The 55,484-nt window shown below is 64.5% G+C and carries 55 protein-coding genes, 1 tRNA gene, 1 pseudogene and 1 riboswitch (2 of these 58 running past the window's edge); of the genes and pseudogenes, 14 read left to right on the plus strand and 43 right to left on the minus strand.

Features of this window, described 5'->3' with window-relative positions; genetic code table 11:
• The 5 genes from LW136_RS10960 to LW136_RS10980 form a co-directional block, all read right to left on the minus strand.
• Positions 1-543, minus strand: the 5' portion of a protein-coding gene (locus LW136_RS10960; protein WP_234175181.1) for a bifunctional protein-serine/threonine kinase/phosphatase. Its footprint begins 1,179 nt before the window's first position; only the first 543 of its 1,722 coding nucleotides appear in the window; the start codon lies at positions 541-543; its stop codon lies beyond the left edge, outside the window.
• Between the two features lie 59 nt (positions 544-602).
• Complete coding sequence (locus LW136_RS10965) at positions 603-1,415, minus strand: formate/nitrite transporter family protein (protein ID WP_102831655.1); 813 nt, start codon at positions 1,413-1,415, stop codon at positions 603-605.
• Positions 1,416-1,582: 167 nt separating this feature from the next.
• On the minus strand, positions 1,583-1,966 hold the full coding sequence (nirD, locus tag LW136_RS10970) for a nitrite reductase small subunit NirD (RefSeq protein ID WP_234175182.1): 384 nt from the start codon (positions 1,964-1,966) through the stop codon (positions 1,583-1,585).
• A complete protein-coding gene (gene nirB, locus LW136_RS10975) occupies positions 1,966-4,524 on the minus strand; it encodes a nitrite reductase large subunit NirB (protein ID WP_234175183.1) in 2,559 nt (852 codons plus the stop codon). The genes nirD and nirB overlap by 1 nt, the downstream gene beginning before the upstream one ends.
• Before the next feature lie 445 nt (positions 4,525-4,969).
• The gene (locus tag LW136_RS10980; RefSeq protein WP_234175184.1) at positions 4,970-5,728 is read right to left on the minus strand and encodes an SIR2 family NAD-dependent protein deacylase; all 759 of its coding nucleotides are present in this window, start codon (positions 5,726-5,728) and stop codon (positions 4,970-4,972) included.
• 261 nt (positions 5,729-5,989) lie between these two features.
• On the opposite strand from LW136_RS10980, the gene LW136_RS10985 reads away from it, so the two are divergent.
• Positions 5,990-7,321 (plus strand): oxygen-independent coproporphyrinogen III oxidase, encoded by a 1,332-nt coding sequence (locus LW136_RS10985; RefSeq protein ID WP_234175185.1) that lies wholly within the window; start codon positions 5,990-5,992, stop codon positions 7,319-7,321.
• 14 nt (positions 7,322-7,335) lie between these two features.
• On the opposite strand, the gene LW136_RS10990 is transcribed toward LW136_RS10985, so the two are convergent.
• From LW136_RS10990 to LW136_RS11030, 9 genes are read right to left on the minus strand one after another with little or no spacing between them, the layout of a single operon-like run.
• Positions 7,336-8,832 (minus strand): methyl-accepting chemotaxis protein, encoded by a 1,497-nt coding sequence (locus tag LW136_RS10990; RefSeq protein ID WP_234175186.1) that lies wholly within the window; start codon positions 8,830-8,832, stop codon positions 7,336-7,338.
• A gap of 43 nt (positions 8,833-8,875) precedes the next feature.
• Entirely contained in the window at positions 8,876-10,153 is a 1,278-nt protein-coding gene (locus LW136_RS10995) for an SAM-dependent methyltransferase (protein ID WP_234175187.1), read from the minus strand.
• Positions 10,140-10,940: a DUF1365 domain-containing protein gene (locus LW136_RS11000; RefSeq protein ID WP_180982700.1), complete on the minus strand. Its 801-nt coding sequence runs from the start codon at positions 10,938-10,940 to the stop codon at positions 10,140-10,142. Before LW136_RS11000 ends, LW136_RS10995 begins: the two co-directional genes overlap by 14 nt.
• 11 nt (positions 10,941-10,951) lie before the next feature.
• The gene (locus LW136_RS11005; protein WP_234175188.1) at positions 10,952-12,199 is read right to left on the minus strand and encodes an NAD(P)/FAD-dependent oxidoreductase; all 1,248 of its coding nucleotides are present in this window, start codon (positions 12,197-12,199) and stop codon (positions 10,952-10,954) included.
• Between the two features lie 2 nt (positions 12,200-12,201).
• Positions 12,202-12,969 carry an SDR family NAD(P)-dependent oxidoreductase gene (locus tag LW136_RS11010; RefSeq protein WP_234175189.1) on the minus strand — a complete coding sequence of 256 codons (768 nt, stop codon included), beginning with the start codon at positions 12,967-12,969 and terminating at the stop codon, positions 12,202-12,204.
• Positions 12,966-13,394, minus strand: coding sequence for a nuclear transport factor 2 family protein (locus tag LW136_RS11015; RefSeq protein ID WP_014820386.1), 429 nt, complete (start codon positions 13,392-13,394; stop codon positions 12,966-12,968). The genes LW136_RS11010 and LW136_RS11015 overlap by 4 nt, the downstream gene beginning before the upstream one ends.
• Positions 13,391-14,821 (minus strand): deoxyribodipyrimidine photo-lyase, encoded by a 1,431-nt coding sequence (gene phrB / locus LW136_RS11020; RefSeq protein ID WP_234175190.1) that lies wholly within the window; start codon positions 14,819-14,821, stop codon positions 13,391-13,393. The genes LW136_RS11015 and phrB overlap by 4 nt, the downstream gene beginning before the upstream one ends.
• Positions 14,818-15,753, minus strand: coding sequence for a MerR family transcriptional regulator (locus LW136_RS11025; protein WP_234175191.1), 936 nt, complete (start codon positions 15,751-15,753; stop codon positions 14,818-14,820). The genes phrB and LW136_RS11025 overlap by 4 nt, the downstream gene beginning before the upstream one ends.
• 2 nt (positions 15,754-15,755) lie before the next feature.
• The gene (locus LW136_RS11030) at positions 15,756-16,715 is read right to left on the minus strand and encodes a YbgA family protein (protein WP_234175192.1); all 960 of its coding nucleotides are present in this window, start codon (positions 16,713-16,715) and stop codon (positions 15,756-15,758) included.
• 322 nt (positions 16,716-17,037) lie between these two features.
• On the opposite strand from LW136_RS11030, the gene LW136_RS11035 reads away from it, so the two are divergent.
• Both LW136_RS11035 and hemH read left to right on the plus strand, forming a co-directional pair.
• Positions 17,038-17,940: a TIGR01777 family oxidoreductase gene (locus tag LW136_RS11035; RefSeq protein WP_234175193.1), complete on the plus strand. Its 903-nt coding sequence runs from the start codon at positions 17,038-17,040 to the stop codon at positions 17,938-17,940.
• An 80-nt stretch (positions 17,941-18,020) separates the two neighbouring features.
• Positions 18,021-19,046 carry a ferrochelatase gene (hemH, locus tag LW136_RS11040; protein ID WP_125861916.1) on the plus strand — a complete coding sequence of 342 codons (1,026 nt, stop codon included), beginning with the start codon at positions 18,021-18,023 and terminating at the stop codon, positions 19,044-19,046.
• Positions 19,047-19,087: 41 nt separating this feature from the next.
• Here the strand turns inward: hemH and LW136_RS11045 are convergent, their stop codons facing one another.
• The 7 genes from LW136_RS11045 to folE all read right to left on the minus strand — a co-directional run bounded on the left by LW136_RS11045 (position 19,088) and on the right by folE (position 25,658).
• Positions 19,088-21,745 carry an EAL domain-containing protein gene (locus tag LW136_RS11045; protein ID WP_234175194.1) on the minus strand — a complete coding sequence of 886 codons (2,658 nt, stop codon included), beginning with the start codon at positions 21,743-21,745 and terminating at the stop codon, positions 19,088-19,090.
• A gap of 178 nt (positions 21,746-21,923) precedes the next feature.
• On the minus strand, positions 21,924-22,364 hold the full coding sequence (locus LW136_RS11050; protein ID WP_041014019.1) for a PAS sensor domain-containing protein: 441 nt from the start codon (positions 22,362-22,364) through the stop codon (positions 21,924-21,926).
• A 77-nt stretch (positions 22,365-22,441) separates the two neighbouring features.
• Positions 22,442-22,969 carry a DUF3833 domain-containing protein gene (locus tag LW136_RS11055; protein WP_234175195.1) on the minus strand — a complete coding sequence of 176 codons (528 nt, stop codon included), beginning with the start codon at positions 22,967-22,969 and terminating at the stop codon, positions 22,442-22,444.
• Positions 22,966-24,204, minus strand: a complete 1,239-nt coding sequence (locus LW136_RS11060; protein WP_234175196.1) for an MFS transporter — start codon at positions 24,202-24,204, stop codon at positions 22,966-22,968. The genes LW136_RS11055 and LW136_RS11060 overlap by 4 nt, the downstream gene beginning before the upstream one ends.
• Positions 24,201-24,719: a chalcone isomerase family protein gene (locus LW136_RS11065; RefSeq protein ID WP_179484251.1), complete on the minus strand. Its 519-nt coding sequence runs from the start codon at positions 24,717-24,719 to the stop codon at positions 24,201-24,203. The genes LW136_RS11060 and LW136_RS11065 overlap by 4 nt, the downstream gene beginning before the upstream one ends.
• A 10-nt stretch (positions 24,720-24,729) precedes the next feature.
• On the minus strand, positions 24,730-25,101 hold the full coding sequence (folX, locus tag LW136_RS11070; protein ID WP_230356726.1) for a dihydroneopterin triphosphate 2'-epimerase: 372 nt from the start codon (positions 25,099-25,101) through the stop codon (positions 24,730-24,732).
• On the minus strand, positions 25,101-25,658 hold the full coding sequence (gene folE, locus LW136_RS11075) for a GTP cyclohydrolase I FolE (RefSeq protein ID WP_014820374.1): 558 nt from the start codon (positions 25,656-25,658) through the stop codon (positions 25,101-25,103). The genes folX and folE overlap by 1 nt, the downstream gene beginning before the upstream one ends.
• 218 nt (positions 25,659-25,876) lie before the next feature.
• Between folE and LW136_RS11080 the strand changes: the two genes are divergently transcribed.
• Positions 25,877-26,191: a DUF6482 family protein gene (locus LW136_RS11080; protein ID WP_234175197.1), complete on the plus strand. Its 315-nt coding sequence runs from the start codon at positions 25,877-25,879 to the stop codon at positions 26,189-26,191.
• On the opposite strand, the gene LW136_RS11085 is transcribed toward LW136_RS11080, so the two are convergent.
• Positions 26,188-26,634, minus strand: coding sequence for a thiol-disulfide oxidoreductase DCC family protein (locus LW136_RS11085; protein ID WP_234175198.1), 447 nt, complete (start codon positions 26,632-26,634; stop codon positions 26,188-26,190). The genes LW136_RS11080 and LW136_RS11085 overlap by 4 nt on opposite strands.
• 93 nt (positions 26,635-26,727) lie before the next feature.
• Here LW136_RS11085 and LW136_RS11090 point away from each other — a divergent pair, with 93 nt between their 5' ends.
• The 5 genes from LW136_RS11090 (at position 26,728) to nahK (ending at position 35,873) form a co-directional block, all read left to right on the plus strand.
• Positions 26,728-27,675, plus strand: coding sequence for a MerR family transcriptional regulator (locus LW136_RS11090; RefSeq protein WP_045666586.1), 948 nt, complete (start codon positions 26,728-26,730; stop codon positions 27,673-27,675).
• A 38-nt stretch (positions 27,676-27,713) separates the two neighbouring features.
• On the plus strand, positions 27,714-30,230 hold the full coding sequence (gene pqqF / locus LW136_RS11095; RefSeq protein WP_234175199.1) for a pyrroloquinoline quinone biosynthesis protein PqqF: 2,517 nt from the start codon (positions 27,714-27,716) through the stop codon (positions 30,228-30,230).
• Positions 30,231-30,524: 294 nt separating this feature from the next.
• Positions 30,525-31,712: a porin gene (locus LW136_RS11100; RefSeq protein WP_023445614.1), complete on the plus strand. Its 1,188-nt coding sequence runs from the start codon at positions 30,525-30,527 to the stop codon at positions 31,710-31,712.
• A gap of 428 nt (positions 31,713-32,140) precedes the next feature.
• Positions 32,141-33,304, plus strand: a complete 1,164-nt coding sequence (nosP, locus tag LW136_RS11105; RefSeq protein ID WP_126188967.1) for a nitric oxide-sensing protein NosP — start codon at positions 32,141-32,143, stop codon at positions 33,302-33,304.
• Positions 33,273-35,873, plus strand: coding sequence for a hybrid sensor histidine kinase/response regulator NahK/ErcS' (gene nahK, locus LW136_RS11110; RefSeq protein WP_090519895.1), 2,601 nt, complete (start codon positions 33,273-33,275; stop codon positions 35,871-35,873). Before nosP ends, nahK begins: the two co-directional genes overlap by 32 nt.
• Positions 35,874-35,988: 115 nt before the next feature.
• On the opposite strand, the gene LW136_RS11115 is transcribed toward nahK, so the two are convergent.
• From LW136_RS11115 to LW136_RS11145, 7 genes are all read right to left on the minus strand, one after another.
• Positions 35,989-36,996, minus strand: a complete 1,008-nt coding sequence (locus LW136_RS11115) for a glutathione S-transferase family protein (RefSeq protein ID WP_234175200.1) — start codon at positions 36,994-36,996, stop codon at positions 35,989-35,991.
• Positions 36,997-37,080: 84 nt separating this feature from the next.
• Entirely contained in the window at positions 37,081-38,064 is a 984-nt protein-coding gene (locus tag LW136_RS11120; protein ID WP_234175201.1) for a glycosyl transferase family protein, read from the minus strand.
• Positions 38,061-38,396 carry a TusE/DsrC/DsvC family sulfur relay protein gene (locus LW136_RS11125; RefSeq protein WP_023445610.1) on the minus strand — a complete coding sequence of 112 codons (336 nt, stop codon included), beginning with the start codon at positions 38,394-38,396 and terminating at the stop codon, positions 38,061-38,063. The genes LW136_RS11120 and LW136_RS11125 overlap by 4 nt, the downstream gene beginning before the upstream one ends.
• Positions 38,393-38,695, minus strand: a complete 303-nt coding sequence (gene tusB / locus LW136_RS11130; RefSeq protein ID WP_023445609.1) for a sulfurtransferase complex subunit TusB — start codon at positions 38,693-38,695, stop codon at positions 38,393-38,395. The genes LW136_RS11125 and tusB overlap by 4 nt, the downstream gene beginning before the upstream one ends.
• Positions 38,695-39,054: a sulfurtransferase complex subunit TusC gene (tusC, locus tag LW136_RS11135; protein ID WP_234175202.1), complete on the minus strand. Its 360-nt coding sequence runs from the start codon at positions 39,052-39,054 to the stop codon at positions 38,695-38,697. The genes tusB and tusC overlap by 1 nt, the downstream gene beginning before the upstream one ends.
• On the minus strand, positions 39,054-39,446 hold the full coding sequence (gene tusD, locus LW136_RS11140; protein WP_234175203.1) for a sulfurtransferase complex subunit TusD: 393 nt from the start codon (positions 39,444-39,446) through the stop codon (positions 39,054-39,056). The genes tusC and tusD overlap by 1 nt, the downstream gene beginning before the upstream one ends.
• A gap of 90 nt (positions 39,447-39,536) precedes the next feature.
• Positions 39,537-40,205 (minus strand): Bax inhibitor-1/YccA family protein, encoded by a 669-nt coding sequence (locus LW136_RS11145; protein WP_015277156.1) that lies wholly within the window; start codon positions 40,203-40,205, stop codon positions 39,537-39,539.
• 128 nt (positions 40,206-40,333) lie between these two features.
• Between LW136_RS11145 and LW136_RS11150 the strand changes: the two genes are divergently transcribed.
• Together LW136_RS11150 and LW136_RS11155 are read left to right on the plus strand one after the other, a co-directional pair.
• Positions 40,334-40,423: transfer RNA gene (locus LW136_RS11150), tRNA-Ser, on the plus strand.
• A gap of 258 nt (positions 40,424-40,681) precedes the next feature.
• Positions 40,682-40,954 carry a DUF1652 domain-containing protein gene (locus LW136_RS11155; protein WP_041013998.1) on the plus strand — a complete coding sequence of 91 codons (273 nt, stop codon included), beginning with the start codon at positions 40,682-40,684 and terminating at the stop codon, positions 40,952-40,954.
• Here LW136_RS11155 and LW136_RS11160 read toward each other — a convergent pair.
• From LW136_RS11160 to glnT, 3 genes are all read right to left on the minus strand, one after another.
• Positions 40,929-41,579 (minus strand): TetR family transcriptional regulator, encoded by a 651-nt coding sequence (locus LW136_RS11160; protein ID WP_234175204.1) that lies wholly within the window; start codon positions 41,577-41,579, stop codon positions 40,929-40,931. The genes LW136_RS11155 and LW136_RS11160 overlap by 26 nt on opposite strands.
• A gap of 103 nt (positions 41,580-41,682) precedes the next feature.
• Entirely contained in the window at positions 41,683-42,756 is a 1,074-nt protein-coding gene (locus tag LW136_RS11165) for a putative urea ABC transporter substrate-binding protein (RefSeq protein WP_234175205.1), read from the minus strand.
• Between the two features lie 22 nt (positions 42,757-42,778).
• Positions 42,779-44,143, minus strand: coding sequence for a type III glutamate--ammonia ligase (glnT, locus tag LW136_RS11170; RefSeq protein ID WP_230356624.1), 1,365 nt, complete (start codon positions 44,141-44,143; stop codon positions 42,779-42,781).
• A 142-nt stretch (positions 44,144-44,285) separates the two neighbouring features.
• Here glnT and LW136_RS11175 point away from each other — a divergent pair, with 142 nt between their 5' ends.
• On the plus strand, positions 44,286-45,308 hold the full coding sequence (locus tag LW136_RS11175; protein WP_234175206.1) for an alpha/beta fold hydrolase: 1,023 nt from the start codon (positions 44,286-44,288) through the stop codon (positions 45,306-45,308).
• A 3-nt stretch (positions 45,309-45,311) separates the two neighbouring features.
• On the opposite strand, the gene LW136_RS11180 is transcribed toward LW136_RS11175, so the two are convergent.
• The 11 genes and pseudogenes from LW136_RS11180 to LW136_RS11230 all read right to left on the minus strand — a co-directional run bounded on the left by LW136_RS11180 (position 45,312) and on the right by LW136_RS11230 (position 54,516).
• Entirely contained in the window at positions 45,312-46,151 is an 840-nt protein-coding gene (locus tag LW136_RS11180) for an ABC transporter ATP-binding protein (protein ID WP_234175207.1), read from the minus strand.
• A gap of 2 nt (positions 46,152-46,153) precedes the next feature.
• Positions 46,154-47,032, minus strand: a complete 879-nt coding sequence (locus LW136_RS11185) for an ABC transporter permease (protein WP_234175208.1) — start codon at positions 47,030-47,032, stop codon at positions 46,154-46,156.
• Positions 47,029-47,838, minus strand: a complete 810-nt coding sequence (locus LW136_RS11190) for a hypothetical protein (protein WP_046619429.1) — start codon at positions 47,836-47,838, stop codon at positions 47,029-47,031. Before LW136_RS11190 ends, LW136_RS11185 begins: the two co-directional genes overlap by 4 nt.
• A complete protein-coding gene (locus LW136_RS11195) occupies positions 47,835-48,617 on the minus strand; it encodes an N-acyl homoserine lactonase family protein (protein WP_234175209.1) in 783 nt (260 codons plus the stop codon). Before LW136_RS11195 ends, LW136_RS11190 begins: the two co-directional genes overlap by 4 nt.
• Positions 48,614-49,273 (minus strand): cysteine hydrolase family protein, encoded by a 660-nt coding sequence (locus LW136_RS11200; RefSeq protein ID WP_234175210.1) that lies wholly within the window; start codon positions 49,271-49,273, stop codon positions 48,614-48,616. Before LW136_RS11200 ends, LW136_RS11195 begins: the two co-directional genes overlap by 4 nt.
• Positions 49,270-50,031, minus strand: a complete 762-nt coding sequence (locus tag LW136_RS11205) for a creatininase (protein ID WP_234175211.1) — start codon at positions 50,029-50,031, stop codon at positions 49,270-49,272. The genes LW136_RS11200 and LW136_RS11205 overlap by 4 nt, the downstream gene beginning before the upstream one ends.
• Complete coding sequence (locus LW136_RS11210) at positions 50,028-50,912, minus strand: DMT family transporter (protein WP_234175212.1); 885 nt, start codon at positions 50,910-50,912, stop codon at positions 50,028-50,030. Before LW136_RS11210 ends, LW136_RS11205 begins: the two co-directional genes overlap by 4 nt.
• A pseudogene (locus tag LW136_RS11215) lies at positions 50,909-51,657 on the minus strand (SDR family NAD(P)-dependent oxidoreductase). Before LW136_RS11215 ends, LW136_RS11210 begins: the two are co-directional and overlap by 4 nt.
• Positions 51,657-52,445: an SDR family NAD(P)-dependent oxidoreductase gene (locus LW136_RS11220; RefSeq protein ID WP_234175213.1), complete on the minus strand. Its 789-nt coding sequence runs from the start codon at positions 52,443-52,445 to the stop codon at positions 51,657-51,659. Before LW136_RS11220 ends, LW136_RS11215 begins: the two are co-directional and overlap by 1 nt.
• 1 nt (position 52,446) lies before the next feature.
• The gene (locus tag LW136_RS11225) at positions 52,447-53,469 is read right to left on the minus strand and encodes a fatty acid desaturase family protein (RefSeq protein WP_234175214.1); all 1,023 of its coding nucleotides are present in this window, start codon (positions 53,467-53,469) and stop codon (positions 52,447-52,449) included.
• Positions 53,470-53,514: 45 nt separating this feature from the next.
• Complete coding sequence (locus LW136_RS11230) at positions 53,515-54,516, minus strand: ABC transporter substrate-binding protein (RefSeq protein ID WP_234175215.1); 1,002 nt, start codon at positions 54,514-54,516, stop codon at positions 53,515-53,517.
• 49 nt (positions 54,517-54,565) lie between these two features.
• Positions 54,566-54,668, minus strand: a riboswitch (guanidine-I (ykkC/yxkD leader).
• A 78-nt stretch (positions 54,669-54,746) separates the two neighbouring features.
• Here LW136_RS11230 and LW136_RS11235 point away from each other — a divergent pair.
• Both LW136_RS11235 and LW136_RS11240 read left to right on the plus strand, forming a co-directional pair.
• Positions 54,747-55,085, plus strand: coding sequence for a small membrane protein YohP (locus LW136_RS11235; protein ID WP_234175216.1), 339 nt, complete (start codon positions 54,747-54,749; stop codon positions 55,083-55,085).
• A 104-nt stretch (positions 55,086-55,189) separates the two neighbouring features.
• Positions 55,190-55,484: the start of a mechanosensitive ion channel family protein gene (locus tag LW136_RS11240; RefSeq protein WP_234175217.1), read on the plus strand. It continues 959 nt past the right edge of the window; 295 of the gene's 1,254 nt are visible here — the first part of the coding sequence; the start codon lies at positions 55,190-55,192; the stop codon falls past the right edge of the window.

A 55,484-nucleotide genomic window follows, 5' to 3' on the forward strand; every position in this document is an offset into this window, starting at 1 on the left:
GACCGCCAGCGGCAGGGTGCGGTAGTCGATCTCCAGGTGCCGGTCGATGCCCAGCGCGCGGCCGAGGTAGCTGGTATCCGCCGACACGCGCACGCGGTGATCTTCGGTCAGCTGTTCGAGGCCGCCGTCGCGCAGTCGATAGATGCGCGCATCGCCGACGTGGAACAAGTGCGCGCTAGCGGACTTGAGCACCAGCGCGCTGAAGGTGCAGACATAGCCGCGGTCGCGGTCATAGCGGTGCGGGCTTTGGCGGGTCTGCGCATGCAGCCAGGAATTGATCGCCACCAGCACCCGCTGCGCCGACTGCTTCACCGACCAGGCGTCGGAGGTGCAGAAGTAGTCGGAAAGAAAGCTCGCCACCGCGGTTTCGCTGGCGATATGGCTGACCTCGCTGCTGCTGATGCCATCGGCCAGTGCAATGGCGATGCCCTTGCTGGCGAGCTGGGCGTCAGCCGGCACGCAGGCGCCGTGAAAGTCCTGGTTGGCCGGTTTGCGTCCGCGGTCCGAATGCTGGCCGAGGGAAATGGCGAGTTGGCTGGGCATGTTTATCTGCGCAAAAGCCCCGGCGCGCATGCGAGCCGGGGCCTTCGTTCACTCCAGGGTCAGTAGACGGTGCGCTTGGGTGCGGTGCGCACATGGGTGGTGTAGAGCGTCAGGCCGGTGAAGGCCAGGCCGCCGACCAGGTTGCCCAAAGCGGTGGGGATCTCGTTCCACAGCATGTAATCCATCACCGAGAAGTCGCCGCCCATGATCATCGCCGAGGGGAAGAGAAACATGTTCACCACCGAATGCTCGAAGCCCATGAAGAAGAACAGCATGATCGGCATCCACATGGCGATCACCTTGCCGCTGACCGAGGTGGAGATCATCGCGCCGACGACACCCATCGAGACCATCCAGTTGCACAGCATGCCGCGCAGGAAGATGGTCGCCCAGCCCGCCGCGCCGAACTCCGCGTAGCCCAGTGTGCGGTCCTCGCCGATGTGCGAGATCTTCTCGCCGATCGGTCCCGGCTCGGTGGAGAAACCCATGGTGAAGACGAAGGCCATCATGAAGGCGACCACCAGCGCACCGGCGAAGTTGCCGAGAAACACCCAGCCCCAGTTGCGCAGGATGCCATTCACGGTCACACCAGGACGACGGTCGAGCAGGGCCAGCGGGGTGAGCATGAATACCCCGGTGAGCAGGTCGAAGCCCATCAGGTAAAGCATGATGAAGCCGACCGGAAACAGCATCGCGCCGACCAGCGGCGAGCCGGTCTGCACAGTCACGGCCACGGCGAACACCGCGGCGAGAGAGAGGATGGCGCCAGCCATGAAGGCTCGGATCAGTGTGTCGCGGGTGGACATGAAGATCTTCGATTCGCCGGCGTCCACCATCTTGGTGACGAACTCGGAGGGGATGATGTAGGACATGTCGGTCTCTCTGAATGGCAGTAAGAGGCCAGGCCCCGGCGGCGGTCGCGGGGCGCTGGCTGAGCGATGTGAATTGCTGGGGAATCGAGGTCAGGTTCGCGGCCGAGACCGCTCCCACGGATCGGCCCGGTTTGGGAGCGGGGAGCCGCGCGAGTAAACGTTGGCAATCAGCCGACGGCGATTTGCACCACGTCTCCCTCCAGACGCACCGGCCAGACGCGCAGGCTTTGTTCGGGGTATTCCATGCAGCTGCCGTCCTGCAGGCGGAAATGCTGCTTGTACAGTGGCGAAGCGATCACCAGCTCACCCTTGAAGTTGCCGACGATGCCGCGGCCGATCACGTTGGCGCCAGACTTGGGGTCGCGGTTGTCGATGGCGAACAGCTGCTCGCCTTCGGCGTTGTCAGGCAGGTGGAACAGTGCCACCTGGGCGCCTTCGTGCCAGGCCACTACACCGGAATTGGCGACCAGATCGGCGCGGCTGCACAGTGCCTGCCAGGCCGCCGGGGCTGCGGAAAGGGAGTCGAGACGAACGACGTTGGACTGGCTCATCAGAGCACCTCCTGGGTAAGTGGGATGAGGTGAAGTTCGCTGGCGCGTACCGGCCGACGCTGGCCGCGCTCCTTGACGAAGTGGATGTCGGGGTCGGCGCGGCCGTCGTTGACGAAGGTGCGGAAGCGCTTGAGCTTTTCCGGGTCGCTGATGGCGTTGGCCCATTCGCACTGGTAGCTGTCGACCACGTGCTGCATCTGGCTTTCCAGCTCGGCGGCCAGCCCCAGGCTGTCGTCGAGGATCACGGCCTTGAGGTAATCGAGGCCGCCTTCCAGGCTCTCGCGCCAGACCGAGGTGCGCTGCAGCTTGTCCGCGGTACGCACGTAGAACATCAGTACGCGGTCGATGGTGCGGATCAGCGCCTCGTCGTCGAGGTCGGTGGCGAACAGCTCGGCGTGCCTCGGGCGCATGCCGCCGTTGCCGCAGATGTAGAGGTTCCAGCCCTTGTCGGTGGCGATCACGCCGATGTCCTTGCTCTGCGCCTCGGCGCATTCGCGGGTACAACCGGATACGGCGAACTTGATCTTGTGCGGTGCACGCAGGCCCTTGTAGCGGTCCTCCAGGCGCAGCGCCATGCCGACGCTGTCCTGCACGCCGTAACGGCACCAGGTGCTGCCGACGCAGGATTTGACCGTGCGCAGGCTCTTGCCGTAGGCGTGACCGGTTTCGAAGCCGGCGGCGATCAGCTCGCCCCAGATGTCCGGCAGCTCGTGCAGCTGGGCGCCGAACAGGTCGATGCGCTGGCCGCCGGTGATCTTGGTGTAGAGGTCGTATTTCTTCGCCACCTGGCCGATGGCGATCAGCCCCTCGGGGGTGATCTCACCACCCGGGATGCGCGGCACCACCGAGTAGGTGCCGTTCTTCTGCATGTTGGCCATGAAGGTGTCGTTGGTGTCCTGCAGCGGAATCAGCCCCGGATCGGTGATCGGCTGGTTCCAGCAGGAGGCGAGGATCGAACCCACCGTCGGCTTGCAGATGTCGCAGCCAACATGGCCACGGCCGTGCTTGGCCAGCAGTTCGGCGAAGCTCTGGATGCCCTCGACGCGGACGATGCCGTAGAGCTCCTGGCGGGTATAGGCGAAGTGCTCGCAGAGGCTCTTGTCCACCGCCACGCCGCGCGCGGCCAGCTCGGCGTCGAACACCAGTTTGAGCAGGGCGCTGCAGCCGCCGCAGCCGGTGGCCGCCTTGGTCGCGGCCTTGAGTTCGCCGAGATCGGTGACGCCGGCGTCGACCTGGCAGCACACCGCGCCCTTGCTGACGTTGTGACAGGAGCAGATGGTCGCGCTGGCCGGCAGGGCGTCCGGGCCAAGCGTCGGAGCGCCCTCGGTCTGCGGCAGGATCAGCGCGGACGGATCGGCCGGCAGCTTGATGCCGTTCTGCGCGTACTGCAGCAGGGTGTCGTAGTAGCTGTTGTCACCGACCAGCACCGCGCCGAGCACGGTCTTGCCATCGGCGGATACCACCAGTCGACGGTAGCTGGCACTGGCCTCGTCGATGAAACGGTAACTGCGCGAGCCGGGTGTGGCGCCGTGGGCATCGCCGATGGAGCCGACGTCGACGCCGAGCAGCTTGAGCTTGGTCGACATGTCGGCGCCGTAGAAGGGCTCGTGGGGTTCCTCGGCCAGCTGCGCGGCGACACTGCGCGCCATGCTGTAGCCCGGTGCAACCAGGCCGAACACGCTGCCGTTCCAGCTGGCGCACTCGCCGATGGCGAAGATCGCCGGATCCGAGGTGCGGCATTCGCTGTCGATCACGATGCCGCCGCGTGGAGCGATCTCCAGCTCCGCGACATGGCCGAGGGCGTCCTGCGGGCGGATGCCGGCGGAAAACACGATCAGGTCGGTTTCGAGGAATTCGCCGTCGGTGAAGTTCATCCGCCAGGCGTAGTCCTCGCCGGCGACGATCTCCTGAGTGGCGCGCGACAGGTGCACGCCGACGCCCAGCGCCTCGATGCGCGCCTTCAATGCCGCGCCGCCTTCGCCGTCCAGTTGCACCGGCATGAGGCGCGGGGCGAATTCGACGACATGGGCTTCCAGGCCGAGCGACTTCAGCGCGTTGGCCGCTTCCAGGCCGAGCAGACCGCCACCAACCACCACACCGCGCTTGGCGCCGCTGGCGGCCGCACGAATCGCATCAAGGTCGTCGAGGGTGCGGTAGACCAGTCGCGCGCTGCCTTCGGCACCGCTGATCGGTGGCACGAAGGGGTAGGAGCCGGTGGCAAGAATCAGTTGGTCGTAGGGCTGGCGACCGGAACTGGTAACGACCTCCTTACGTTCGCGGTCGATACCCAGCACCTGTACGCCCAGATGGGTGTAGACGCCGTGGCTGCTGTAGTAGTCGGCCTCGCACATGGCCAGCGACTCGGCATCGCGACCGCCGAAGTATTCGGACAGGTGCACGCGGTCATAGGCGCGCTGGCGCTCCTCGCCGAACACATGCAGCTCGTAGCGGGTGAGGGCGCCGCGCTCGATCAGCTGTTCGATGCAGTGGTGACCGACCATGCCGTTGCCGACGATGACCAGTTTTTCGAGCGTGAGCGGAGTGACGGTAGAACTCATGGCCTTTCCTCAGTCGAGCTGCTGCGGCACTGGGCCGGCAAAACGCAAAAAGGCGCCTGGAGCTGATATCAGCTCCAGGCGCCTTTGCCTGGTAATTAGTGGTGTGTGGGGTGGTCGGTCAGGCCTCGTTGCCTGCTACACCCGGTCCCGCGCCGCTTGGCTTGACGGTCGCCGCTGACCGTCTGGGACGTCCTGCCGCGAGGCGGCAGGTGTTGTCAGGGTGGTTGCAGGTTGTATGCCAGCTTGTCCGGCAGCATGGATTTGCGGCTGCCAGGCGCGCGACTGCGCGGTGTTGCGCGGTGCGGGTCGCTCGGATGCTGAGCGATCAGCCTCCGTCACTGCGACCTGGGCGGGGCAGGCTTGAACCAGAACAGTGCGCCGGTGCGGGCGCGATCCCCGCTTTGGGGCGACCAGGACCCGAGGCCGGGCGCAGATTGTTTCTGCATCAGGCGCCAAATGCTTCATGGAGCAGTTCGGGCAGTGCCTTGCCGGCGGGCAGCGCAAGCAGGTGTTCGCGGTTGCTGCCGGGCGCCTCGCCTTGTGGGTTGATGTGCACCACGGCGGCACCGGCGTCGCGCGCTCGGTGAGGCACTTCGGCTGCTGGGTAGACCACGCCGGAGGTACCGACCGACAGTAGCAGGTCGCATTCGCCAGCCGCCTGGAACGCGGCACTGAGTGCAGCGACGGGCAGACTTTCCCCGAACCAGACGACGCCAGGGCGCAGCCGCCCGCCGCAGTGGCTGCAACGGGGCGGTTCGAGGCGCCTGCCACCTTCGGGCTCGTCGGCAGCCGGCAGTGGCTCGGCTGGCTCGCGGGCGCAGGCGAAACAGCGCGGTCGGTGCAGGCTGCCGTGCAGGTGAATGACATCCTCGCTGCCAGCACGCTCGTGCAGGTCGTCGACGTTCTGCGTGATCAGCGTCAGTTGCGGTACATGGCGCGCGAGGTCGGCGATGGCCAGATGAGCAGGATTAGGCTGGGACTGGCGGACGCGCATGCGCCGCCATTCATACCAGCCCCAGACCAGCGCCGGATCGCGGCGAAACGCTTCGGGTGTGGCCAGCTCGCCCGGATCGAAACGCTCCCATAAACCGGTCAGCGCGTCGCGGAAGGTCGGGATGCCGCTCTCGGCGGAAACGCCGGCACCGGTGAACACGACGACATGGCGCGCCGAGCGCAGGGCGGAAATCAGGGACGCTGGCATCACGTTCGGGCTCCGGGGTGCATGGATGGCGCACTATCAATACCATCGTGCTGCGGGCTTTTTCAAAACGTCGGCTGGTCGAGCGGCGTTCGCGAGGGGCTGTTGTTCAAGCAGCACATTGTGTTTCGCGTCGGAGTTCTGACCGTCCGGCTGCTCGCCGTGGCCATCTGTCACCTACTTGACGGACGTCAACGTCGCCCGCAGCGGCTCGCGGATGATGCCGCGTAAAGCAACAGACGCGATATTCGCAGCCGGGAGGCTCTCATGCTTGGCTCAGTGACCTGGGACGACGCGCTGGTACAACGCTACGGACAGATCGGGCAGAGGCACTGCACCTATCCGGCTGCGGCCGATTTCAGCGACCGGATCGCCCCGCTGGATCTGCTGCGTGCGTTGCGCGAGGGGCGTCGCGCCGGCCGCCCGCTGTCGATATCCATCCACCAGCCCGGTGGCGTCGAGCTGCAGCCTGGCGAGGCCGCGGCCTATCAGCTGCGGCTGCACCGCGAGATCGAACAGCTCGGTTGCCATGCCGGGCCGCTGCAGCAGGTCGAGCAATTGCGGCTGAGCACCGGCACGCTGGGCATCGCCGCGTTACGAGAACTGATGACGCTGCTCAGAAGCCGTTTCAGTTTCGTCGATTCCCGTGCCGGCAGCTTTCTCGCTGAAGTCGAGCTGGCTCATGTCGACTGGCCGCTGATTGGCGCGCTGCACGAGCTCGGCTTCAACCAGCTCAGCGTCGCGGTGCCCGATCTGCGCGCCGACGACGGCAGCACGGTCGAGTATTTCCGCAGCTCGGCGCGCATCCGCGCGGTGATCGAAGCCGCCCATGCGTTGCATTACCGCTCGGTGAATCTTGATCTTGGCTACGGCAGGTCCTGGCAGACGCCGGCCAGCTTCGCGCGCAAGTTGGCGTCGATCATCGAGCTGGCGCCCGATCAGGTGACGATGTTCGATTACCGCGATGCGCCTCTGGTCGCTTCCAATCCCGCGCGCCTCGGCCTGGCTTCGGTGGCCGATACGCTGGCGATGTACCGCCATGGTGTCGAGCAGCTCAGCGCCGCCGGCTACCGCTACATCGGGCTGGGCAAGTTCGTCCTGCCTCACGACGATCTGGCGATGGCTCAGGAGATCGGTGCGCTGCACCACGATATCCATGGCTACACCCTGCACGGCGAATGCGATCACCTGGGGTTCGGGGTGGGCGCGATAAGCCGGGTCGATGGCCTTTATTGTCAGAACGCCAGCACCGCGCAGGCCTATCAGCAGGCGCTCGACCAGGACCAGCTACCGAGCATTTGCGGTCTGCACGCCAGCCATGTCGATCCGCTGCACCAGTTGCTGCTCGAACACCTGCGCTGCACCTTCGCGCTGGATTTCGACGCGCTCAGCCAGCGCTGCGGCGTGGATGTGCGGCAGCGCTACGCGCGGCATTGGCCCGCGCTGCAGCAGCTGCATGCCGACGGGGTGATCGTGCTGGACGACAGCGGGCTGGAAATCCCGCTCCACGCTCGGCTACTGGTGCCGGCGGTGTGTGCGGCCTTCGAACAGCCAAACGCAATGGCGATTGGTCATTCGGCCGGGCGCCGGCGGCGCTGACTGGCGCCGCCGCTTCACAGCACGGTGAAGCGGCCGCTGAGGCTACCGAGGCGACCGGCCAGCTCGTGCAGCTGACGACCATCGTTATCCAGCTCGCTGGCGTCCCCGGCGTTACGCTCGGCGACCTGCTGCACGCTCTGCAGATGACGCCCCATATCGGCTGAGACCGCGGTCTGTTCGTGGGTCGCGGCGGCAATCATTTCGTTCATCTGGCTGATGCCCTCGATCTCGCTGGCGATGGCGTCCAGCAGGGCGGTGGTGTCCTGGCTGCTGCTCACGCAACGGGCCACGCTGTCGCGGCTGTTCTGCATCGCTTCGGTGGCCTTGCGACTGCCTTGCTGCAGGCGGCTGATGATGCCCTGGATCTCGGTGGTGGAAGCTGCGGTCTTCTGCGCCAGATTGCGCACCTCGTCGGCGACCACGGCGAACCCGCGACCCTGTTCCCCTGCTCGTGCGGCCTCGATGGCGGCATTGAGGGCGAGCAGGTTGGTCTGTTCGGCGATGGTACGGATCACCTCCAGCACGCGGTCGATCTGCTCCGATTGCGCGGCCAGGTCCTGAACCACGCGGTCGGTGCCTTCGATGTGTTCGGCAAGGGTGCCGATCTCGCTGCGCACGCCGCTGACCGCGCTGCGGCCCTGGCCGGCCTTCTGGCTGGCACCCTGGGCAGCCTGCGCCGCGCGATCGGCATGGCCGGCGACGTCATCGATGGCTACGGTCATCTGCTGCATGGCTTCGACCATGTAGGCAGTCTCGTCCAGTTGGCGGCTGGCACCGTCACGCAGCTGGCGGGTTGCCTCGCTGAGGTTGGCGGCGGTGCCGCCCAGCCCCGCGGTGTCGCGTACCACGGCGCCGACCAGATCGCCCAGTTGGTCGAGCAGTTGATTGAAGCGCTGGGTGACCGGCCCGCTGACCTGGCTGCGGTAGCTCAGATCGATGCGTTCGGGACGCGCGGTGATGGCGGCGGCAGCGCCGAGCAGCGCTTCGCCTTCGCGGGCCTCGGCGGCAGCACGGATGGCCAGGTAGATCAGGATCGCGCTTTCCAGCACCACGTAGAACGCGTGTAGGAACACCGTTGGCCAGTTGCCGTCGGGCATCAGGAACACGCCCGCACCCTGCTGCTGCAGAGCGAAGAAGCCCAGGTGGTGCACGGCGATGGTCGCCGCGGCGACCACGATGGGCAGCCAGTCGCGGTAATAGACCAGAAAGGCCAGCAGGGCGAAGATGCCGAAGTGCATCTCCAGCATGCCGTGGGCCTGGTTGATGTGTAGCGCAGCGAACACCATGAAGGCTGCGCCGATCGTGCAGCGCAGCAGTCGTTGGCCCGGGATCAGCATGTACAGCGCAGTTACCGCGACGCCGCTCAGCCCGCCGATGATCAGTGCCTGCGCCCAGGTGCCCTGAAAGGCCGCCACGCCGAATGAATAGGCGACCAGAAACCAGACCACGCCGAGCATGATGCGATCGGCCTTGAGGTAGTGCGCTTGCAGCGTGATGCTTTCGCTGTTCATGGATGACTCCGGGTAAAGATCCGCACAACTGTTATCGGGCGCCTCATGTCGCGCTTGACCCGTCGTAGAGCGGTTTCCGACGAGCGCCCGGTTTGGCCAGCAGCAGCTGTGCGGTGCCGATGGCGCGCTCGATGAAGCCGCCCTCGCAGTAGCACAGGTAGAACTCCCAGAGCCGGTAGAAATAGTCGTCGTAACCGTGGCGCTCCAGCTCGCCGCGGGCGCGGCGGAAGTTCTCGTGCCACAGGCGCAGGGTGCGCGCGTAGTGTTCGCCGAAGTCCTCCATGTGCAGCAGGTTCATGTCCGAGTCGCTGGTTACGACATTGAGCATGCGCTGCATGGAGGGCAGGGCACCGCCGGGGAAGATGTAGCGCTGGATGAAGTCGACGCTGCGGCGCGCCTGTTCGTAGCGCTGGTCGCGAATGGTGATGGCTTGCAGCAGCATCAGCCCGTCGTCCTTGAGCAGTCGCGAGCACTGCCGGAAGTAAGTCGGCAGGAAGTCGTGGCCGACCGCTTCGATCATTTCGATGGACACCAGCTTGTCGAACTGACCGTCGAGATCGCGATAGTCCTTGAGCAGCAGGGTGATGCGGTCCTGCAGGCCCTGTTCTTCGATGCGCCGCTGGGTGTAGGCGAACTGTTCGCGCGACAGCGTGGTGGTGGTCACCCGGCAGCCACGGTGGATCGCGGCATAGAGCGCCATGCTGCCCCAACCGGTGCCGATCTCCAGCAGATGGTCCTCGGGCTGCAGGTCGAGCTTTTCGCAGATGCGTTCGAGCTTGTGCAGCTGGGCCTGTTCCAGATCCTGTTCGGGGCTGGTGAACATTGCCGCCGAGTACATCATGGTCGGGTCGAGAAACTGCTCGAAGAGCTCGTTGCCGAGGTCGTAATGGGCGGCGATGTTGCGCTGTGAGCCGCTGCGGGTGTTGCGGTTGAACCAGTGCAACGCCTTGATCACCGGCTGGCCGAACAGCGCCAGGCTGCCCCGCTCGATGTTGTCGAGCACGTCCATGTTGGCGACGAACAGGCGGATCACCGCGGTCAGGTCCGGGCTGTGCCAGTAGCCGTGAATGTAGGCTTCGCCGGCGCCGATCGAGCCGCGCGCGGCGATCAGGCCCCAGGCGGCACTGTCGGTTATATGAATTTCTGCCTTGAGCGGGCTCGCCAGATCGCCGAACTGCTGGCAGACATCGCCGTGTTGCAGTCTCAGCAACCCGTGGCGCAGGTGTTCGAGCTGATTCAGCACGGTACGGCGCAGCAGGCTGCTGGCCAGTCCCATGCCCGCCAGCGGACGGGCTTTGACGGTCAGGCTAGGGCTCTTCATGGCGGGCTCCGGTGGGTTGCGTGACGGCCAGCCCGTACGCCGTGGTAGCGGGCTGATGGGTGAAGATCGGTGTGCGCTTGAGCAGCAGGCGCAGCGCCTGCCAGTAGATGGCGAGCAGGGTCTTGGCGGTCATCCAGGGGAAGCCGAGCAGGTAGCGGTGCACCGCGCCGCAAGTCAGCGCCTGGCGTTGCAGACCGAGGGTGGCGTCGAACAGCTTCTGCTCGCCCTGCCAATCCTCCATGTGCACGCCGATGCGTCGTCCCGGCGGGTTGAAGCGCATGCGGTATTCCAGCTCGCCGGGCAGGAACGGCGAGACGTGGAAGGTCTTCGCCACCGTGCAGCGCAGGTTGCGATTGCCTGATGCCGGCAGCACGTAGTGATAACGCTCGCGCCAGGGCGTGTTGCTGACTTCGCAGAGCACCGCGGTCAGCTGTTCCTGTTCGTCGAAGCAATAGAAGAAGCTGACCGGGTTGAAGCACAGCCCCCAGCTGCGCGGCTGGGTCAGCAGGCGCACGGCACCGGTGACCGGCCGCCCGAGGGCTTCGCTGACCCGCTGGCGGACCGCGTCGGCCAGCGCGATGCCCTGGCTGGTGTATTGCGGCAGGTAGTCGCGCTCGCGGAAGGAAAATGCGGCGAAGCGGGCACGCCCACTCAGGGGCGAAAGCCCGAGCACGGCGTCCTGTTCGGCCAGGTCGAGGTACAGCAACCCCATGCGATAGCTGAACGCATGGGCCCGCGGCGCGAAGCGCCGATGCTGCACCCAGCCGCTGTACAGCGCGCTGTGCACGATGGCGCTGCTCACAGCGACTCTCCGAAGGCGGCGGCGACGCGCAACGCGCTGACCACACCGTCCTCGTGGAAGCCATTGCCCCAGTAGGCACCACAAAAGTAGCTGTGCCGGGCGCCGAGGAGTTCGTCGGCACGGGTCTGCGCGACGATGCCGGCCAGGCTGTATTGCGGGTGGGCGTAGGAGAAGCGCGCGAGGATCAGGTCCGGATCGATCGCTTCGCTCTGGTTGAGGCTGACGCAGAAGGTTTCCGGCGACTCGATGCCCTGCAGGATGTTCATGTTGTAGGTCACCGCGGCCTGCTGCGCGCTCGGCCCGCCGAGGCGGTAGTTCCAGCTGGCCCAGGCGCGGCGCCGCTTGGGCAGCAGGCGCGTATCGGTGTGCAGCACCACGTCGTTTGCGGCGTAGCCGATGGCTCCGAGGATCTCTCGTTCGACCCGGCTCGGTTCGGCCAGCAGGCTCAGCGCCTGGTCGCTGTGACAGGCGAAGATCACCTTGTCGAAACGCTCGGCACCGGCCGGGCTCTGGATCGTTACGCCGTGCTCATCGCGCAGCACCTCGAACACCGGGCAGTTGAGACGGATGTGCTGGCTGAAACCCCGCGTCAGTGGCGATACATAGGCGCTGGAGCCGCCTTCGACGACATACCACTGCGGGCGATCGCTCACCGACAGCAGCCCGTGGTTCTTGAAGAAGCGGATGAAGAATTCCACCGGGAATTCCAGCATGTCGGCCAGCGACATCGACCAGATCGCCGCCCCCATCGGCACGATGTAGTGATCGATGAAGCGCTGGCTGTAGCGGCCCAGCTCGAGATAGGTACCCAGGGTGACGTGGGCACCGAGGCGGCCGTGCTTGTAGTCGTCCAGTGCTTCGCGGTTGAAGCGCAGGATGTCGCGAATCATGCGCCAGAAGGGCAGCGAGAACAGGTTGCTGCGCTGGGCGAACAACGTGTTGAGATCGTGGCCGTTGTATTCCAGGTCGCTGAGCGGATCGCTCACCGAAAAGCTCATTTCGGTCGGCTTGTAGCGCACTCCGAGCTTGTCCAGCAACTTGATGAAGTTGGGGTAGGTCCAGTCATTGAAGACGATGAAGCCGGTGTCCACCGCGTAGTCCCGGCCGTGCAGACGGAAGTCCACGGTATGGGTGTGGCCGCCGATCCAGCTGGCCGATTCGAACACTGCGACCTGGTGCTGACGGGACAGCAGATGCGCACAGGTAAGTCCGGCAATACCGCTGCCGATGATGGCGATTTTCATGGTTATCCTTCCTTGAGAGGCGTACGCGCCAGTCGCCGGCCGAGGGCGAATTGCAGGCGTGCGGGCAGCAGTGAGAGCAGGCGCAGCACAGAGATGAACGGCGCCGGAAACGCGATGTGCAGCGGGCGGCGTTCCAGCCGTCGGGCGATCTGCCGTGCGGCCTTGTCCGCCGGCCAGCTCATGGGCATGGGAAAGTCGTTGCGACGGGTCAGCGGTGTGTCGACGAACCCCGGGCTGACGAGGGTGACGTCGATGCCTTCGTTGGCCAGATCCAGACGCAGCGATTCGAGCAGGTAGCGCAGCGCCGCCTTGGATGCGCCGTAGGCTCCGGCACGCGGCAACGGCAGCCAGGTCACCGAGCTGCCGACACCGACCAGATGCGGGCGCACCCCTTGGCGCAGCAGTGGCAGTGCCGCCTCGATGCAGTAGCCGACGGCGAGCACGTTGGCGCCCATCACGCGCTCCAGCAGCGCCGCGTCGAATCGGCCGGCGTGGATGTATTCGCAGGTGCCGGCGTTGAGGATCACGCTGTCCAGCGCGCCCCATTGCGTCTGGATGGCGGCGCCGATGTCGCGCACCTGTTCGCTGTCGGTGAGATCGCCGGGCAACACCAGCACACGCCCCGGGTAGCGCCGGGCAAAGGCCTGCAGCGGCTCGGCGCGGCGTGCCGACAGCGCCAGGCAGTGCCCGTCGGCGAGCAGCTGACGCGCCAGTTCCAGGCCGATGCCACTGCTGGCGCCGGTCAGCCAGATACGTCGCGAGAGGTTCACGCGAGCCTCCGCTGCAGCCAGCGAATGGCCGCGCCGAGCAGGGGCACATGCTGATAGAGCAGGGCGCCGGCATCGAAGTAGTCGCGGTGACGGACGACCTTGCCGGCGCCGTTCCAGCGCAGCAGCGAGCAGCCTTCGAGGCTGATCAGCTTGCCGCCGTTCAGCCGCGGATGTCGGTAACTCATGATCCAGCGCAGATAGCCCTGGCCGTCGCATATCTCATCGTGGCTGATGAACTCGAAATGCAGATGCTCGACGTTGGCATACAGCTCGCTGAAATAGCGTTCTAGCTCGACGAGCCCGCAGACCTCATGCAGCGGGTCGGTGAAGTGCACGTCGGCGCTGTAGAGGTCGCGCAGGCGGTCGAGATTGCTCGCGTCGAGGCGGGCGAACTCGCAGGCGAAGGACTGCAGGAAGCCGCTCATGCTTGCGCATCCGGCAGGTTGCGGAAGGCATCCAGCGCCCGCGCCCGGCTGGCGCCGAGGTCGACGATGGGGGCGGGGTACTCGGTTACGCCGAACAGGCTGCGGTGCGCCGACGGGTTATGCACGTCGCGCCTGCTCAGGTGCTGCAGCTCGGGAAGCCAGCGGCGCAGGAACTGCCCGTCCGGGTCGAAGCGTTGCGACTGGCTGATCGGATTGAACAGGCGGAAGTAGGGCACCGAATCCGTGCCGGTGGACGCGCTCCATTGCCAGCCGCCATTGTTGGCTGCCAGGTCGCCGTCGATCAGGTGACGCATGAACCAGCGCTCGCCCTCACGCCAGTCGATCAGCAGGTTCTTGCTGAGGAACATGGCGACGACCATGCGCAGGCGGTTGTGCATCCAGCCGGTTTCCTGCATCTGGCGCATGGCCGCATCGATGATCGGAAAGCCGGTGCGGCCCTGCTGCCATGCTTCCAGCTCGTACGGCGCGCGCCGCCAGGGCAGTGCCTCGGTTTCCGGGCGGAAGGCGCGGTACATGGACACCCGCGGATAGCCGACCAGGATGTGCTTGTAGAACTCGCGCCAGAGCAGTTCGTTGATCCAGGTGGTGACGCCGGTGCTGCCGCTGTCCAGCTCGCCCTGGTTGTAGCCAAGCGCCGCGTGCAGGCACTGGCGGATGGAAATGACGCCAGCGGCGAGGTAGGCCGACAGCTGGCTGGTGCCGGGCTCGGCGGGCAGGTCGCGGCGCTGGTGGTATTCGTTCAGGTCGTCCTCGACGAACGCTGCCAGGCGCCGCTGGGCGAAGGCTTCGCCGGCTGGCCAGAGCGCGCGCAGATAGTCCGTGGGTCGCGGAAAACCGGTGACCGTCGTGGGTATCGGGTCACTGGTGATACCCTGCGGCGCCTGGGTCGCAGGCACCGGCTCGCAGGCTGGCAGCGATACGCTCAGGTGGGTGAGGCAGGCCTTGCGGAACTGGCTGAACACCTTGAAGTAGCTGCCCGACTGCGTCTGCACGCTGCCCGGAGTGAACAGCAGCTGGTCGAGATAGCCGCGCACACTGATGCCGGCCGCTTCCAGGTGCGTGGAAACTGCCTGATCGCGGCGCTGCTCGTTTACCCCGTACTCGTCGTTGTAATGCAGCCGCTGCACGCCCTGTTCGCGGCAGACCTTCAGCAGTGCGTCGGGTACCGCCTGCCAATCATCGACCTCGCGAATCAGCAGCGGGACGTTGAGCGCGCCCAGCCGCGTCGACAGCTCGGCGAGGTTACGCAGCCAGAAGTCGACTTTGCAGGGGGCATCGTCGTGGGCGAGCCATTGCCCCGGGGTGACCAGATACAGCGCCACGGTTGGGCCGCAAGCCATCGCAGCCGCGAGGGCGGTGTTGTCGCTTGTGCGCAGATCGCTGCGCAGCCAGAGCAGCTGGGTCATGACGCACTCCCTTCGCTACCGGGCAGCAGGCCGGCGCCATGCAGCTGCTGCAGGGCGCCGAGGGGACCCTCAGCGAGCATCAGCCCGCGATGTCGGTGCAGCTCGGGTGCATGGATATGAACGGCCGGCCCGGCCACACAGAGCGGCGCGACGCTTTGCTCGATCAGACGCGGCAGGTCGCGTTGCAGGCAGTTGCCCGGCAGGCTGTTGCTCGCATAGAGCAACAGGGCGCGCGGCAGGATGCGCTCCATCGCCAGGTTCAGCTCGTTTAGCGGTACCGGCCACTCGACGACTTCAACTGGGCAGTCGGTGCTGGAGACGAGCCAGGCGGTCAACCACAGACCGGGTGCGAAGGACTCGTTATCCAGATTGGCGAGCAACAGCGGACGCCCGACCTGCTGCCGGTTGTTGAAATAGATGCGGGTCGCCAGTTTGCTGCGCAGCCAGGAATGAACCAGCGCCCGCTCCACCGCTGCACCGTACTGGCCCTGCCAGCGCTGTTCGAGTGCCTCGAGCAGCGGATGCAGCAGGTGCTGACAGAGCGTGCGCGGCGGATACAGCGCCATGGCCCGGTTGAAGGCATCGTCCAGGCGTCGTTCGCTGAGGCGGTCGATGGCCTGCAGCAGCTCTTCGAGCAGCTCCGACCACTGGTTCTGCCTGGGCAGCTCCTGCGGCGTGGTGGTGTCCAGCAGCGGCTTGATCTGGCTGACCGAAACGCCGCGATTGAGCCAGGTGAGGATGTCGCGGATGCGCTGGATATGTGCTTCTTCGTACAGCCGATGACCCTTGGGCGTGCGCAGCGGGACGATCAGCCCGTAACGGCGCTCCCAGGCACGCAGGGTCACAGCGTTGACGCCGGTGATGCGCGCCACTTCGCGGATCGGCAGCAGGCCGTCGGCCGTCAGCTGCGTCAGGTCCGTTGATTCATTCATGTTCAGATTCCGTTGCGCAGGCTGAGGGTTTCGGGATGCGGCTGCATGTAGGCCTGGCGTGCGACGTAATGATCGGGATGCCGACGGAAGTGGTGCTTGAGCAGGGTCAGCGGCACCACCAGCGGAATGACGCCGGCGCGGTACTGATCGATGAGGTGGCGCATCTCGCGGCGGTCCTCCGCGCCAAGCGCGTCCTTGAGGTAACCGCTCAGATGCAGCAGCACGTTGCAGTGCGTACCGCGGGTGGCCGGCTTCTTCAGCGCCTGCATCAACTGGCTGAAGTACTGCGGTGCGAACTCCTCCAGCGAGTGTTCGGCCAGTTGCGCGACCAGCCGGCCGAGCACCTTGTACTGCAGCGGGTTGCTCGCCATCAGCTGGTACTTGTAGCGCGAGTGGAAATCGACGATGGCCCGGCGGCTGAGGCCGGCCTGACGCAGGCGCTGCCAGTCGGCATGGGCATAGACGCGGGTGAGGAAGTTTTCGCGCAGTACGGCATCGTTCAGGCGCCCGTCCTCTTCGACAGGCAGATCCGGACAGGCCTGCATCAGCGCCTGGGCGAACACACCACTACCACCTCCGGGCTGGGTGTGGCCGTTGGCGGCATAGACCTTGACCCGCGCCATGCCGCAGGACGGCGATTTCTGCATAAGGATGTAGCCGTTGATGTCGTGCAACTGCTCGGCGATCTGCCGACCGTAGGCGGCGAGGGCTTCGGTGACATCCAGCTCGGGACGTACGGTGCCGACAGCCTTTGGTGCGTCGGTGTCGCCGACCAGGCGGATCGGCTCGCGAGGTGTGCCAAGGCCGATGGCAACCTCCGGGCACACCGGCACGAACTCGAAGTGCTGCGCCAGGGTCTCGCTGCACAGGCGCGATTCCTTGTGGCCACCGTTGAAACGCACCGGATTACCAAGCAGGCAGGCGCTGATTCCGATCTTGGGCGTGGGGAGCTTGGTGTGCATGATGGCGACCTCGTCTTGTACAAGTTGGGTTTCTGTACAACTTGTGGCCATCATAATCGCGGTGTTGTACAAGTCAATACATGATGTACAAGTAAGTGCATAATCCTGTACAAATGTCGTCAGCGAATGGCCTTGGACAGATGTCGCTGCGTTCAGAGGGGATGCTTTGGTGGCTGAGCGACCCACAGAGTTTTAATGTGTGCCAGTGCCTCAACCGAAGCGGTGGCGTGAAAATGCTGTACGGTTCATATGCCCGTGTATAGGTGTATGCTTTCAAGCAGGTCGTCAAACCCGCGCAATGGCTGCGCGCCAGGAGCTCACCATGAACATCTTGTTGACGGGCGGTACCGGGCTGATAGGACGCGCGCTGTGCCGGCGCTGGCTGGCGGACGGCCATCGGCTGTGGGTGTGGAGCCGCACGCCGCAACGCGTTGCCATGCTGTGTGGTGCCGAGGTGCAGGGCGTGGGCAGTTTGCAGCAACTGGATGCCGTGGAGCTGGACGCGGTGGTCAATCTGGCCGGCGCCCCCATCGCCGATCGGCCATGGACCAAGTCGCGCAAGGCGTTGCTATGGGACAGTCGGGTCAAGCTCACCGAACAGCTGGTCGAGTGGCTGGGCCGGCACGAGCAGAAGCCGGCGCTGCTGATCTCCGGTTCCGCCGTGGGGTGGTACGGCGATGGTGGGGAGCACCGCCTGACCGAAGCCGATCAGCCGGTCTCCTCCGATTTCGCCAGCCAGCTGTGCAATGCCTGGGAAGAGCGCGCGATGGAGGCGACGGTGCTGGGCATGCGCGTGGTGCTGGTGCGTACCGGGCTGGTGCTGGCGCGTGACGGCGGCTTTCTCCAGCGCTTGCTGCCGCCATTCAGGCTAGGCCTGGGTGGGCGCATCGGCGATGGTCGGCAATGGATGCCGTGGATTCATATCGAAGACCAAATCGCCCTGATTGATTTTCTTCTGCGCCAGCCGGCGGCAAGCGGGCCTTACAATGCCTGTGCGCCGGCCCCGGTGCGCAACGTCGAGTTCACGCGCAGCCTTGGCCGCTGCCTGCATCGCCCGACGGTATTGCCAGTCCCGGCAGCGGTGCTCAAGCCCCTGCTCGGCGAGTTGGCCGGATTGCTGCTCGGGGGGCAACATGCGTTGCCGCAGAGGGCCGAGGCGGAAGGTTTTCGCTTCCGTTTCAACGATCTGGATTCAGCCCTGGCCGACCTATTGACGCCTCCCTGAAGGTGGCGCCCTGTGTGAAAATAGCGCGCCCCCCGCTTGGGGTACGGCGCAACCTAAAAAACAGTAGTCAGGAAAGTTGCATGACAGAGCAGGCGTTGTTGTTGGTCAATCTGGGTTCGCCGGCCTCCACGGAAGTCGCTGATGTACGCCGCTACCTCAACCAGTTTCTGATGGATCCGTACGTTATCGATCTGCCGTGGCCGTTGCGGCGCCTGCTGGTCTCGCTGATCCTGATCAAGCGCCCCGAGCAATCGGCGCATGCGTACGCCTCGATCTGGTGGCCGGAAGGTTCGCCGCTGGTGGTGCTGAGCCGCCGTCTGCACGAGGCGGTACGTCCGCACTGGACGCAGGGTCCGGTGGAGCTGGCGATGCGCTACGGCGAGCCCTCCATTGAGACCACGCTGACGCGTTTGGCCGGGCAGGGCATCACCCAGGTTACCCTGGCGCCGCTTTATCCGCAGTTCGCCGACAGCACCACGACGACGGTCATTCAGGAAGCGCGCCGGGTCATCCGCGAGCGCGGACTGTCTCTGCAGTTGTCGATCCTGCAGCCGTTCTACGACCAGCCGGAGTACCTCGACGCGCTGGTCGCCAGTGCCAGGCCGCATCTGCAACAGGATTTCGATCATCTGCTGCTGAGTTTCCACGGGCTGCCCGAGCGTCACCTGCACAAGACCGATCCAACCGGCGCGCACTGCCTTAAGGGCGATGATTGCTGCCAGCGTGCCGAGGGCGAGGTACTCGCCAGCTGCTACCGCGCGCAGTGCATGCGCACCGCCGCCGGCTTCGCGGCGCAGGCCGGGTTGCGTGACGATCAGTGGTCGGTGTCTTTCCAGTCGCGCCTCGGCCGCGCCAAGTGGATCGAGCCCTACACCGAGACGCGTCTCGACGAGCTGGCGCAGCAGGGCGTGAAGAAGCTGCTGGTGATGTGCCCGGCCTTCGTCGCCGACTGCATCGAAACCCTCGAGGAGATCGGCGATCGCGGTCGTGAACAGTTCATCGAGGCAGGTGGCGAGGAACTGGTGCTGGTGCCCTGTCTGAATACCCACGAGGATTGGGTAAAGGCGCTGGTGACACTCTGCGGGCGCGCGCCTCTGGCACTCTGACCGCAGGCTCGGGGACGCATCGCGCGGCGATGCGTCCCACGTCAGGCTGTCACGCCGTCGTCCGCCTCGGTGGCTCGAACCAGCTCCTCGAAGGCATCTGCCGATAGCGGTCTGCCGAACAGATAACCCTGATAGCGATGGCAGCCATTGGCGAGCAGCATCCCCCGTTGTGGCTCGCTTTCGACACCTTCAGCGATGACCTCCAGGCCCAGGCCGGTCGCCAGTGCGCAGATGGCCCGGACGATGGTCAGGCTGCTGCTGTCGTCCGGCAGGCGGCGAATGAAGGTCTGATCGATCTTCAGCTGATCCAGCGGCAGCTGCTGGAGATAGCTCATCGAGGAATATCCGGTACCGAAGTCGTCGATGGCGAAACGGATGCCGTGCTGCTTGAGCCGCGTCATGCGGGCGATCGCTTCGGGCATGTTGTCCAGCAGCAGCGTTTCGGTCAGCTCCAGCTTCAGCCGGGCCGGATCGGCACCGCTCCTTTCCAGCAGCTCGAGCACCCCCTCGACGAAATTGTCCTGGTACAGCAGGTGTGCACTGAGGTTGACCGAGAGACTGAGGTGGGCGAATTCCGGCGTTTCGGCCCAGCGCGCCAGTTGTGCGCAGGCCTGGGCCAGCACCTGTTGATCGAGGGTGTGGATCAGAGCGGCGTGTTCGGCCTGCGCGATGAATGCCGCCGGAGTGAGCAGACCGCGCAGCGGGTGCTGCCAGCGCACCAGCGCCTCGGCGCCAATGATGCCTTCGGTCTGCTCCAGCTGCGGCTGGAAATTGAGTATGAATTCGCCGTTCTTCAAGCCCAGGCGAATCTCTTCCTCCAGACGCAACCGTTCCTGCACGGCCAGCTGCATGCGCGGGTCGAAGAAGCGCAGGGCGTTCTTGCCGGAAATCTTCGCTTCGTACATCGACATGTCGGCGCGCTTCATCAGCTCGTCGCTGCTGCTGGCTTCGGCACCGAACAGCACCACGCCGATACTGGCGCTGCTGTACAGCGCGAGATCGGCCAGGCGATACGGCCGATCCAGCGAGTTCAGCAGCTTCATGCCGATGTGCTCGGCCTGGCCCGCCGCGCGTAGCGGGTCATCGCCGAGGTTCTCCAGCATCACCACGAACTCGTCGCCACCCAGGCGCGCCACCGTGTCGCTGGCGCGCACCTCGGCGTGCAGACGTTCGGCGGCGATGCGCAGCACCTGGTCGCCGGTCTGGTGCCCGTGCAGGTCGTTGATGTTCTTGAAGTTGTCCAGGTCGATGAACATCAGCGCGCCCAGCTGATTGCCGCGGCGGCTGGCGGCCATGGCCTGGTGCAGGCGGTCGAGCAGCAGTCGGCGGTTGGGCAGACCGGTCAGCGGATCGTAGAACGCCAGATTATGAATTCGCTCTTCGGCCGCCTTGCGATCGGTGATGTCGGTAAAGGCGGCGACATAGTGAGTCACCTCTCCGAGCGCGTTGCGCACCGCGCTGACGGTCAGCCATTCGGGAAAGATCTCGCCACTCTTGCGCCGGTTCCAGATTTCGCCTTCCCATACGCCGGTGGTTTCAATGCTCGACCACATGCTGCGATAGAACTCCGGGCCGTGCTTGCCGGACGCGAGCAGAGCGGTGGTCTGACCGATGGCTTCGGCGGGGCTGTAGCCGCTGATGCGGGTGAAAGCCCGGTTGACCCGCAGGATGCGGTTCTGCGCGTCGGTAATCAGCATGCCCTGCTGCGATTCGAAGGCGATGGCGGCGATCCTGCGCTCCAGCTCGGTGTTCACCCGTTCCGTGATATCGCGGCTCAGCCAGACCACCGCACGCTTCTGTCCTTCCGGCTGCTCCAGCGGCAGCGCGCGGCCTTCGAACACCTTGAGGCCACCCTGAGTCGGCAGGCAGTATTCGATCAGCTGCGGCACATCGCTGCTCAGCGTCAGCTGGATGAAGTCGAGGAAGCGACGTTCTTCCTCTTCGGGCATAACGTCGTGCAGGCGGCGACCGAGCAGCTTGCCCGGATCGTCATACAGCAGGCTCCGTTCGGCGCAGAGGATTTCCAGGTAGCGGCCATCCTCGTCGAGCACCATGAGCAGATCGGGCATGGCCTGGGTGATGGCGCGCAGCCTAGCTTCGCTGAAGCGCAGGGCCTGCTCGGTCTTGTCGCGCTCCAGCAGATCCTTGAGCAGGACGCCGAGGGTCGCGGTGGCGATGGGCAGCGCCAACAGCGCTGGCAAGGCAGCTTCCCGTACGGCGGCGGCGCCGAGCCCGTTGGGCAGCATCAGTGCGATCAGCGCCAGTGCGGCAAGGTGCAGCAGCAAACCGAAAGCGAGCAATTGCCAGAAGCCAATGCCGAGCAGACGCTTTCGATATGCACAGCCGTAGGCGAGCCCCAGAGCGATCGGCAACACCACGTTCGCCAGCCCCGGTACCACACCGGGCCCGCCCAGCCAGAGGCGGTAGCCGCCAGCCAGGGTGCCGGCGATCGTGGCCACCAGCGGTCCGCCGAACAACCCGGCCATGCTCAGCACCACAGTGCGCGCATCGAGGATGATTCCGGTGTGGCCGACGCTGGTGATCAGCATGCCGATGATGCAGGCGCTGCCGAACCAGAGTCCGGCGAGCAATTGAGCAGAGAGCTGACCGCTCCGGTTCCAGCTGCGGGCGGTAAAGGCCAGCAGCCAGCACAACGCGAGCAGCATGACCGCGTTCTGTACGACGGCATTGATGGTCAAGACAAAATCCTAGGGCGCAACCGCCCACTGCAGGATGGTGAAATGGCGATTTGCCAGTATCCCATATCCACCGCTACCGAGTAACGGCACTTAGGTAGGGTTGCCCGGGGTACTTGAGGGCGCAGCGCTGCCGCATCGTTGAGCCAACGGCTCGGCGGTCGCGGGCCGGGCGGCGTGCTCAGTTCTGCGCGAGCTTCGCCTTCAGTTCGCGAATCTCGGCTTCCAGCGCTTCGACGCGTTGCAGGGCGTCGACCTCGGCGGTGACGTTCTTCTGGATGCCAATGAAGTAGGTCAGCTGATCGGCCTCGTTGAACACCGGCGTGATGGAAAGCTCGTTCCAGAACGGCGTGCCGTCCTTACGGTAGTTGCGGATGATCTGGCGGCACGGCTGGTTGTTCTTCACCGCCTCGCGGATGGCCTGCAGGGCCGGCTGGTCGCGGTCCTCGCCCTGCAGGAAGCGGCAGTCGCGGTAGAGGATGTCGTCCACCGGGTAACCGGTCAGGCGCTCGAACGCCGGGTTGGCGTAGATCAGGATGTTGTCATCACCTTCCTGTTCGGCGACCACGATCCCGTCGTTGGAGGCTTCGATAACCAGTTGCAACAGCTTGGCATTGATCATGTCACGACATCCTGAAGGGGCATGCCGCGCATTCTAGAACAACTTGGCCCGCTCGGTGCCTTGCAAGTGCCATCAGCTCATTCGTTGCGTTTGCGGAAGAACAGGATGACCTGTCCCACCTCGACGCCGAACTTGCTCATGAACGAACGGTTGGCCAGGGTGTTCTCGTCGATCAGGTACATCCAGTCGTCCAGGTGTACGTCGTAAACCTTGTCATCCACCGGCAGGCTGAGCACGTAGCGCCAGCGCAGGGCATTGCCGGCCACTTCGCCAACGGCCTCGCCGACCACGTCTGCAGCCGTGCCGCGCCAGTGCCCCGGGCGTTCCTCGGTCAGCGTCCAGACGCGTTGCTGGGTAGTGCCGTCGCTGTAGCGGAAGTGTTCGTCGAGGATCAGCTTGTCGCCATCGAGGCTGCCTTCGATCTCGACATGAAAGCGCTTGACGACCTCGCCGGAGCGCTTCTGGAACATGCCCCAGGCATCCACTGTGCCGACGAAATACTTGCGCAGATCCAGCTGCGGCTCCTCGTCTCGGTAATGCTCGACATCGACGGCGGTGCAGCTGAGCAGCAGCAGGCAGCAAGCCAGAATCAGTACCTTTTTCATGGTTTCGTTTCTCCGCAGGGCAGGGAAGTGAGCAGCCGCGCCGCCAGTAGCTTCAGCAGGCAGGGCAGGCCGGCGTAGACCAGCGCAAGGTTCCAGCCGGCCGCGGTGCCCGGTTGGTAGTCGCTCAACGCCAGCAATGGCAAAGCCAGACCGGCGAGTGCCAGCGCCAGCTTGGCGAGAAAGCTCCACAAGCCGAAGTAGGCGGCAGTGGAATCACGCTCCTCGACTGGGATGATGTCGGCCAGCAGCGCTGGTGGCAGGGCCAGATCGGCTCCGAGGGCAAGGCCGGACATCATGCAGACGCCGGCATAGGCCCAGGCCGAGCCCGGCTCCAGCAGCACCGCCCAGATAAAGGCGGCGCTGGCGGTGAGCATGCCGATCCGCCAGCTGCGTCGTTTGCCGATGCGATCGGCCAGACGGGTCCAGAGCGGCAGACCCAATGCGCCGCTGATGAAGTAAAGCGCCAGAAACAGGCCGGTCAGTCGTGCCAGTTGCAGGCGGTCGGCGATGAAGAACAGCGCCAGGGTGGCCGGAATCGCCACCGCCACGGCATTGATGAAGTAGACGCCCGCCAGGCGCCGGAACGCAGGGTTGCGCAGCGGCAGTCGCCAGCTGCTGGTTTCGCTACGCACGGTGCGGTGGGGGCGTGGGGCGCCGCATAACAAGGTCGCCGTGCCGGCTAACAGCAGCACGGCGAAGGTGGCAGCAAAGGTTGCCAGCGCCGTCGCCATGCCGTATCGGGTCGCCAGCACGGTAGGCAGCACGCTGGCGAGCACCACGCCGAACAGGCCGGCACCTTCGCGCCAGGCGGCGACTCGGGTGCGGGTATCCGGCTGGTCGGAGAGGCGCGCGCCCCAGGCCAGATAGGTGATGTTGATCAGGCTGTGCAAGGTATAGGTGAGCGCCAGCAACGCGCCGAGCCACGCGGCTAAGCCGAAACTGCCTAAGTTGCCGGGTGGGATCAGCAGTGCCGCCATCGCCAGGCTCAGCAACACGGCCGCGCCGCCGAGCAGAATCGTCCAGCCACGTGGTGAGCGGCGATCGATAAGGCGGCCAAGCCAGGGGTCTTGCACGGTATCCGCCAGACGGGCGAGGAACAGCACGGCGCCGGTCAGCGTCAGGCCGAGGCCGAGATCGGCCGCATAGAAATTCGGCACCAGCACATAGATCGGCAGCATGGCCATCGCCAGCGGCAGGCCGAGCATTCCGTAGGCTGCCAGCGCCGGGCTTTTCATCGCTGGCCCAGCAGGTTGCGCCGCAATTTCTGGTCGCGGCTGCGTGGGTCGAGCCAGATGGCGAAGAAGGCGTCGGCGAACGCAGCGTCGGCGACCTCATGCTGCAGGCGATCATTCACGTAGAAGCGGCAACCGCGCCCGGGCAAGAAGACGCCAGTGATTCGGTCACCCGCCTCTACATCGACGAAGGCCTGCTGCATGTCTGCGCGCCAGCGGCGCAGTTGTTCGGCATCGAGCGGCTCGCCGGAGAGTCGCTGAATCTCTTCCAGGCTGGTGCGCACCAGGTCGTCGCGGCTGATGGAGCGGTGATAGGTCAGTTCCAGCGCGAACGCCGTACGGGTTTGCAGCGGCGCGGTTTCGCTCCACAGGCGCGCGTCATAGATGCGCAAGCCGAAGAAGCGCAACTGGCCTTCGCCAATCAGTCGCGCCTGTGGCACGGCTTCGCGCCAGCTCGCTGCTGCGATCAGTGGGATCAGCGAAAGCAGGCTGGCGAGCACGACGCGGCGGATATTCACGACATCGTGCTCAGCGACTGCCGGCGAGGGTGATCGAGACAGAGTCGGCAAAGCGCAGCGCGTGAGGCTTGTCGACTTCCACCTCGGCGTAGCTCACCGCGGGATGTGCCATCACCAGGTCGAGGATTTCCTGGGTCATGCGCTCGAGCAGGGCGAAGCGGCTCTGCTCGACATGCCGAATGATCGCCTTGGTGATGGTGCGGTAGTTGAGCGCCTGCTCGATGTCGTTGTCGCGCACCGCCTCGACCGCCGGGTAGAGGATGTTCAGATTGATCAGCACATCCTGGCGATTGAGTATCTCGTCCTCGTTGATGCCGATGTAGGTGCGCAGGCGCAGATCCTTCACCCGGATGCGCGCCATGCCAGGTTCCAGGCGCGGCATTACTGGCCCCTCCCGATCAACTGTAGAAATTCCATCCGTGTGTTGCAGGAGCTGCGGAAGGCGCCGAGCATCACCGAGGTGTTCATCACCGAGTTCTGCTTTTCCACGCCCCGCATCATCATGCACATGTGCTTGGCTTCGATGACCACCGCAACACCAGCGGCGCCGGTGACTTCCTGAATGGCTTCGGCGATCTGGCGGGTCAGGTTTTCCTGGATCTGCAGGCGGCGGGCGAACATGTCGACGATTCGCGCAATCTTCGACAGGCCCAGCACGCGCCCGGTGGGGATGTACGCCACATGAGCCTTGCCGATGAAGGGCAGCATGTGGTGCTCGCACAGGGAGTACAGCTCGATGTCCTTGACGATGACCATCTCGTCGTTGTCCGAGGCGAACAGCGCGCCGTTGACGATCTCTTCCAGGCTGCGGTTGTAACCGCCGCACAGGTATTGCATCGCCTTCGCCGCGCGTTGCGGCGTGTCGCGCAGACCTTCACGCTCCGGGTTTTCACCCACCCCGGAGAGTATTTCGCGGTAATGACCAGGCAGATCGTTCATGACGGTTCCTTTTGTGCGCCGGGCGCTGTTGCGTGGAGGGGAATGCTGTTGCATCGATGAGAGATGCGATAAAGCTATACGGATATTGCTTCTTGTACAGGTAAATGTACAGGAATATTCTGCTGCATAAGAACTCCTTGGCGCGAGCCCGCCATTTGGCAGGCAGGTGGGCGATTGCGGGGCTATGCGGCCAACTGAATCTGTACAGGTATCCGAGTATGAAACAGGGCGTGTCGAGGCTTGGGCTGCGTATTGCGCTATTTCGCGGCCGAATAGAGCGGGTCGAGCTGCATGGTCTGCGCTGCTGCGGGTACAGCGCCTGGGTGGTCGAGCGCAGCGGTCGTCGCCGGCAGTTCGCCGATGGCCAGCGCAATGTCTGGAGCGACCAGGGCAGCCTGAAGCGGGAGCTCAGGGCGTGCGGTGTGCGTGAGGTCTACTGGCGGCAGCCGGTCAGCCATGACGAAATGATCGGCCGCCCGGCTGCTGCGGAATCCGGGTTTGGCCTGCGCATGCCTCTGCTTGCCGACAACTAAAGGCGATCGTCGGTTGCGACGCTGGTCTTCGACGGCTTTTGCGGCACATTGCACCCGGTTGTGCAGCGACTCGCACCGTCGGGATGCGGCAGCCAGTCAAGATGCGGGCGCAGCACTGCGAACAGCTGGTAACCGAGCAACAGCAGCGGCCGCAATGGACGCCAGCCGAGCGGTGCGGCCCAGCGACCGTGGCCTGCCAGTCGCCAGCTCCAGTAGGTGGCGTCCACGCCGGTCAGCCAGGCACCGCTGGCGCTGCGGGCGTGCAGACGCCGTCGGAGCTGCGTCCGATCCCGGTCGAGCCCTTTAGGATCGAAATCGGCAGCGCTGATATCCACCAGCCGCAGCCTTGCCGGATCGGCGCTGCGTTCCAGCCAACGAACTTCTCGGGCACACAGTGGACAGGCTCGATCGACATAGAGCGTCAGGGGCAAATCAGGCGTCATTTCATCGCATCTTGCATTTGTACAACGTTTGTAGAGGGTATGCTGCGAAACGCTGGGTTACAATCTCGGCATTCTTTTCCAGCGAGCCGCCACATGACCGATTCTTCCGGCGCTTCGAACCTGGCCTCGAGCGCCTTCGAGCAGCAGGATCTATTCCCTATCCGTGAAGTTTCCCGCCTGACCGGGGTCAACCCGGTCACCTTGCGCGCGTGGGAGCGCCGCTACGGGCTGATCCGGCCGACCCGGACCGAGAGCGGCCATCGCCTGTACTCGATGGCCGACGTGGAGGCGGTTCGCAGCATTCTTTCCTGGACCGAGCGTGGCGTGGCGGTAAGCAAGGTCGGCAGCATACTGGCGCGCAGCGCAGCGACCCGCGAGGCAGAGGAACCGACCGCAACCCCCAGTAGCGAGTGGAACGAGTGGCAGGGGCAACTGCGTGATGCGGTGAATGGTTTCGACGAGGTGCGGCTGGAGCAGCTATACGGCCAGATCTTCTCCACCTATCCGCTGGCTGTGGTGTTTCAGGATGTCCTGTTGCCGGTGTGGCAGGAGCTGCTGCTGCGTCAGGAGGAATTTGGCGGTACCAGCGAGTGGCTGTTTCTCGATGCCTTCCTTCGTGCCCGGGCGCTGCAGCGGCTGCAGCTGGCCCGTATGCCGGCTGGCGAGCGTGTACTGCTCGCCGCGATGCCGGGGCAGTGTCGCGAGCTGGAATTGCTCGTGGCGGGCCTGATGCTCAGTGGCGACAGCCTGGCCGTCAGCGTGTTGCCGATCGGGCAGCCGCTGGAAGAACTCGCGCTGGTCTGCGACAAGATGAAACCGCAGGGGCTGGTGCTGTTCTCCAACGTTCCCCATGGCGAGGCGCAGTTGCGCCAGCTCAACAAGCTGTCCCTCGCGCTTGATTGCTCCTTGGCTTTGGCCGGGGAGGCGGCCGAACTGGGTCGTGAAGCGCTGGCGGGTACGCCGATCGCCTGCCTCGGCAGTTCCGGCAAGCTGATGCAGCGCCGTCTGCGCCAGTTCCTGGCCGGCCAGCTGGATACCTGAGTCATGCGCACAGCTGTCCGGCAACAGGAGATCGATCCATGACGCCAGACAGCGTTCCGCCTGCCGTGATACCGCAGTGGCACGTCCTGCCCAATGGCCTGCGGCTGGGCTTTATCCAGCTCCCAGCGGGCAGCCAGGCAGCAGCCCTCGTTCGCGTGAACGCTGGCGCACACGATGCGCCGGGCGAATACCCAGGGCTTGCGCATTTTCTCGAGCACCTGCTGTTCCTGGGTAGCCAGGCCTATGCGCCAACCCAGAGCCTGATGCCGTTCGTGCAGGGTTGCGCCGGGCAATTGAACGCATCGACCCGTGAGCGTCATACCGACTTCTTCTTCCAGGTGCCTGCCGCTGCCTTCGGCGAAGCCCTCAAACGTCTGCTCGACATGCTCGCCCGGCCGCTGCTCGATCCTGCGGCGCAGTTGCGCGAACGCGAGGTGTTGCAGGCCGAATTCCTGGCACGGGGGCGGGACCGGGAGACCCTGTGCGACGCCGCGATCGGTACGGCACTGAGCTGCGCGCATCCCTTTTCAGGGTTTCATGCGGGCAATCGCGAAACGCTGCCGGTAGAGGCGCCAGCGTTCCAGAAAGCGCTGACGGGCTATCACCAGCACTTCTATCAAACCGGGCAGATGGAACTGCTGGTCGCCGCACCCTGCAGCCTTGAGCAGGTGCTGGAACTGCTGCAGAGCGATGAATGCCAGCTACCGGTCGCACCGATCGTCGCGAGGCCGATACAGCCACTGCGCGCCGATGATGGCGGCACCTTGCGTCTGAGCGTCGATGGCGCGCGACCGTATCTGGATATCGCTTTCGCCCTCGATGGGCTGCCGGATGAAGCCTGCGTGGCGCTGGATGTGCTCGGCTCATGGTTGAGCTCGCAAGCCGACCGGAGTCTTTTTCAAGCCCTAAGCGAGGCCCACTGGTGTGATGCCGTCTCGTTGCGCGTGCCGTACTGGCATGACGGGCAGGGTGTGGCCGTCTTCGAGGTGCAGCTGACCGAACGCGGCATGGCGGAACGCGCGCAGATTGTTGCCGCAGTGCGTGACTGGCTGCATTTCATGAGCACGCAGGCAGCCTGGTCAGAGGTTTGGGGCGAGTACGCGCAGATCCGTCAGCGCGGGCTCATGGGCAAGGAGCCGCTGGCCCTGTTGCGCTACTGGATTGACCCGGCTGCCTGGACGCCGTCGATCGATACGAGTCGTGTGCAGCAGGCGCTTGAGATGCTGGGTGCGCAGCTTCATGCGAGCAGGCCGATCGTATTGACGGTGGACGGCGAAGGTTGCGCTCGGACTGAGCGCATCGAGCCGGTAAAGGCTGGGTTCGAGCTGGACCTGGTCGCCGAGCAGTTGCCGCCGTCAGACAGGACTGGATGGCAATGGCACCTGCCGGAACGCAATCCTTGGCTCAGTGAGCGCATGCAACCGGGCGTGGCGGCGTTGCAGATACCATCCCTGCGCTGGGTCGAACACGCCGATGCTGCAGGGCAGGGCGCGCTCTACCTGCGTTGGCGGTTTGCCGCGGGCCAGCCGCCGGCAGGGCTCTGGCATACGCTGCACGCGGCGCTACGCAGGCATACCATCGCTGCGGCGCAAGCCGGTGTCGAGCTGCATTTCGATGACCATGGGCACAGCTGGTGCCTGAGGCTGTTCGGTTATGCCGAAGCGTTGCCAGTAATTCTTCGTGACCTGACCGACATCCTCAAAGCGCCGTCGCCGGCTGCTTTCAATGAAGGACACCGCCTGCGCTACGAGTCCGTGACGTCAGGTGCCGACGAGATACTGATACGGCAACTGCTGCGCCGCCTGCCGCTCCTGCTCGCGGGAGCCGCACGAGACGGTGATGCATCGCTGGACCAGCACGCACTCGATCAAGCCTGGCATCAGTCCCATTGGGATGCATTGGCAGTGGGGCTGCCTCGGCATCTGAGTCGCCCGTTGCAGAGGGTACTGGCTGAGCTGCCTGGGCTGGTCGGACCCGGTGCCGGTCAGTACCACGAAAGCACACCGCGTTATTGCTGGTCGCGCTTTGGTCAGCCTGGCGTGGAAACCGCGTTGGTGCTGTTCTGTTCGCTACCGCTTCGGACAGCCTTCATCGAGGCGAACTGGCGTCGCTTGGCGCGATTGATGGAAGGCGCGTTCTTCCGTCGACTGCGCAGCGAACTGCAGCTCGGCTATGCGGTGTTCTGTGGCTATCGTCAGTTCGGCGAGTGCCCGGGCATCGTTTTCGCGGTGCAGTCTCCCAGCGCATCTGCCAGTGAGATCCTCGGCCATATCGAAACCTTCCTCGACGGCTTTGCCGGCACTCTGGTTGAAGTCGCTGCAGCTGATCCCTCGACCGGCAACCACGACGGCGACCTGCGCCGCCGCGCCGAGTCGTTATGGCAGGCGCACCTGGCCGGCTTCGATGGTGATCACCCGGAGGCGGTGGCTGCGGCGTCGGCCAACCTCGATGCCCGAGCTATCCGTGCTCAGCTACAGGCGCTGCGCGATGCCGAAGGCGGCTGGCATGTGGTCGCCAATGCTGAAGCGCCCGACAGGCGTTGGCATCGCCGCTGACGGTTACCTCAGCGTCCCACATCACCCGTCCATTCAACCCCGACAATGCAACTCGATGGCCAGCCGTTTACGGCGGGCTGCCGTGGCTTGTGCCGGGGTATGGTGGCGCGCTGCTTTGGGTGTACGACCTAAGCCTCGTGCGTCTGGCGGTCGGATGAGATGCTTTACATGCAAGACGACACCCCGGGCGAAAGTACTAGCCTTTCGCCGCCATCGCAGCGTATGTGCGCTCGGATGGCCTTTCGATAATCGCTCCCGTCACGACTGCTTGTCGTCAAAACCGCGGAGAGCGCCATGCACAACAACAAGAAAGCCGTATCAACCCTGTTGCCACTGGTCCTGGCCAGTGCCGTCGCCATGACCGTAAGCCAGTCGGCCGTCGCCGAAATCGTGCTTTACGATCAGGACGACACCACCTTTTCCACCGATGGTTACTTCAACACGTTCTACGTTCACAGCGACGTCGAGCGTGCCGGCGAGCAGTTCGATCGCAAGCAGTCGCGGGTGAAGATGGGCTTCCTGCCCAACTGGATCGGCTTCAACTTCGGCAAGCAGGTCGGCGATCTCAAGCTGGGCGGTCGTTCCTCGTTCTGGGTGACCATCAACGACAGCGAAAGCAACGGCACCGAAACCGGTATCGACGTTCGTCAGTTCTACGCCACTGCGGCGAATGAGCAGTGGGGCGAAGTGCTGTTCGGTAAGGACTTCGGCCTGTTCGGCCGCTCCAACATCCTGCTCGACGAGATGCTCAGCGGTTACGGCCAGGTCAGCGACACCCTGGGTCTGGTCGATGGCGGCGGCGTCTCCTTCGGCAACATAGGTACCGGCTACCCGTATCCGTTCCCGACGTCGCAGATCACCTACCGTTCGCCGAAGATGAGCGGCCTGCGCATCGCTGCCGGCATCATGGACCCGGTAGACACCACCGACGACACCTCGTCCACCCTGGACAAGGCCTACCAGGAAGCGCCGCGCTTCGAAACCGAGATCACCTACGAGTTCGAGATGGGCGGCACCCAGTTCTACACCTGGATCAACGGTATGCAGCAAAGCTCGGACAACACCGACAGCAGCATCGAGAAGGTCGATTCCAAGGGCCTGGGTTACGGCGTGCAGGCCAAGATGGGCAGCCTGTCGCTGACCGCATCGGGCTTCCAGGCCGAAGGTATCAACCCGTTCTTCACCAACAACGCCGGCGAAGCACTGCTGCGTGAAGTGGACAGCGACGGCTACCTGCTGCAGGGCTCCTACCGCTTCGGCAAGAACCGCGTTGCGCTGTCCTACGGTCAGACCAAGGATGATGGCAACGGTCTGGGCGGTGAGGCCGATTACGAGACCCGCGGTATTGCCCTGTTCCACAGCATCAACGACAACCTGACCCTGGTCGCCGAACTGAACCAATTCGAGATCGAAGGCAAGGACAGCCCGGCACTGGACGAAGAAACCCGCACCTTCGCAGTGGGCGCGGCGCTGAGCTTCTAAGCGAGGCGATCAGCAGGGCGCGGATGGACGTCGAACCGTAGGTCGCTCCATTCGTTGCATCGGCAGTGGGACGTACGTTGAGCGTATCCCACGCCCTGTGCGCAGTGATGATCTCTGCGCAACCACGACAAAGGCCGGCATCCGTAAGGGGCCGGCCTTTCTGTATCAGTGCATCACTGAACATGGCCAGCGTGCGTCGAGGCCAGGCCTGATCGGGATGGACACCGTTTGGTTCGCGGTGCAGAGGATGGCTGGTGGACGGGAACCGACACGGTGGCCACTTCAGCTGAACTAGCATCCCTGCGCCTGCGTTGTTTCGTCGCGATGCTACCTAGGCAGGCCTTTACCGGTACTCAAGTAGCATTTTCGGACCATATGCCCTGGCCAAGAATGAGGTCATCCGATTCAGGTGGTGCGGGGTATCGTGCGTGACCGAACAAGAAGGCGAAGTTATCCGCACCGCGATGTCCGAGGCCCGGCTGCCCGAGACGGTGGCACAGGACCTGGCACGCCAGCTGATGCATCCGCATCTGGGCTTTGTGCTGTTCTTCTGTTCGGCGGAGTACGACCTGCCGGCACTGGGCGATGCGCTGCGCCAATACTTCGGTGGCGTGCGTCTGGTCGGTTGTACCTCGGCGGGGGAAATCACCTCGCAGGGCTATGGTCGCAGTTGCGTGACGGCAGTCGGCTTTGACCATCGCAGCTTTTCCATCGCCTGCGAGCTGATCGACGAGATGGATCGCTTCAGCCTGATCGAGGCCCAGCAGCTGGTCGAGCGCCTGGGCAGCGACTGCCGCAGCAACTCGCTGGCGCCGATCAAGGATCACAGCTTTGCGCTGACCCTGCTCGATGGGTTGTCCAGTCGCGAGGAGGTGGTGCTCTCTGCACTGAGCGCAGCCTTCGGCAGCATTCCGCATTTCGGTGGTTCGGCCGGCGACGACAACCACCTCAGCGACACCTACGTCTATTACGACGGCCGGTTCTACAGCGGCGCGGCCATCGTGGTGCTGATCAATACCTGGCTGGATTTCGAAGTGTTCACCACCCATCACATCCTGCCGCTTGAGGACAAACTGGTGGTGACCCGCGCCGACAGCAACAGCCGTCGGGTCTACGAGCTGAATGCCGAGCCGGCTGCGGAGGAGTACGCACGGCTGATCGGTGTACCGGTCAGCGATCTCGATCACCGTCTGTTTGCGGCTCATCCGCTGGCGGTGCGTATCAATGAGCACTACTACGTGCGCTCGATCCAGAAGGTCAACGAGGACATGAGCCTGACCTTCTATTGCGCCGTGGAGAACGGCATCGTGCTCACCGCCATGGAACCCGGCCCGCTGATGCCGAACCTGGAAGCCCTGTTTCAGCGTCTGGAGCAGCGCCTCGGCCCGCCGCTGCTCACGATTGGCTGCGACTGTTTCCTGCGTCGCCTGGAAATCGAGGCCAACGATACCAGCGAAGAAACCTCGGCTTTTCTCCGACGCCAGCAGGTGATCGGCTTCAACACCTACGGAGAGCAGTTCAATGGCATGCACATCAACCAGACCTTCACCGGTGTCGCCATTGGCCGACCCGGAGGCCGGGCAGGTCGCTGAGCTGCTGGCGCGCCAGGCCGAACTCGAGCGCGAAAACCTCAAGCTCAAACGCATCAACGCCGCACTGATCGAGCGCGTCGAATCCAGTGGCGCCGGACGGGATGCATCCTATGCGGCGTTCCAGCACTCGGTGGAGCTGGCCGAGCAGGTGCGCGAGCGCACCGATGCGCTGAATCAGGCGATGGCCGAACTCAAGGGCAGCAACCAGTTGCTCAGCGATGCGCGGCTGCGCGCGGAAACCGCGCACCAGCACCTGGTTGACGCCATCGAGAGCATTTCCGACGCCTTCGTGCTGTTCGACCGCGACCAGCGCATCGTCCTGTTCAACCGTCGCTTCAAGTCGCTATGGACGCGCACGCGCGCGCGCATCAACGCCGGCACGCGGCTGGCCGAGGTCCGCCGGCTGGCGGAAAGCACCGGGTTGATCGTCGAGGAACACCGCGGCAAGGGCGATGAGCCCACGGTGTATCGGCTGAACAACGGCCGTTGGGTGCAGGTCAGCGAGCGACCAACCCGTGAAGGCGGGCTGGTGATTCTCTACACCGACATCACCGAGGTGAAAGTCAGCGAGACCATGCGTCGCGAGCAGGCGCTGGCGCAGAAGTCGAGGCTGTTGCAGCGCGCGGTGGACAACCTGTCCCAGGGCGTGGCGATGGTCAGCGCCGAGGGTGCGCTGGAGCTTTGGAATAGACGCTTTCTCGAGCTCTGCGGGCTGGCGCCGATCGAGGCGCATCGACCGTTCGAGGAGGTCATGGCCGACAGCGAGCTGACCCTGCTCACACCCAACAGTCGTGACGCCCGCGGCCGGCCGATCCGCGAGCTGGAGCAGCGCCTGTTCGATGGCCGCGTGCTGGAAATTCGCACCCATGCGCTCCCCACCGGCGGCTTCGTCAATACCTTCACTGACATCACCGAGCGCTACCGCCATGCCGAGGCGCTGCGCGAGAGCGAGCGCTGGATTCGCCTGATCACCGACCATGTGCCGGCGCTGATCGCCTACGTCTCGGCCGATCTCACCTACGAGTTCACCAACAAGGTCTACGAGGAATGGTATCGCTGGCCCAGCGACGGCATGCTCGGCCAGTCGCTGCGCGAGGTCCACAGCGGCGAGCACTGGCGGCAACTGGAGCCCTACATTGATCGTGCACTGTCGGGCGAGAGCGTCAGCTTCGAGATGGCCGAGCGCAACCATGCCGGCCAGCAGCGCTATATGCTGCGCTCCTATGTGCCGAACCGGCAGGCCAATGGCGAAGTGGCCGGTATCTTCGTGCTGATCCAGGACATCACCGATCGCCGGCGCACCGCCGAGGCGCTGCACCAGGCCTATCAGAATCTCGAACAGCGGGTGCGTGAGCGCACCGCCGAGCTGACCAGTCTCAACGACCAGCTGCTGCGCGAGATCGACGAGCGCAGTCATGTCGAGGCGCGGCTGCGCGAAGCCAAGCGCGAGGCGGAAGTGGCCAACCTGTCCAAGACCAAATTCCTTGCCGCAGTCAGCCATGACCTGCTGCAGCCGCTCAACGCCGCGCGGCTGTTCACCAGCGCTTTGCTTGAGCAACCGGGGGCGCCCAACGGTGGGCTGATCCGCAACATCAGCAACTCGCTGGAAGACGTGGAAAACCTGCTCGGTACGCTGGTCGATATTTCCAAGCTGGATGCCGGCGTGATCAAGCCGGATATCGCCCCGTTCGCCGTCAGTGAGCTGTTGGAAAACCTGGCCATGGAGTTCCGCCAGATCGCCGGGGCCGAGCAGCTGCAGCTGGACTTCATTCCCTGTTCGGCGCTGGTGCGCAGCGATATCCAGCTGCTCGCGCGCATCCTGCGCAATCTGCTGACCAACGCGATTCGCTACACACCCAAAGGACGCGTACTGCTGGGTTGTCGTCGCCACCGGCAGAGTCTGTCCATCGAAGTCTGGGATACCGGCGTGGGCATCGCCTCGGACAAGCTCGAGGAAATCTTCCAGGAATTCAAACGCGGGGAGGGCGTGCGTCCCAACCAGGATCGTGGTCTCGGCCTTGGCCTGGCCATCGTCGAGAAGATCGCGCGCATGCTGGGCCATCGTATCCGGGTCAGTTCGCACCCGGGACGCGGCTCGTGTTTCGCCATCGACGTACCCTTGGCCAAGCGCGCACCCAAGGCGCGGCCTGAGCCGAGCACCACGGAGCTGGTGCTGCAGCGGCTGCAGGGCGCCCGGGTCTGGGTGTTGGATAACGACACGGCGATCTGTGCGGGCATGCGCACGCTGCTGGAAGGCTGGGGCTGCAAGGTGATCACGGCGCTGTCCGAGGAGGACCTGGCGAGGCAGGTGGACAACTTCCATGCCGAGGCCGACTTGATGATCGCCGACTACCACCTGGACAATGGCCACACCGGCATCGATGTCGTTGCCACCGTCAATGCGCGCCGCGCCAGCCCGCTACCGGCGCTGATGATCACCGCCAACTACAGCAACGAACTCAAGCAGCAGGTCCGCGAGCTGGGCCATATGCTGATGCACAAGCCGGTGCGGCCGATGAAGCTGAAGACTGCCATGTGCCATATGCTCGAGCATGGTACAGCTGGATGACTGATCCGCTGGCCCCGGCAGCCGTCGGATGTGACCGCATCGCCGCGGGCGCGCCTCCCACAGGGCCTGGAGTTTTGTAGAAGCACGACATCTGGGCGATGGTATGGGGTTCAGGCTAGCTGTGCTCCGATCTCACCCAGATGCCGTTGCCTCGCAGGCGCTCGCGATCATGTGGTCGATCCAGTCCAAGAAGCGGACCTTTCGGCACGATGCCATTTCCGTTGATCTGTCGATGGCTGGCGTAGTAGTGGTTCTTGATGTGTGTGAAATCCACCGTTTCGGCAATTCCCGGCCACTGGTACAGCTCGCGTAGCCAGTTCGACAGGTTCGGATAGTCCTCGATGCGGCGCAGGTTGCACTTGAAGTGGCCGTGGTAAACCGCGTCGAAGCGAATGGCTGTGGTGAACAGACGCCAGTCGGCCTCTGTCAGGTACTCCCCTGTCAGGTAGCGCTGCTTGCCCAGGCGTCGCTCCAACCAGTCGAGCTCACGGAACAACTCGTCGAAGGCCTCTTCGTAGGCCTCCTGGGTCGTGGCGAAACCTGCTCGGTAGACCCCGTTGTTGATCGCCGGATAGATCCGCGCGTTTAGCGCATCGATTTCGCCATGCAACGCTTCCGGGTAGAAATCCAGCGTAGAGCCGGTCAGCTCGTCGAAAGCGCTGTTGAAGATGCGGATGATATCGGCCGACTCGTTGTTGACGATGCACTGGCGCTCGCGATCCCAAAGAACGGGAACGGTGACCCGGCCCGAGTACTTCGGATCCTCACGGGTGTAGCGCTGATGCAGGTAGTCGAATTCGTCCAGCGCATCGCCGCTGGAGCCGGTGGACTTGTCGAAGGTCCAGCCGTGCTCGGCCATCAGCCAGCTGACCACGGACACGTCGATCAGCGGCTCGAGCCCCTTGAGCTTGCGGTAGATCAGCGTGCGATGCGCCCACGGACAGGCAAGCGAAACATAGAGATGATAGCGACCGGCCTCGGCCTGGAAGCCATCCTGGCCGTCAGGCCCGGGCGCGCCGTCGGGCGTGACCCAGTGCCGGCGCTTGGCCTGTTCGCGTTCGAATTTGCCATCGCGGCTTGCATACCAGCGGTCGTGCCACTGGCCATCGATCAGTAATCCCATGGTGCCCTCCTGTTACGGCATAGGAGGCCAGTCTAGGAAGCATCGTTCGATCGATGTGACCGAATGGCGGGTTAATCCTATCGCTTAAATCGATGAATGGCGGGCGCGCCAGTAGCTTTGCGCTTGCTCGAAAGCTGCCTCCCGCGTCGCGCCAAGGCCTCGCAGGGCAAGGGCCATGGTGGCGATCACAGCGAGTTCACCGTAGGCGTCTTCCTGCTCGCCAGCCCAGACGGCAAGCAGCTGCTGCGGGTCGAGCTGTGCGGGCTTTACGTGGCGCCGCTCGGACAGTGCCGGCCATTCCTCGTCCCACGGCGTGCCGCCAGTGGTGCCGTAGAGATGGGAGACGTTGTCCGGGTTCATCTCGATCTCGCCGCCTTCGCCCTTGATGACGATGGCGTGGTCCCCGAGCAGGGTGCTGGCCTGGCGATGGGCATCCTGATAGCCGGGGTGGAAGATGCTCTGCAGGCCGCAGCGTGCGCCCAGCGGGTTGAGCAGGCGCGCCAGCGAGTGGATTGGCGAGCGCAGGCCGAGCAGGTTGCGCATGTCGATCATGCGCTGCAGCACCGGCATCCAGGCTCCCAGCGGGATGAACGCGAGATTGCTCTGGTCCAGTGCCACGCTGACCTGTTGCCAGTTCTCGCATCGACGAATGCCCAGCAGCTCAAGCTGCTGTTCGCTATAGATGCGCCCAGCAGTATGGGCACCGCCACCGTGCATGAGGATGCGTATGCCATTGGCTGCCAGGCACTTGGCTGCCAGCAGATACCAGGGCAGGTGGCGCTTCTTGCCGGCATAGGTCGGCCAGTCGATATCGACCGGGATAGTCGGTGCCTGCACGCGCTCACGCACGGCCTGGGTAAAGCCCGCCAGCTCGTCGGGGCTTTCTTCCTTGTGCCGCAACAACATGAGGAAGGCGCCCAGCTGAGCGTCCTCCACCTTGCCGTCGAGCAGCATGCCCATGGCTTCGCGGGCTTCTTCGCGTGTCAGGTCGCGGGCGCCACGCTTGCCTTTGCCAAGGATACGCACGAAGGCGGCGAAAGGATGTTCTGCAGGCGTTTCGAGGCTCATAGGCAGTTGCTCGGTTTTGGCAGCCCGGCCAGCTTGGCGGCCAGTTTGGCAGGGGTGCCCTTGAACAGGCGGTTGAGGTGCATGCTGTTGCCCTTTTCAGGCCCCAGCTTGAGTGCGGTGTACTTGATCAGCGGGCGTGTGGCCGGCGACAGCTGGAATTCGGCATAGAACTCGCGCAGCAGCCGAAGCACTTCCCGATGTTCGTCTTCCAGCTCCAACTCTTCACGGCGCGCCAGCGCTTCGGCAACGGCTTCGTTCCAGTCGCTCAGATCGACCAGAAAGCCGTCCTTGTCCAGCGCGATCTCGCGCCCATCCACGACCAGGCTGCTCATAGCCAGCTGTTGATCCGTTCGTAACGGCAGGTCAGTTCGACGAAGCCCGCGTAGTCCAGCAATTGCACGCGCGTCGGCAGCATGCCGAGTGCCCGGGCCTGCACGTCTTCTTCAAGTGCGAACAGCGCGACCTGCTCTGGCAGTTGCTCCAATTCGGTCGCGGGTTTGGTTCCGGCTGTCAGGGCGTAGGTTGCGTCGCCGGCCAGCAGCAGGGCGTCGGTGTCGCCTAGTAGCGGCAGGCAGCTGTTGAAGCGGCCGTCGCTGAAGGGCGAATGGGAAAGCAGATGCAGAGTCGCCATCAGATCGTGATCACATGGTCATAGCGGTTGATCAGGGTGCTCAGGCCAGCGTCGTCGAGGATTTCGACCGGCAGCGCCAGAGAGGATTCGTCCAGGTTGCGCTCGGCCAGGCTGCGGCGAGCGACGAACAGGCTGTCGATGCCGAACAGCGGCAGCGCCTGCAGATTCGCGGTCAGGTCTTTCTGCTCGAGCGATGCGGCCTGCTGCGCCTTCGTAAGCTGGAACACGCCGTCATCGAGAAACAGCAGCCCTAGCGGCAGCTGGAAAGCGCCACCGGCCAACACGATATCCAGTGCCTCACGCGCAGAGGGGCCGGCCCAGGGCGCCTGACGGCTAATGATTAGCATGGAACGCGCCATCATTGGCCTCCGAAGCAGACGAACCGATCGGCCTGCTGCGCGGCTTCATGCAACTGGCCCAGCCCCGACAGCTCCCAGCCAGCGGCAAGGTTCGCTGCCGGACGCTGGTAGCGCTGCGCTTCGCCGGCATCCAGTACGCCGCGACGCAGGCCGGCGGCGATGCAGACCACGCCGTCCAGCTGGTTGGCGCTGACGAAACGGCTCCATTCAGCCGCCACGTCCAGTTCGTCCTGTGCCGCCACGACGTTAGCTGAAGCACTGTGCACGCCATCCTGATAGTAGAACAGCCGGACGATCTCATGCCCGCCAGCGAGCACGGCTTCGGCAAAGCGCAACGCGCGGCGGGCAGCGGGTGAATGGGGCGGAGCGAACAGGGCGATTACGAATTTCATCGGAGCACCATGGCAGAACAGCTGACATGATACGCCAGCTGCGGGCATGAAAAAGCCCGCCGAAGCGGGCTCGTTCAATGCGATGCCGGATCAGTCGTCGCCACCGAAGATGCCCAGCAGCTGCAGCAGGCTGATGAACAGGTTGTACAGCGAAACGAACAGGCCGATGGTGGCCATGATGTAGTTACGCTCGCCGCCGTGGATGATGGCGCTGGTCTGGAACAGGATGCAGGCCGAAGAGAACAGCACGAAACCTGCGCTGATCGCCAGTTGCAGCCCGGTGATCTGGAAGAAGAAGCCCGCCAGCATGGCGCCGATCAATACGAAGAAACCCGCGGTGATGAAGCCACTGAGGAAGCTCATGTCCTTGCGGGTGATTAGCACGTAGGCTGACAGTCCGAAGAACACCAGGGCTGTCATCGACAACGCCGAGCTGATCAGCTCACCGCCATTGGCCAGACCCAGATACATGTTGAGGATCGGCCCGAGCGTGTAGCCCATGAAGCCGGTCAGAGCGAAGGTGGAAACCAGGCCCCATGCCGAGTTTCGCAGCTTGGCGGTGAGGAAGAAAAGGCCATAGAAGCCGATCAGCACCACGAAGATGTTCGGGTAGGCCGCGTTGGCCTGCATGGCCATATAGGCAACCAGGCCGCTGAACGCGAGCGTCATGGCCAGTAGCCCGTAGGTGTTGCGCAGGACCTTGCTGACCTCACGCTGTTCGACCTGCGTGTGGCTAAGCGCGTATTCGTGTTCGTGCATGGCGACACTCCTTGGATGAATTCAAGCCTGAGACGATTTGTCCCGGATCATAACAGAGGCAAGTTGGATGCCTAGCATCAGTGTTTGACAGTGTATTTCTATCCGGTACTATTGCGCCCGCTTTATCCGGAAGTGTGGCCGAGTGGTTGAAGGCAGCGGTCTTGAAAACCGCCGAAGGGGAGACCCTTCCCAGAGTTCGAATCTCTGCGCTTCCGCCATCTGAAAACCTGAAGGCCCCGATTACGGGGCCTTCAGCGTTTCTGCGGTACGGAAAACGAGCGCGGATGTTGCCAGGATCGGCGAATGTCAGGCTGCCGTTCATTGCGTAGGCTGCCCGCGCGACTTCCTGCAACATCCGTAGGGCAAGTTTTGCTCAAACAGTGTCGACGCACGTTGTGCTGCAGTTGGCACTTGCCAGCCAGAGCGATGCGAAAGCCACTGCTAGAATCCGCCGCCTGACAAATGGAGTTGTCATCATGAAGCGATTCAGGCAACCGGAGGCTTTTGCCCTGGTTCAACAATATTTCGAACCGCTGCTGTTCAGCGCGCGGATGGATTCGCCCTCGACCATCCGCGTGCTGCTAGTCGATGAAGCGGCAGGCGAGTCGCTTTTGCTTACCGGTTTGCCGTGCCGGCTATCGCTTTCCCGCGCCGAGATCACCGGGCTGATCAATACCATCGATCTGGACGCCGCCGCGCTGCGGCCGGCGCTGCTGAGCAAGCTCAAGCGCCCTCGCTTGCTTGGCTAGTCACTGAGGATGGAGCGTGCGACGTCACCAGCGCCAACAGATTGCTCGCCATGAAGGGTGTCTGCTCCCTGAGCGAAAACAGCTTGGGTGACAGCAACCAGGTGTGAGTGATGCCCATCAGGCTTGAATAAAGCAGCAGCGCCAGCGATCGTGGGGATTGGCAGTTGCCGGTGCCAGGCGTCTGCTGACTTCGCTCGACCAGCGCCTCCAGCAGCTGGACCATGTCGCGGGTCAGCTTGCGTTCACGCTTCAATGTGCTGGCCATCTGTGCCGTGAGTTCGGTCTTGTTCAGCAGGATCTCGAAAGACTGGCGATACCAGCGGTCCTCCAGCAACAGCCGAAACCAGTCGTCGATGAAGTGCTCGAGCGCGACAAGCGGCTCGTCGGCCAGCTTTCGGCTGCGGGCGATGAGCTGCTCCAGCGGTTCCTGGGAGTAGGCCAGGACCGCTTCGTACAGCTCGTCCTTGCTTTTGAAATGCCAGTAGATCGGGCCGCGGCTGAAGCCGGCGCTGTCGGCGATCATCGCCAGCGTGGTGTTCGAGTAACCGTTGCGGCTGAACAATTCCAGCGCCGCGGCAATGATCTTCAGACGGGTCTGTTCGGCGTCTTCTTTGGTCCGGCGCATGTGGGGCCTCAGATGATGCGCGGTGGCTCAGCCAGGCCGCGCTGTGCGACAGCGCGCCGTGGCTGATGAAACGGGCGCGTGGCGCCCGTCAGGGGCTGAGGATTCAGAGTTTTCCGTCCGCGGCCATTTGCATGTAGGTGGTATCGAAGCGCAGTTTGACGTTGGCATCCGAGCCCATCAACTTGCCGCCAGGCATGGCGATGCCGATAAAGTCTACCGAGTCCGCACCGTCGCCCAGCAGACCGTGGTCGAAGGAGAACCTGCGCACGCTGTCCATGGCCTGATACGCTTCGTCGCTGTTGATGAACGCGAGCGAGTCGGCAGGCTTCCAGAACATCTTCATGCCCTTGAGCTGGCTTTCGTACCCGGCCTGATCGGTTCCGGAGGCCTGGCCCAGCGAGGCACGCGCCTTGGTGCCTTCGTCGGTGTCGCTTTCCAGGATCGCCATCACCTCATACCAGGCGCCAACCACGGCTTTGCCGAAATCAGGGTTGTCGGCCAGGGTTTCGCTGTTGACGATGGTCAGGTCCTTGATGTGGCCGGGGATCTGGCTGGAGTCGAAGGTGCGGTGCGCACCGGGCGTGGCGGCGACTTCGTCGAGCAGCGGGTTCCATGTCACGACATTGCGCACTTCGTCCGTACTGAATGCGGCGACCAGATCGGCGTCCGAGGTGTTGACCACCTGTACGTCGCGCTCGCTCATGCCGACGCTATCGAGCGCCTGGGCCAGCAGGTAATGCGAAACCGACAGCTCGACCAGATGGATCTGCTGATCCTTGAGGCTCTTCAGGTCGGCGCTGTCCTTCATCACCATCCCGTCGTTGCCGTTGGAATAATCACCGACGATCAGTGCCGTGGTATCGATGCCGCCGGCTGCCGGAATCGACAGCGCATCCATGCTGGTGGCGACCACCCCGTCGAACTGGCCGGCGCTGTACTGGTTGATCGACTCGACGTAGTCGTTGACCTGGGTGATGTTCACTTCGATCCCGTACTTGTCGGCCCACTTCTTCATGATTCCCGACTCATCCGCATACTTCCATGGCATCCAGCCGGCGTAGATGGTCCAGGCAATATCGAAGCTTTTCTTTTCCTCGGCCTGCGCGGCAAAAGGCGAAAGGGCTGCAAAGATCACGGCGCCGGCACAGAGTGCCCGCGTGAACGTATTGGCTTGCATGGTGAATCTCCTTTTCATCGAGTCAGAAGAATTTCAGGTAGCGCTGGATTTCCCAGTCGGAAACATGGGTGTGGTAGGCATTCCATTCGTCGCGCTTGTACTCGACGAAGGCTTCATACATCGCGTCGCCGAACACCTGGCGCGACAGCGGGTCGGCCTCGAAGGCGTCGATGGCTTCGGACAGCGTGCGCGGCAGGGTTTCGATGCCCATGTCCGCGACATCCTTTTCGCTGTAGTCGTACATGTTTTCGCGATGCGGCTGGCCCGGTTCGAGCTTGTCGCGGATGCCTTCCAGGCCGGCGGCGAGGATCATCGCGGCGCCGAGATAGGGGTTGCAGCCGATATCCGCGGCGCGGCATTCGACCCGCGCGCCTTGGGACGGAATACGCAGCATGTTGGTGCGGTTGTTGTTGCCGTAGCAGACGAACACCGGCGCCCAGGTCGAGCCGGACATGGCGCCCTTGCGGATCAGCCGCTTGTAGCTGTTCACCGTTGGCGCGATGACCGCGCAGATCGCCTTGGCGTGTTTCAGCACGCCGGCGATGAAGTGATAGGCGAGCGGGGTGACACCGCAGCCGTGAGGGTCTTCGCCATCCACTTCGAAGAGGTTCTTGCCCGAGGCCAGGTCCGCCAGTGACATGTTGTAGTGCGCACCGCTGCCGGTGCGTTGCGCGGACGGCTTGGGCATGAAGGTGGCAAAGGCGCCGTGCTTACGAGCGATTTCGTTGGCCATCATGCGGAAGAACACGAAGCGGTCGGCCATGGTCAGCGCGTCGGCGTACTTGAAGTCGGTTTCGAACTGGCCGTTGGCGTCTTCATGGTCGAACGAGTACACGCCCCAGCCCATCTCGTTCATGGCTTCCACCAGCTCGTCGATCACCGGTAGGTTGTCCATCAACAGGCGCGGGTCGTAGCAGGGCTTGGCCGCGGTATCACGATCGCTGAGTGGGGCAAAGCCGCCGTTCGGGGTGTCCTTGTAGAGGAAAAACTCGGTCTCGATGCCCAGATTGAAGCTGTAGCCCATTTGCGCGGCGGCGTCGGTCTGGCGCTTTAGGATGCCGCGGGAGCAGGCTTCGAAGGGCTTGCCGTTCAGATAGAGGTCACTGGCGAACCAGGCCAGGCTGCGATTCCAGCTGCACTGGGTGGCGCTGGCCGGATCAGGCATCGCCGCCACTTCGTTATCGCTGATCTGCTGCGGCACGCCGTCCAGCGCTGCGCCGGTGTACAGCTCGGAACCGCGAAGCATCTGTCCCAGATGGTCGAGCGGGACGAACTTGCCTTTGATCACGCCGTGCATGTCGACGTAGCTGGCCATGGCGTACTTCACGCCCTTGTCCTGCAGCCGCTGTTTCAGTTCCTCGACGGAGGAGAGTGGGAAGCTGGTCATCTGCTTGCGCTCCTTGGAGTCATGAGTGGCGGCCGGGGCCGCTGGCACGATTCCTTCATCCAATATACATGCCAGCGTGTATAGAAACGGGCTACGTCTGGTGCCACTGCTTGCCCGTTTCGCCGATGTGGGAGTCATGCAGATGCTTGAAATAAAAAGGGAAAAGAAACTGCACGCGCTGGGCGAGATACGCCTGGAAAGTGGCGAGCGATTGCGCAATGCACGCATTTGCTATCAGGTAATAGGCACGCCGAACCGGGCGCGAGACAACCTGGTGCTGATTCCGAGCTACTACGGCGGCACACATTGGGGCAGCCTGCCCCTGCTTGGTGCGGAGGGGCCACTGGCAGGCGGCGATTACTGCGTGGTGCTGACCAACCTGTTCGGCGCCGGCTGGTCGACTTCGCCGAGCAACGCGGCGCCAGGGCAGGAAGGTGCCGACTTTCCACAGGTGAGCCTGCTGGACAATGTGCACGCACAGAAGGCCTTGCTCGACCGGCTGTTTGGTGACGACTGGCAGCTCGCCCTGGTCAGTGGCTGGTCTATGGGCGGCATGCAGACGCTGTTCTGGGCGATGGCCTATCCCGAGCGGATGCGCGCCATCCTGCCGTTCTGCTGCACGGCGCGCTGCTGGCCGCACAACCGGGTGTTTATCGAAGGGGTGAAGGCGGCGCTGTGTGCCGACGCGGCCTGGCAGGGCGATCGCTACGCCACGCCGCCGGAACGCGGCCTGCGTGCCTTTGGCCGTGCCTATGCCGGCTGGGCCTATTCCCAGGCGTTCTATCGTCACGAGCTGTGGCGCGAGCTGGGCTTCGAGAGCCTGGAGGCGCTGCTCGACTACTGGGAGCAGGATCATCTGGAGCAGGATGCCAACGACCTGCTCTGCGTACTGCATACCTGGCAATTGGCTGACCCGGCCCGCAGTTTCGGCGGTGGCTCGCTGGCCGAAGCGCTGGGGTGCATCCGCGCACGGACCATCCTCATGCCCGGCAGCAGCGATCTGTATTTCACCGTCGAGGATGCCCGTCACGAGGCCGCGCTGATTCCGGGTGCCGAGCTGCGGGTGCTCGAATCGGACTGGGGCCATTGTGCCGGTGGGCCGGGCCGCAGCGCGGCGGCCATGCGCCAGGTGTTCGCGGCAATGGCCGAACTGCTTGGCCGCTAGCCTTCAGCCGGCCACGGCGCTGAGTTTGGCCAGTTGCTCGAGGTCGGTCTGCATGCCGGAGGTTTCGCGGATGCGGGTGAGGATCTCGCGCTTGAGCTCGGTGAATTCCGGCGCGAGCTTCATATCCTGGTGGCGCTGGGCCGGCAGCGGCACCTCGTAGATGGAATCGATGCGCCCAGGGCGCGGCGCCATCAGCACGATGCGGCTGCCCAGATAGATGGCTTCTTCGACATCATGGGTGACGAACAGGATGGTGCTCTTTTCCAGCCTGTGCACATGGCGGATGAGGTCGTGCATGACCTCACGCGTCTGCGCGTCCAGCGCACCGAACGGCTCGTCCATCAGCAGCGTCGCGGGCTTGGGCAGCAGGGCGCGGGCAATGGCGACGCGCTGCTGCATCCCGCCGGAGAGTTGGCTGGGGTAGGCATCGGTGAAGCGCGTCAGGCCCATCAGGTTGAGCAGGGCGTCGGCGCGGCCTGCGGCCGACTCCACGTCTCCATCGTGGCGCACGGTGTCGCCGATCACCTTGAGCTGCCGGCAGAACTTGATGTTCTGCATCACCGTCAGCCAGGGGTAGAGACTGTAGTGCTGGAAGACCATGGCGCGGTCGACGCCAGGACCATCGATGGGCTTGCCGTCGAGCAGGATCTCGCCGCGGCTCAGCGTTTCCAGCCCGGCGATGATTCGCAGCAGGGTGGATTTGCCGCAGCCCGAGGCGCCGACGAAGGTGACGAACTCGTTGGGCTGGATATCCAGGTCGATCGACTGCAGCGCCTGCACCTCACGGCGCTCGCTGACGAAAGTCTTGCCGACCTGACGGACATGAATCTTGGCATCGGACATGGTCATTTCCTCATCCAGGGAAAGGCGCGGCGGTGCAACCAGCGGAAGGCCTGGTCGGTGAGCAGGCCGATCAGACCGATCAGCAGGATGCCGGCGAAGATCTTGTCGGTGTGCATGTACCGCTGCGCCTTGAGGATGGCGTAGCCGAGGCCGGAGTTGGCCGCAACCAGTTCGGCTACTACCAGGTAGGTCCAGGCCCAGCCGCAGGTGATGCGCAGGGTGTCGAGCAGCGCCGGTTTGGCCGACGGCAGGATCACCAGCTTGACGATCTCGCCGCGGTTGGCGCCCATGGTCTGCGCCGCCTCGATCTGCGCCATGGGCACGCGGCGCACGTCTTCGGCGACCATCAGCACCATCTGGAAGAAGGTGCCGATGAAGATGATCAGTACCTTGGAGCCCTCATCAATACCGACCCAGAGCATCACCAGCGGAATGAAGGCTACCGCCGGCATATAGCGGATGAAGTCGGTGAGCGGTTCGAGGAAGGCCTGCACCGGCCGATAGGTGCCGATGTACAGCCCCAGCGGCAGCGCAATCAGTGCCGAGGCACCGAAGCCCGCCATGACCCGCCAGACGCTGATGCCGATGTCCCCCAGCAGCCCTTCGCTTGTCCACCAGCGGCCGATGCGTTCGAGCACCGCGCCGGGGCTGGGCATGAACATCGGGTCGGCGAGGCCGAGCGCGGCCCACAGCCACCAGATGACGAAGGGCAGGCTCAGCCCGGCGCCGGTGAGTAGCCAGGCGCTGCGCCGGGATATCTCGCCGCGAATGCGCCAGAAACTGCTCTTGCGCACCACCTGTTCGGCCGTTGCGGCCGGTGTTGCCGTGTGTCGCCGCTGCGCGGCGGTGGCAGCGGAGGAAATGCTGATCTGCGCTGTCATGCGGGAACCTCCTGTGAAACGGTGGGCACATCGAGTTCAACGCGTTGCCAGCCACCGGCCGCCGGATAACGACCAAGCGCGGCGAGGTCAGCAGTCGGCAGGCTGGTGGGGTCGGCGAAGTTCCAGTAGCTCGACAGCAGGGCGTCGCCGACGCGGCCGGGCAGCGTCGAATGGGTGATCTGCCAGGGTGTTGCGCCGTTGCGATGGCGACCGAAGGACAGCTCGCAGGCCAGCAACTGTGGCCGCAGCGCGGGGCTAACGGCAGCCAGTTGGTCACGCAGATATCCTGTGCTGGCCGGCAGCAGAATCGGCCGCTCGGCAGCGAACAGGAAGTAGTCGCCCGCTACCAGCAGACAGGCCTGGCGGGCTGGCTGCTCCGCCGCGCGCAGCCAGATGCCCCAGTTGCGCCCCTGCGACTCCGGCAGGCGCTGCCAGATTTCGTGATAGCTGCCGTCCAGCCCGTCTTCCAGTAGCCGCTCCGGGGTCTCGAAGTGCATCAAGCCGATATCCGCAGGTCCGCCCGGCGGCTGGAAGTCGATCAGCCGATGCCACTGGCAGATATCGCCGTTGACCTCGGTGACGCCGGCGAAGCCAGCCTGCTCGCTCAGGGCCAGCTGCTGGGCATGGCTGCAGGTTTCCAGCGAGGCGGCTGGCGGCAGCGCTTGCGGCCGCGGCAGGCGCAGGTCGGCGTGCAGGCTGGCGGTTTGCAGCCAGTACACCTCGCTGGTTTCGTCACGCAAGCCGGCCGTGGTGGTCAGCAGGCGCCGGCGCCACACGCCAAGATAGGCATCGGGAACGCTCTTCATGCGTGGTACTCCGGAAAGCGTTTGAGGGTGCGCCAGAAGGCCATGTCGTGATTCGGCCAGATTGCGGCGTCGGTTTCGGCAGCGGTGGCCTTGAGCTTGCGGATGCTGGCCAACGCCAGGTCTTCGCGGTCCTGCCAGCAGAGGCCGGGCGCGACTTCGTCGACCAGGTTCTCGCTCAGGTCCGCAGCGTCCCCGGCGAGAATCACCGGCTTGCCGTGCGGCAATTCGATAAGCAGCGACATGTGGCCGGCGGTGTGCCCAGGGGTATTGATCGCGCGCAGTCCGGGCAGCAGCTCGTACTCGTCGCGCTGAGGCTTCCAGCGATGTTCGCCGGCAAAGTCATCGGCGAAATAGGCATCGTCCGCCTGGGCGCGGGCGGCGGCGAGTTCAGCTTCGTGCACATGCACGTCGCAGCCGCACAGTTCGCACAGGCCACCGGCGTGATCGAAATGCAGATGACTGAGGAACACGAGATCAATATCGGCGGGGGACAGCCCGTGTCGGTCCAGATGGGCGGGCAGACGCTGCTCCTCGGTCATCTCGGGCGGCCCCATGGGAAACTCCACCGGATCGAACCAGCGCGCACGCAGCTGCGGATCGCTGAGCTTGGCGTAGTCGCAGCCGACGTCGAACAGCACGCGACCCTGTCGGGTTTCGATAAGGAAGGCGAGGATCGGCGCGTCGATCAGCGTGCCCTGGCCGCGATTGCGGGTGGAAATCGACTTGTCATAGCGATGCGTGGCGGTCAGCAGTGGCCAGAGCTTCAGCACATCGGTCATGCGGCACGCTCCAGACGCCGGAGCAGGCTGGCGCTGTCGGTCACGCTGCCGAACAGCCCACCTTCGACCTCGATCATCGCCAGCGCAGCTGCATGCAGTTGCGGGTCGGACGAGGCGCAGGCATCGCTGACGGTCAGGCAGTCGAAGCCAAGGTCGATGGCCTGGCGCAGCGTCGAAGACACGCAGACCTCGGTAGTCACGCCGGTCAGGATCAGCCGCTCGATGCCGCGGCGGCGCAGGATCAGTTCGAGATCGGTATGGGCGAAAGCGCTGTAGCCGGGTTTGTCGATCACCGGCTCGCCAGCGCGCGGCTGCAGTTCGTCGATCAGGTCGTGGCCGAATTCGCCGCGCACCAGCAGGCGGCCGAGGGGGCCAGCACTGCCGATGGGGGCGCCAGTCGCTTCGGCACGGCGGCGTTTGGTGTCGGGTAGATCGGAAAGATCCGGTCGATGGCCTTCACGGGTGTGCACCACCAGCATGCCCCGGCCGCGGGCGCGATCCAGCAGCGCCTGGATCGCCGGGATCGGCGCGCGCAGGCGGCTGACGTCCATGCCGGCCTGGTCGGCGTATCCGCCCAGCGCGCAGAAGTCGCGCTGCATGTCGATCACCAGCAGCGCCGTATGCTCGAGGAACAGCGGGTTCGTCGTCAGGCTCACAGGGCAAACTCCTTGCACACCGCGGCGGCGATGCCTTCGACGATGTCGTGGGCCAGCCGCTGGCCTTTCGCCGCGCTGGAGCCTCTGGCCGAGGACAGCACCCCAGAGGGCGGCACCCATTCGGTACGGGTGGGGTACATGTCGTAGGGCGGAAAGTCGGCCGGGGCGTCGTCGGGAATCTTCTCCAGCGCGACCAGTTGCGGATGGAAATGCAGCATCAGCGAGGTCTCGATCACCGCGGCATGCTCCAGCGCGAAACCGGGAAAGCCTTCCGGGAAGATGTCGGTCAGGGTCTGCTCGTGGCAGAAATCCCAGTGCTCCAGGCGCATTACCTCCAGCCCGGCGTCCGGCCCGAGGTCGCGCAGCGCCAGCTGGATGCCCTCGGCGACGAACCACTGGTTCTCGTAATGGCCGAGCACCAGCACCAGGCGGCGCACACCGTGGCGATGAAACTCCCGCACGGCGTCGCGCACCAGAGCGCTCAAGGTCGCGCCATCTAGGCTCGTGGTGCCGCAGAAGTGCTGGCCGCCGCCGCATTTCGGTTGCGACTTGTAGCCGTATGACAGCGCCGGTGCCACCAGACCGCCGACCCGCGCCGCCACGTCGGCGCTGATGGCGCTGGCCAGCAGCGCGTCGGTGCCCAGCGGCAGGTGCGGGCCATGCTGCTCGGTGGCGCCGCAGGGCAGGAAGACCACGGGGCCTTCACCGATGCGACGCTCGTAATCGACCCAGCTCAGTTGATCCATGTGCACGCTCATGCGCAGCTGCTCCTTGTTGCATTGGGAAGGGGACGTTCGGGCCAGCCGGCGATCAGCGCGGCGGTGGTGATCAGGGCGGCGCCGAGCCATTCGTTCGGGCCGATGGCGTGGTCGCCGAACCAGGCCGAAGACAACACCGCGGCGATCAGCTCGAACACCACCAGCACCGCGGCGCGGCCGGCCTCAAGATGAGTGAGGCCGTACTGCACGGCGGCCATGCTGACCAGCCAGCCGAGGGCGAGCAGGGCGATCTGCCAGGTCAGGGTCAGATCCAGCGGTGGTATCGACTGACGAAACAGTAGGCAGAACAGTCCGCCGAGCATGGCGCTACCGATGAAACTGACCAGCGCCTTGCTCGCCAGCGGCACCTGGTCGGCGGCGCGGGTGGCGAGGTTGTTGAGGCTGAAGGCGAGGCCGGCGGATAGCGCCAGCCAGTCATTCGCGCCTGGCGCGTCCAGGGCTTCGCCAGTGATGCCGAGGGTCAGGCCTATGCCGAGCATTGCCAGCCCCAGAGCGAAAAGCCGTGTGCCGCTGAGGCGTTCGCCGAGCAGCAGCCAGCCGCCGACCATCGCCCACACCGGCGCCAGATAGAACAGCAGCATCACTCGCACCACGTTTCCGGCGGCCAGGGCGGTGACCAGTGCCGCGGTGGCCCAGCCGCCGCACAGGCCCATGGTGAGGACCTGGCGATACTGGCTCGCCCACTGCCGGCGCTGCTGCCAGAGCACCGGTAGCGCCAGGAGGCTGAGTAGAGAATAGGTCAGCAGCACCAGCGGCATGCCGGCCAGGCCGCGGGCAGCGAAGAACTGCAGTGGCAGCCAGCCCAGGCCCCACATGATGGCGCCGCCGATCAGCATCCCCTGTGGCATAAGGCTGTTCATGCGCCCATCCAGGAGCCGCCATTGGGCCCGAGCAGCTGTCCGGTGAAATAGCTCGCCTGCGGCGAAAGCAGGAAGACGATGGCCGCCGCGACTTCCTCCGGCGTACCCAGGCGAGCCATGGGGATCGCCAGCTCCTTGGCCATCCACTCGTCGCTCATATGCTCCGGGCTGACCATCGCCGTGGCGATGGGGCCGGGCGCGACGCCGTTGATGCGGATGCAGCGAATTCGCGGGCCAGCGAGCGGGTCAGGCCGATCACCCCGGCCTTGGCCGTGCAGTAGGCGACGTACTGTTCGCGGCCGAGAAAGCCGAGGTCCGAGGCGACATTGACGATGGCGCCGCTGCGCCGCTGCTGCATCCGCGCCAGTGCATGACGGCAGCAGCGATAGACGCCGGCGAGGTCGACGCCGAGCACCCTTGCCCAGTCCGCCTCGCTGGTCTCGAGAAAGGGCTTTTCCAGAATCACCCCGGCGTTGTTGACCAACAGCTCCAGCGGCCCGTGCGCCTCAATGGTCTCGAACATCGCCGCGACCCCGGCCGGATCGCTGACATCGGCCTCGATGGCGCAGGCGTCGCCACCATTGGCGGTGATGTGCTCGACCACTCGTTCCGCCAGCTGGTGTTGGTCGCGATGGTTGATCCAGACCCGCGCGCCTTCAGCGGCCAGCGCGAGTGCGGTGGCGCGGCCGATACCGGTCGCCGCGCCGGTGATCAGGGCGGTCTGGCCAGTAAAGATGGCAGCCATCAGTGCATCACCTCGCCGTGGCTGACCGACAGCGCCTGGCCGGTGAGGGCGGCGGCCAGTGGCGAGCCGAGAAAGAGGAAGGTGCCGCCCAGATCGGTCGGTGTCAGTAGCTCCGGAATGGCCTGGTTGGCGAGTATCGCCGCCAGCTCGGCGCTGTCGCTGCGGCCGTTGGCATCCGCCATAACCTGCAGCGAGCGCATGGCTGCATCGGTGCCGATCCAGCCGGGGCACACCGCGTTCACCCGGATGCGCCGCGGGCCCAGCTCCCAGGCCAGCGAACGGGTCAGGCCGACCACCGCATGCTTGCTGGCGACATAGGCGGAAAAGCCCGGCACGCCTTTCAGACCCCAGATCGAGGCCTGGTTGATCACGCTGGCGCCGGCACGCAGGCGTGGCAGCAACGCACGGGTCAGGCGCTGCATGGAACCGACGTTGTTCTCCAGCAGGGCCGACCAGCGCTGATCGGCCTCGAAGCTGCACTCATCCAGTGGCGTGGCGTATTCGAAGCCGGCGTTGTTGACCAGCACATCAGCGTTCAGGCCGCGACAGGCGAGGTCGTCGGCATACTGCTGCACCGCCTGCCGATCGCCCAGGTCCAGTGCGGTGCAACGCAACGGCGTGTCGCCGGCGAGTTCGTCGGCAAGCCGGGCGAGGGCGTCGGCGTCACGGTCGAGCAGTTCCAGGGTGGCGCCGGCGGCGGCGAAACTCTGCGCCAGGCCACGACCGATGCCGCCTGCCGCACCGGTGATGACCACGCAGCGGCCTCGGTAATCCAGTGCCTTGTGCATGTCACACCGCCGTCAGGAACGAGACGCCCACGGCGCCGTAGAAGTTGTCGGCCTTGTCTGGCCCTTCGCTGACCACCCCGTAGTCATCGTCCAGCACGCGGCGCACGCGGTAGCGGTGGAAGCTGCCGAGCAGCTTGCGCATCGGAATGACCTGGTTGTAGGTGCTGCCGTACAGCTCGGCGTGCAGCTTGGGCAGGCGATACCAGGGCGTCACCGGCTTCTCGTGGTGGGCGTTGTGGAAGGAGAAATTGAGCAGCAGCAGGTTCAGCGCCGGCCAGCGTTCCGATACCACGTTGCTGTAGGTGTTCTGCTGCTCGTAGCTGCGGTCGCGGCGCTTGTCCTCCGGCAGCTTGCCACCGTCTTCCAGCACGGCGAAGGCCTCGTAGGTGTGCTGATAGGCATCGGCGAAACGCAGCACGCTGAGCATGATCATCCAGGCCACGGCGTAGAGCAGCACGGCCTTCAGCGAGAGCGCAGCGAGCCCGGCAAAGAGCAGCGTGCGAATGGCCAGCACTGCGGCGACCTTGCCGCGCCGGACGCGGTGCTTGTCGTTGTCGGTGATGAAGGGCAGGGCGATCACGTAGAAATGCATGATCAGTTCCACCGCCGGCACATAAGCCCATTCCAGCTCCAGCACCAGCTTCTGGAACCACAGCGGGCGTGTCTTGAGGAAGGCCTTGCTGTCGAAGGTGATCACGTCGGCGCGGTCGACGTGGTGGCGCATGTGCTTCTTGCGCAGGTCCTGGAACTCGGCGTAGCAGCTGCCGCACAGCCAGCTGCAGACATTGCCGGCCCATTCGTTGTGCTTGGGCACGCTGAAGATGGCGCCGTGGGCGAATTCGTGGATCAGGTAGGCGGCGATGATCATGCCGTGGGCCAGCAGCAACGTGCCCAGCGCGTTCAGCCAGCCATTCGGGGTGAACAGCAGGGCCAGGCCACCGCCGTAGGCGAGTGCGGTATAGAGGATCGCCAGGGTATTTGGGACGCGGCCATCGGCGTAGCGGTACAGAGGTTTGGCGTTCATGGTCTTCTCCAGCACGGGCGGGCTTGCGGCCCGCCCGGCGTCGGCTTACTTGGCGAGCGCTTCGGTGAACTGGGCGTCGTAGGTCTGGCTGAAATCGGGGATGCTCGGGATCTGCCCGTTGTCCTTGAGCAGCTTGGCGATGATCGCGCCGCTGCCATGGAAGGAATGGGTGTCGTCGCCCGGGGTGAAGCTCTTGCCCATCTCCGCGAGCGGGATGTTGTAGGCGCCGGCCATCTGCTCGACGGCTTCCTCGGCGCTGACGCCGAGCACCTCGCCGATGATTTTCGCCGACTCCTCGGGGTGCGCCTGCATGTAGGCCAGGCCGTTGAGATAGCCCTGAATCATCGCCTTGATGGCGGCGGGCTTCTTGGCGATCACCGCCTCGTCGAAGACCAGCACATCGGTGATCAGCCCCGGTGCGTCCTTGGACGAATAGACCACCTTGAACTTGTCGCCGCCGCCCATGGAGAGGATCTGCGAGACGTTGGGCTCGTAGGTCACGCCGACCGGCAGGTTGCCCGAGGCCATGGCGCCAGGGATGCCTTCCGGAGTCATGTTGACGGCGTCGATGTCCTTGTCGCTCATGCCGTTCTGTTGCAGCGCATAGGCCAGCAGGAAGTCCGACGGCGACAGCGGATTGAAGCCAACCTTCTTGCCCTTGAAGTCGGCGACGGACTGAATCGAGGCATCGGCGACAATGGCGTCACCGCCGTTGGAGAAATCGATGGGCATCACCACGCGATGCTTCAAGCCCTTGGCGACTGAGGCCACTACCTGGTCGTAGGTGAGCATGCCGCCGTCCAGCGCGCGGCTGAGCATGGCGGTGGGGATCAGCGCAGGGTCGTTGAAGAACTGCAGGTCTACATCCAGGCCGTGGGGCTTGAACAGGTCGAGCTTGTCGGCGACGTAGAAGGGGCCGTAGCCGGCCCAGACCACGGTGCCGATCTTCAGCTTCTCGGCGGCCTGGCTGGCCAACGGTGAAATCAAGGTCGCGACGGCCAGGCCGGCGGCGAGGAGGGTCTTGTTCAGCGAGCGCAGTGTGGACATGGCGTGATTTCCCTACACATTGGAATGACAAGGCACGGGATGACATCGCGTCTCCCGGGCTTTTATCCCTCCGTGTAGTCCCGTCCCTGGGACCGGAGAACTCTCGGACCAGCGCCCACTCCCTGTGAGCCGGAACCCTAGTTCTCCTTGAAGCTGCTCCTGTGTTTTGTGCCAAGCGTCATGAGTGCCGGTGGCGACTCATCCCGTTCACTTGGGATAGAGCAGGTTGCGTGCCAGATGCCGTGCAAGCCCGGCAAGCCCGCGTGGTACGGCGCGTCCGCTGCGGCACGAGGCTTTTCGTTGAGCGGCGGGCATGCTCGGATGCAGGTCAATTTCTGAAAGGGCGCTCCCGAATGGTGCTGCGGCGCGTCTTAATGACGATCGGGATACAGTCGCGAGATGTACTGGTCGGCGAAAACCTTGAACGATGGAGGTGCCTGCCAGTCGGAACCTATGAACTCACGAAAAACGGGAGCCATCACATGCTGAAGTTTCTAGGTAGCACCATTGGCATCATCTTTCTGATCGGCCTGATCGTGGTCATCGGCCTCTTTGCACTGATCTTCTGACACGCCCGCGTATGCACCCTGGGTCGCAGATGGCACATCGGTCGGCCCAGGGGAGCGCTCTTGCCGCAATATCTCCTTCCATGCCTCGACTGATGAATCTGCCGATGGCCGTGCTGCTGGTGCTGCTCGCCGTGTTTGCCTCATTGCCCGCGACCGCGCAGGTGGATGATGGTTTGGCGACGGTGCGGCTCGACGGCCGCGCGCTGTTTCGTCTTGGCGGAACCGAGGAGCTGGAGGCGCGCCTGCGGGCTCGGCAGATAGAGCGGCAATTGCTGACGGTCTTGGAAACCCCGCAGGGCATCAGCAGGGCGCGCATCGCGCCGGCCGGGGAAAACGCCGAGGCGCGCCAGATTACCATGGCTGGGCGCATCCTGATGCAGGTCACGGAGGAGGATGCCC

It is taken from the genome of Stutzerimonas kunmingensis (assembly GCF_021432085.1).
In the GTDB taxonomy this organism is placed as follows: Bacteria; Pseudomonadota; Gammaproteobacteria; order Pseudomonadales; family Pseudomonadaceae; genus Stutzerimonas.

Excerpts from the sequence above, each read along its gene's own strand:
- LW136_RS10965 (WP_102831655.1), bottom strand. The coding sequence starts at position 1,415 with ATGTCCTACATCATCCCCTCCGAGTTCGTCACCAAGATGGTGGACGCC.
- nirD (WP_234175182.1), bottom strand. The coding sequence starts at position 1,966 with ATGAGCCAGTCCAACGTCGTTCGTCTCGACTCCCTTTCCGCAGCCCCG.
- nirB (WP_234175183.1), bottom strand. The coding sequence starts at position 4,524 with ATGAGTTCTACCGTCACTCCGCTCACGCTCGAAAAACTGGTCATCGTC.
- LW136_RS10985 (WP_234175185.1), top strand. The coding sequence starts at position 5,990 with ATGCTTGGCTCAGTGACCTGGGACGACGCGCTGGTACAACGCTACGGA.
- LW136_RS10990 (WP_234175186.1), bottom strand. The coding sequence starts at position 8,832 with ATGAACAGCGAAAGCATCACGCTGCAAGCGCACTACCTCAAGGCCGAT.
- LW136_RS10995 (WP_234175187.1), bottom strand. The coding sequence starts at position 10,153 with ATGAAGAGCCCTAGCCTGACCGTCAAAGCCCGTCCGCTGGCGGGCATG.
- LW136_RS11005 (WP_234175188.1), bottom strand. The coding sequence starts at position 12,199 with ATGAAAATCGCCATCATCGGCAGCGGTATTGCCGGACTTACCTGTGCG.
- LW136_RS11015 (WP_014820386.1), bottom strand. The coding sequence starts at position 13,394 with ATGAGCGGCTTCCTGCAGTCCTTCGCCTGCGAGTTCGCCCGCCTCGAC.
- phrB (WP_234175190.1), bottom strand. The coding sequence starts at position 14,821 with ATGACCCAGCTGCTCTGGCTGCGCAGCGATCTGCGCACAAGCGACAAC.
- LW136_RS11025 (WP_234175191.1), bottom strand. The coding sequence starts at position 15,753 with ATGAATGAATCAACGGACCTGACGCAGCTGACGGCCGACGGCCTGCTG.
- LW136_RS11030 (WP_234175192.1), bottom strand. The coding sequence starts at position 16,715 with ATGCACACCAAGCTCCCCACGCCCAAGATCGGAATCAGCGCCTGCCTG.
- LW136_RS11035 (WP_234175193.1), top strand. The coding sequence starts at position 17,038 with ATGAACATCTTGTTGACGGGCGGTACCGGGCTGATAGGACGCGCGCTG.
- hemH (WP_125861916.1), top strand. The coding sequence starts at position 18,021 with ATGACAGAGCAGGCGTTGTTGTTGGTCAATCTGGGTTCGCCGGCCTCC.
- LW136_RS11050 (WP_041014019.1), bottom strand. The coding sequence starts at position 22,364 with ATGATCAATGCCAAGCTGTTGCAACTGGTTATCGAAGCCTCCAACGAC.
- LW136_RS11055 (WP_234175195.1), bottom strand. The coding sequence starts at position 22,969 with ATGAAAAAGGTACTGATTCTGGCTTGCTGCCTGCTGCTGCTCAGCTGC.
- LW136_RS11060 (WP_234175196.1), bottom strand. The coding sequence starts at position 24,204 with ATGAAAAGCCCGGCGCTGGCAGCCTACGGAATGCTCGGCCTGCCGCTG.
- folX (WP_230356726.1), bottom strand. The coding sequence starts at position 25,101 with ATGCCGCGCCTGGAACCTGGCATGGCGCGCATCCGGGTGAAGGATCTG.
- folE (WP_014820374.1), bottom strand. The coding sequence starts at position 25,658 with ATGAACGATCTGCCTGGTCATTACCGCGAAATACTCTCCGGGGTGGGT.
- LW136_RS11080 (WP_234175197.1), top strand. The coding sequence starts at position 25,877 with ATGAAACAGGGCGTGTCGAGGCTTGGGCTGCGTATTGCGCTATTTCGC.
- LW136_RS11085 (WP_234175198.1), bottom strand. The coding sequence starts at position 26,634 with ATGACGCCTGATTTGCCCCTGACGCTCTATGTCGATCGAGCCTGTCCA.
- LW136_RS11090 (WP_045666586.1), top strand. The coding sequence starts at position 26,728 with ATGACCGATTCTTCCGGCGCTTCGAACCTGGCCTCGAGCGCCTTCGAG.
- pqqF (WP_234175199.1), top strand. The coding sequence starts at position 27,714 with ATGACGCCAGACAGCGTTCCGCCTGCCGTGATACCGCAGTGGCACGTC.
- LW136_RS11100 (WP_023445614.1), top strand. The coding sequence starts at position 30,525 with ATGCACAACAACAAGAAAGCCGTATCAACCCTGTTGCCACTGGTCCTG.
- LW136_RS11115 (WP_234175200.1), bottom strand. The coding sequence starts at position 36,996 with ATGGGATTACTGATCGATGGCCAGTGGCACGACCGCTGGTATGCAAGC.
- LW136_RS11120 (WP_234175201.1), bottom strand. The coding sequence starts at position 38,064 with ATGAGCCTCGAAACGCCTGCAGAACATCCTTTCGCCGCCTTCGTGCGT.
- LW136_RS11125 (WP_023445610.1), bottom strand. The coding sequence starts at position 38,396 with ATGAGCAGCCTGGTCGTGGATGGGCGCGAGATCGCGCTGGACAAGGAC.
- tusB (WP_023445609.1), bottom strand. The coding sequence starts at position 38,695 with ATGGCGACTCTGCATCTGCTTTCCCATTCGCCCTTCAGCGACGGCCGC.
- tusC (WP_234175202.1), bottom strand. The coding sequence starts at position 39,054 with ATGGCGCGTTCCATGCTAATCATTAGCCGTCAGGCGCCCTGGGCCGGC.
- tusD (WP_234175203.1), bottom strand. The coding sequence starts at position 39,446 with ATGAAATTCGTAATCGCCCTGTTCGCTCCGCCCCATTCACCCGCTGCC.
- LW136_RS11145 (WP_015277156.1), bottom strand. The coding sequence starts at position 40,205 with ATGCACGAACACGAATACGCGCTTAGCCACACGCAGGTCGAACAGCGT.
- LW136_RS11155 (WP_041013998.1), top strand. The coding sequence starts at position 40,682 with ATGAAGCGATTCAGGCAACCGGAGGCTTTTGCCCTGGTTCAACAATAT.
- LW136_RS11160 (WP_234175204.1), bottom strand. The coding sequence starts at position 41,579 with ATGCGCCGGACCAAAGAAGACGCCGAACAGACCCGTCTGAAGATCATT.
- LW136_RS11165 (WP_234175205.1), bottom strand. The coding sequence starts at position 42,756 with ATGCAAGCCAATACGTTCACGCGGGCACTCTGTGCCGGCGCCGTGATC.
- glnT (WP_230356624.1), bottom strand. The coding sequence starts at position 44,143 with ATGACCAGCTTCCCACTCTCCTCCGTCGAGGAACTGAAACAGCGGCTG.
- LW136_RS11175 (WP_234175206.1), top strand. The coding sequence starts at position 44,286 with ATGCTTGAAATAAAAAGGGAAAAGAAACTGCACGCGCTGGGCGAGATA.
- LW136_RS11180 (WP_234175207.1), bottom strand. The coding sequence starts at position 46,151 with ATGTCCGATGCCAAGATTCATGTCCGTCAGGTCGGCAAGACTTTCGTC.
- LW136_RS11185 (WP_234175208.1), bottom strand. The coding sequence starts at position 47,032 with ATGACAGCGCAGATCAGCATTTCCTCCGCTGCCACCGCCGCGCAGCGG.
- LW136_RS11190 (WP_046619429.1), bottom strand. The coding sequence starts at position 47,838 with ATGAAGAGCGTTCCCGATGCCTATCTTGGCGTGTGGCGCCGGCGCCTG.
- LW136_RS11195 (WP_234175209.1), bottom strand. The coding sequence starts at position 48,617 with ATGACCGATGTGCTGAAGCTCTGGCCACTGCTGACCGCCACGCATCGC.
- LW136_RS11205 (WP_234175211.1), bottom strand. The coding sequence starts at position 50,031 with ATGAGCGTGCACATGGATCAACTGAGCTGGGTCGATTACGAGCGTCGC.
- LW136_RS11210 (WP_234175212.1), bottom strand. The coding sequence starts at position 50,912 with ATGAACAGCCTTATGCCACAGGGGATGCTGATCGGCGGCGCCATCATG.
- LW136_RS11220 (WP_234175213.1), bottom strand. The coding sequence starts at position 52,445 with ATGCACAAGGCACTGGATTACCGAGGCCGCTGCGTGGTCATCACCGGT.
- LW136_RS11225 (WP_234175214.1), bottom strand. The coding sequence starts at position 53,469 with ATGAACGCCAAACCTCTGTACCGCTACGCCGATGGCCGCGTCCCAAAT.
- LW136_RS11230 (WP_234175215.1), bottom strand. The coding sequence starts at position 54,516 with ATGTCCACACTGCGCTCGCTGAACAAGACCCTCCTCGCCGCCGGCCTG.